Annotated in this window: 52 protein-coding genes (2 of these 52 only partly in view); 24 read left to right on the top strand and 28 right to left on the bottom strand. The window is 71.0% G+C overall.

The window, feature by feature from the left end; translation table 11 throughout:
* Positions 1 to 2276 carry the 5' portion of a sugar phosphate nucleotidyltransferase gene (locus ABN273_RS40360; RefSeq protein ID WP_349454600.1) on the bottom strand. The gene continues 229 nt to the left of window position 1, outside the view, so only the first 2276 of its 2505 coding nucleotides appear in the window; it begins with the start codon at positions 2274 to 2276; its stop codon lies beyond the left edge, outside the window.
* Positions 2277 to 2280: 4 nt separating this feature from the next.
* On the bottom strand, positions 2281 to 2862 hold the full coding sequence (clsA, locus tag ABN273_RS40365) for a cardiolipin synthase ClsA (RefSeq protein WP_349454601.1): 582 nt from the start codon (positions 2860 to 2862) through the stop codon (positions 2281 to 2283).
* 253 nt (positions 2863 to 3115) lie between these two features.
* Between clsA and ABN273_RS40370 the strand changes: the two genes are divergently transcribed.
* Entirely contained in the window at positions 3116 to 3313 is a 198-nt protein-coding gene (locus tag ABN273_RS40370; protein WP_349454602.1) for a hypothetical protein, read from the top strand.
* A 36-nt stretch (positions 3314 to 3349) separates the two neighbouring features.
* Here ABN273_RS40370 and ABN273_RS40375 read toward each other — a convergent pair whose 3' ends face one another.
* The 5 genes from ABN273_RS40375 to ABN273_RS40395 all read right to left on the bottom strand — a co-directional run bounded on the left by ABN273_RS40375 (position 3350) and on the right by ABN273_RS40395 (position 7564).
* On the bottom strand, positions 3350 to 4168 hold the full coding sequence (locus ABN273_RS40375; RefSeq protein WP_349454604.1) for a GNAT family N-acetyltransferase: 819 nt from the start codon (positions 4166 to 4168) through the stop codon (positions 3350 to 3352).
* Complete coding sequence (locus ABN273_RS40380) at positions 4158 to 4760, bottom strand: phosphoribosylanthranilate isomerase (RefSeq protein ID WP_349454606.1); 603 nt, start codon at positions 4758 to 4760, stop codon at positions 4158 to 4160. Before ABN273_RS40380 ends, ABN273_RS40375 begins: the two co-directional genes overlap by 11 nt.
* Before the next feature lie 4 nt (positions 4761 to 4764).
* The gene (locus tag ABN273_RS40385; protein ID WP_349454607.1) at positions 4765 to 5175 is read right to left on the bottom strand and encodes a hypothetical protein; all 411 of its coding nucleotides are present in this window, start codon (positions 5173 to 5175) and stop codon (positions 4765 to 4767) included.
* Between the two features lie 119 nt (positions 5176 to 5294).
* Positions 5295 to 5975 carry a response regulator gene (locus tag ABN273_RS40390; RefSeq protein WP_349454608.1) on the bottom strand — a complete coding sequence of 227 codons (681 nt, stop codon included), beginning with the start codon at positions 5973 to 5975 and terminating at the stop codon, positions 5295 to 5297.
* On the bottom strand, positions 5972 to 7564 hold the full coding sequence (locus ABN273_RS40395; RefSeq protein ID WP_349454609.1) for a sensor histidine kinase: 1593 nt from the start codon (positions 7562 to 7564) through the stop codon (positions 5972 to 5974). The genes ABN273_RS40390 and ABN273_RS40395 overlap by 4 nt, the downstream gene beginning before the upstream one ends.
* A gap of 130 nt (positions 7565 to 7694) precedes the next feature.
* Here ABN273_RS40395 and ABN273_RS40400 point away from each other — a divergent pair, with 130 nt between their 5' ends.
* Positions 7695 to 8285, top strand: coding sequence for a class I SAM-dependent methyltransferase (locus tag ABN273_RS40400; protein ID WP_349454610.1), 591 nt, complete (start codon positions 7695 to 7697; stop codon positions 8283 to 8285).
* Positions 8286 to 8447: 162 nt separating this feature from the next.
* On the opposite strand, the gene ABN273_RS40405 is transcribed toward ABN273_RS40400, so the two are convergent.
* From ABN273_RS40405 to ABN273_RS40425, 5 genes are all read right to left on the bottom strand, one after another.
* Complete coding sequence (locus ABN273_RS40405; protein ID WP_349454612.1) at positions 8448 to 9227, bottom strand: enoyl-CoA hydratase/isomerase family protein; 780 nt, start codon at positions 9225 to 9227, stop codon at positions 8448 to 8450.
* A 16-nt stretch (positions 9228 to 9243) separates the two neighbouring features.
* On the bottom strand, positions 9244 to 10158 hold the full coding sequence (locus tag ABN273_RS40410; protein WP_349454613.1) for an alpha/beta hydrolase: 915 nt from the start codon (positions 10156 to 10158) through the stop codon (positions 9244 to 9246).
* A 9-nt stretch (positions 10159 to 10167) separates the two neighbouring features.
* Positions 10168 to 10854, bottom strand: a complete 687-nt coding sequence (locus ABN273_RS40415) for a gamma-glutamyl-gamma-aminobutyrate hydrolase family protein (protein ID WP_349454615.1) — start codon at positions 10852 to 10854, stop codon at positions 10168 to 10170.
* 286 nt (positions 10855 to 11140) lie between these two features.
* Positions 11141 to 11431 (bottom strand): ubiquitin family protein, encoded by a 291-nt coding sequence (locus ABN273_RS40420; RefSeq protein WP_349454616.1) that lies wholly within the window; start codon positions 11429 to 11431, stop codon positions 11141 to 11143.
* Between the two features lie 12 nt (positions 11432 to 11443).
* Positions 11444 to 12523: a WD40/YVTN/BNR-like repeat-containing protein gene (locus tag ABN273_RS40425; protein ID WP_349454617.1), complete on the bottom strand. Its 1080-nt coding sequence runs from the start codon at positions 12521 to 12523 to the stop codon at positions 11444 to 11446.
* A 140-nt stretch (positions 12524 to 12663) separates the two neighbouring features.
* Here ABN273_RS40425 and ABN273_RS40430 point away from each other — a divergent pair, with 140 nt between their 5' ends.
* Complete coding sequence (locus ABN273_RS40430) at positions 12664 to 13473, top strand: helix-turn-helix domain-containing protein (RefSeq protein WP_349454619.1); 810 nt, start codon at positions 12664 to 12666, stop codon at positions 13471 to 13473.
* Here ABN273_RS40430 and ABN273_RS40435 read toward each other — a convergent pair.
* The 3 genes from ABN273_RS40435 to ABN273_RS40445 all read right to left on the bottom strand — a co-directional run bounded on the left by ABN273_RS40435 (position 13470) and on the right by ABN273_RS40445 (position 16859).
* The gene (locus ABN273_RS40435; protein WP_349454621.1) at positions 13470 to 14909 is read right to left on the bottom strand and encodes a sialidase family protein; all 1440 of its coding nucleotides are present in this window, start codon (positions 14907 to 14909) and stop codon (positions 13470 to 13472) included. The genes ABN273_RS40430 and ABN273_RS40435 overlap by 4 nt on opposite strands.
* Positions 14910 to 14975: 66 nt before the next feature.
* Positions 14976 to 16076, bottom strand: coding sequence for a globin domain-containing protein (locus tag ABN273_RS40440; protein WP_349454622.1), 1101 nt, complete (start codon positions 16074 to 16076; stop codon positions 14976 to 14978).
* A gap of 276 nt (positions 16077 to 16352) precedes the next feature.
* The gene (locus tag ABN273_RS40445) at positions 16353 to 16859 is read right to left on the bottom strand and encodes a hypothetical protein (RefSeq protein WP_349454623.1); all 507 of its coding nucleotides are present in this window, start codon (positions 16857 to 16859) and stop codon (positions 16353 to 16355) included.
* 205 nt (positions 16860 to 17064) lie between these two features.
* Here ABN273_RS40445 and ABN273_RS40450 point away from each other — a divergent pair, with 205 nt between their 5' ends.
* Positions 17065 to 17262: a hypothetical protein gene (locus ABN273_RS40450; protein ID WP_349454624.1), complete on the top strand. Its 198-nt coding sequence runs from the start codon at positions 17065 to 17067 to the stop codon at positions 17260 to 17262.
* A 170-nt stretch (positions 17263 to 17432) separates the two neighbouring features.
* Positions 17433 to 17729 (top strand): hypothetical protein, encoded by a 297-nt coding sequence (locus ABN273_RS40455; RefSeq protein WP_349454625.1) that lies wholly within the window; start codon positions 17433 to 17435, stop codon positions 17727 to 17729.
* A gap of 71 nt (positions 17730 to 17800) precedes the next feature.
* Here ABN273_RS40455 and ABN273_RS40460 read toward each other — a convergent pair whose 3' ends face one another.
* The 4 genes from ABN273_RS40460 to ABN273_RS40475 form a co-directional block, all read right to left on the bottom strand.
* Entirely contained in the window at positions 17801 to 18385 is a 585-nt protein-coding gene (locus tag ABN273_RS40460; protein ID WP_349454626.1) for an LAGLIDADG family homing endonuclease, read from the bottom strand.
* 616 nt (positions 18386 to 19001) lie between these two features.
* Positions 19002 to 19736: an FAD-dependent thymidylate synthase gene (gene thyX / locus ABN273_RS40465; RefSeq protein ID WP_349454627.1), complete on the bottom strand. Its 735-nt coding sequence runs from the start codon at positions 19734 to 19736 to the stop codon at positions 19002 to 19004.
* Positions 19737 to 19835: 99 nt separating this feature from the next.
* Positions 19836 to 20987: an amidohydrolase family protein gene (locus tag ABN273_RS40470; protein ID WP_349454628.1), complete on the bottom strand. Its 1152-nt coding sequence runs from the start codon at positions 20985 to 20987 to the stop codon at positions 19836 to 19838.
* A gap of 61 nt (positions 20988 to 21048) precedes the next feature.
* On the bottom strand, positions 21049 to 23178 hold the full coding sequence (locus tag ABN273_RS40475; RefSeq protein WP_349454629.1) for an anthranilate synthase component I: 2130 nt from the start codon (positions 23176 to 23178) through the stop codon (positions 21049 to 21051).
* A 540-nt stretch (positions 23179 to 23718) separates the two neighbouring features.
* Between ABN273_RS40475 and ABN273_RS40480 the strand changes: the two genes are divergently transcribed.
* The 3 genes from ABN273_RS40480 to ABN273_RS40490 all read left to right on the top strand — a co-directional run bounded on the left by ABN273_RS40480 (position 23719) and on the right by ABN273_RS40490 (position 29818).
* On the top strand, positions 23719 to 27213 hold the full coding sequence (locus ABN273_RS40480) for an NIDO-like domain-containing protein (RefSeq protein WP_349454630.1): 3495 nt from the start codon (positions 23719 to 23721) through the stop codon (positions 27211 to 27213).
* Between the two features lie 101 nt (positions 27214 to 27314).
* Complete coding sequence (locus tag ABN273_RS40485; protein ID WP_349454632.1) at positions 27315 to 28895, top strand: CocE/NonD family hydrolase; 1581 nt, start codon at positions 27315 to 27317, stop codon at positions 28893 to 28895.
* Positions 28877 to 29818, top strand: coding sequence for a helix-turn-helix transcriptional regulator (locus ABN273_RS40490; protein WP_349454633.1), 942 nt, complete (start codon positions 28877 to 28879; stop codon positions 29816 to 29818). Before ABN273_RS40485 ends, ABN273_RS40490 begins: the two co-directional genes overlap by 19 nt.
* On the opposite strand, the gene ABN273_RS40495 is transcribed toward ABN273_RS40490, so the two are convergent.
* Positions 29809 to 30699 carry an SDR family oxidoreductase gene (locus ABN273_RS40495; protein ID WP_349454634.1) on the bottom strand — a complete coding sequence of 297 codons (891 nt, stop codon included), beginning with the start codon at positions 30697 to 30699 and terminating at the stop codon, positions 29809 to 29811. The two genes, ABN273_RS40490 and ABN273_RS40495, sit on opposite strands and share 10 nt — an antisense overlap.
* A 304-nt stretch (positions 30700 to 31003) precedes the next feature.
* Between ABN273_RS40495 and ABN273_RS40500 the strand changes: the two genes are divergently transcribed.
* Positions 31004 to 31213 (top strand): DUF3311 domain-containing protein, encoded by a 210-nt coding sequence (locus ABN273_RS40500; RefSeq protein WP_349454636.1) that lies wholly within the window; start codon positions 31004 to 31006, stop codon positions 31211 to 31213.
* A complete protein-coding gene (gene mctP / locus ABN273_RS40505) occupies positions 31210 to 32823 on the top strand; it encodes a monocarboxylate uptake permease MctP (RefSeq protein ID WP_349454638.1) in 1614 nt (537 codons plus the stop codon). The genes ABN273_RS40500 and mctP overlap by 4 nt, the downstream gene beginning before the upstream one ends.
* Positions 32824 to 32877: 54 nt before the next feature.
* Here the strand turns inward: mctP and ABN273_RS40510 are convergent, their stop codons facing one another.
* Positions 32878 to 33225: a DUF6285 domain-containing protein gene (locus tag ABN273_RS40510; protein ID WP_349454639.1), complete on the bottom strand. Its 348-nt coding sequence runs from the start codon at positions 33223 to 33225 to the stop codon at positions 32878 to 32880.
* A gap of 92 nt (positions 33226 to 33317) precedes the next feature.
* Here ABN273_RS40510 and ABN273_RS40515 point away from each other — a divergent pair, with 92 nt between their 5' ends.
* The 5 genes from ABN273_RS40515 (at position 33318) to ABN273_RS40535 (ending at position 40184) form a co-directional block, all read left to right on the top strand.
* The gene (locus ABN273_RS40515) at positions 33318 to 35126 is read left to right on the top strand and encodes an alpha/beta fold hydrolase (RefSeq protein WP_349454641.1); all 1809 of its coding nucleotides are present in this window, start codon (positions 33318 to 33320) and stop codon (positions 35124 to 35126) included.
* Between the two features lie 43 nt (positions 35127 to 35169).
* Positions 35170 to 35952, top strand: coding sequence for a CPBP family intramembrane glutamic endopeptidase (locus tag ABN273_RS40520; protein WP_349454642.1), 783 nt, complete (start codon positions 35170 to 35172; stop codon positions 35950 to 35952).
* Positions 35953 to 35993: 41 nt separating this feature from the next.
* Complete coding sequence (locus ABN273_RS40525; RefSeq protein WP_349454643.1) at positions 35994 to 37184, top strand: acyl-CoA dehydrogenase family protein; 1191 nt, start codon at positions 35994 to 35996, stop codon at positions 37182 to 37184.
* Complete coding sequence (locus tag ABN273_RS40530) at positions 37181 to 38155, top strand: phosphotransferase family protein (protein ID WP_349454644.1); 975 nt, start codon at positions 37181 to 37183, stop codon at positions 38153 to 38155. Before ABN273_RS40525 ends, ABN273_RS40530 begins: the two co-directional genes overlap by 4 nt.
* Before the next feature lie 1597 nt (positions 38156 to 39752).
* Complete coding sequence (locus ABN273_RS40535) at positions 39753 to 40184, top strand: hypothetical protein (protein WP_349454646.1); 432 nt, start codon at positions 39753 to 39755, stop codon at positions 40182 to 40184.
* On the opposite strand, the gene ABN273_RS40540 is transcribed toward ABN273_RS40535, so the two are convergent.
* Together ABN273_RS40540 and ABN273_RS40545 are read right to left on the bottom strand one after the other, a co-directional pair.
* Positions 40138 to 40767 carry a TetR/AcrR family transcriptional regulator gene (locus ABN273_RS40540; protein ID WP_349454647.1) on the bottom strand — a complete coding sequence of 210 codons (630 nt, stop codon included), beginning with the start codon at positions 40765 to 40767 and terminating at the stop codon, positions 40138 to 40140. The two genes, ABN273_RS40535 and ABN273_RS40540, sit on opposite strands and share 47 nt — an antisense overlap.
* A gap of 51 nt (positions 40768 to 40818) precedes the next feature.
* Positions 40819 to 41256 (bottom strand): hypothetical protein, encoded by a 438-nt coding sequence (locus ABN273_RS40545; protein ID WP_349454648.1) that lies wholly within the window; start codon positions 41254 to 41256, stop codon positions 40819 to 40821.
* A gap of 625 nt (positions 41257 to 41881) precedes the next feature.
* Here ABN273_RS40545 and ABN273_RS40550 point away from each other — a divergent pair.
* From ABN273_RS40550 to ABN273_RS40570, 5 genes are all read left to right on the top strand, one after another.
* Positions 41882 to 46003: an nSTAND1 domain-containing NTPase gene (locus ABN273_RS40550; RefSeq protein WP_349454650.1), complete on the top strand. Its 4122-nt coding sequence runs from the start codon at positions 41882 to 41884 to the stop codon at positions 46001 to 46003.
* A gap of 143 nt (positions 46004 to 46146) precedes the next feature.
* Positions 46147 to 46917 carry a hypothetical protein gene (locus ABN273_RS40555; protein ID WP_349454652.1) on the top strand — a complete coding sequence of 257 codons (771 nt, stop codon included), beginning with the start codon at positions 46147 to 46149 and terminating at the stop codon, positions 46915 to 46917.
* Positions 46914 to 48044, top strand: a complete 1131-nt coding sequence (locus ABN273_RS40560; RefSeq protein ID WP_349454653.1) for a hypothetical protein — start codon at positions 46914 to 46916, stop codon at positions 48042 to 48044. The genes ABN273_RS40555 and ABN273_RS40560 overlap by 4 nt, the downstream gene beginning before the upstream one ends.
* Before the next feature lie 37 nt (positions 48045 to 48081).
* Positions 48082 to 49521 (top strand): hypothetical protein, encoded by a 1440-nt coding sequence (locus tag ABN273_RS40565; protein ID WP_349454655.1) that lies wholly within the window; start codon positions 48082 to 48084, stop codon positions 49519 to 49521.
* Positions 49518 to 50795 carry an AAA family ATPase gene (locus ABN273_RS40570; protein WP_349454656.1) on the top strand — a complete coding sequence of 426 codons (1278 nt, stop codon included), beginning with the start codon at positions 49518 to 49520 and terminating at the stop codon, positions 50793 to 50795. Before ABN273_RS40565 ends, ABN273_RS40570 begins: the two co-directional genes overlap by 4 nt.
* Positions 50796 to 50811: 16 nt before the next feature.
* Here ABN273_RS40570 and ABN273_RS40575 read toward each other — a convergent pair whose 3' ends face one another.
* Genes ABN273_RS40575 through ABN273_RS40585 form a run of 3 tightly spaced genes read right to left on the bottom strand, consistent with a single transcriptional unit; the run spans position 50812 to position 52983 of the window.
* Entirely contained in the window at positions 50812 to 51069 is a 258-nt protein-coding gene (locus tag ABN273_RS40575) for a GNAT family N-acetyltransferase (RefSeq protein ID WP_349454657.1), read from the bottom strand.
* Positions 51063 to 51356 carry a hypothetical protein gene (locus ABN273_RS40580; protein ID WP_349454659.1) on the bottom strand — a complete coding sequence of 98 codons (294 nt, stop codon included), beginning with the start codon at positions 51354 to 51356 and terminating at the stop codon, positions 51063 to 51065. The genes ABN273_RS40575 and ABN273_RS40580 overlap by 7 nt, the downstream gene beginning before the upstream one ends.
* A 43-nt stretch (positions 51357 to 51399) precedes the next feature.
* A complete protein-coding gene (locus ABN273_RS40585; RefSeq protein ID WP_349454660.1) occupies positions 51400 to 52983 on the bottom strand; it encodes an MDR family MFS transporter in 1584 nt (527 codons plus the stop codon).
* Positions 52984 to 53068: 85 nt separating this feature from the next.
* Here ABN273_RS40585 and ABN273_RS40590 point away from each other — a divergent pair, with 85 nt between their 5' ends.
* Positions 53069 to 53614, top strand: a complete 546-nt coding sequence (locus ABN273_RS40590; protein ID WP_349454661.1) for a TetR/AcrR family transcriptional regulator — start codon at positions 53069 to 53071, stop codon at positions 53612 to 53614.
* A 92-nt stretch (positions 53615 to 53706) separates the two neighbouring features.
* Complete coding sequence (locus tag ABN273_RS40595; protein WP_349454662.1) at positions 53707 to 54150, top strand: ATP-binding protein; 444 nt, start codon at positions 53707 to 53709, stop codon at positions 54148 to 54150.
* On the opposite strand, the gene ABN273_RS40600 is transcribed toward ABN273_RS40595, so the two are convergent.
* Together ABN273_RS40600 and ABN273_RS40605 are read right to left on the bottom strand one after the other, a co-directional pair.
* A complete protein-coding gene (locus tag ABN273_RS40600; protein ID WP_349454663.1) occupies positions 54137 to 54322 on the bottom strand; it encodes a hypothetical protein in 186 nt (61 codons plus the stop codon). The two genes, ABN273_RS40595 and ABN273_RS40600, sit on opposite strands and share 14 nt — an antisense overlap.
* Before the next feature lie 58 nt (positions 54323 to 54380).
* On the bottom strand, positions 54381 to 55343 hold the full coding sequence (locus tag ABN273_RS40605; RefSeq protein WP_349454664.1) for a Ppx/GppA family phosphatase: 963 nt from the start codon (positions 55341 to 55343) through the stop codon (positions 54381 to 54383).
* A gap of 243 nt (positions 55344 to 55586) precedes the next feature.
* Here ABN273_RS40605 and ABN273_RS40610 point away from each other — a divergent pair, with 243 nt between their 5' ends.
* Both ABN273_RS40610 and murG read left to right on the top strand, forming a co-directional pair.
* Positions 55587 to 56402 carry a formylglycine-generating enzyme family protein gene (locus tag ABN273_RS40610; protein WP_502911202.1) on the top strand — a complete coding sequence of 272 codons (816 nt, stop codon included), beginning with the start codon at positions 55587 to 55589 and terminating at the stop codon, positions 56400 to 56402.
* A 4-nt stretch (positions 56403 to 56406) separates the two neighbouring features.
* On the top strand, positions 56407 to 56944 hold the start of the coding sequence (murG, locus tag ABN273_RS40615; RefSeq protein ID WP_349454666.1) for an undecaprenyldiphospho-muramoylpentapeptide beta-N-acetylglucosaminyltransferase. Its footprint extends 593 nt past the window's final position; the window shows 538 of its 1131 coding nt (coding positions 1-538); its start codon is at positions 56407 to 56409; its stop codon lies beyond the right edge, outside the window.

Here is a 56944-nt window from a genome sequence, read left to right on the forward strand (position 1 = left end):
TTGGCCGCCCACGGCGTGGGCACGGTCCGCTTGAGCATCTTCACCTCGGGGATCCTGGCGTCGATCTGGCTGAGCGACAGGCGGGTGCGGGCCACCAGGCCGAGCATGCGCATGAACGCGGCCAGCCCGTCGATGGCCGGGCTGAACTCCGGCACGACGAAGCCGCCGCGCCCGTCCGCGGCGAAGATCATGTCGGCGTCGGCGGCGGCCGAGGTGAGGGCGTCGAGCGCGGTGGAGGTCCACTGCACCTGCACGCCGTGGAAGCGGCAGACCTGCTCGGCCACCCTGGTCGTGGTGACCGGCAGCGCCACCTGGCCGCCCCTGCGCTCGGCCGCGACGAGGTCGAGCACGACGAGCAGGGCGCGTTCCTCGTTGATGAGGTGGCCCATCTCGTCCACCAGGGCGATGCGCTCCCCCACCGGGTCGAACCGGACGCCGAACGCCGCCCGCGACGAGCTGACCAGCTCCGACAGGCGTTGCAGGTCGCGGCGGCGCTCGGCCAGCGTCTCGGTGGGCGAGACGTCGTCCAGGCGGGCGTTGACGGTGAGCACCTCGACGCCGACCCGGCCGAGCAGCGTGGGCAGCACCAGCGAGGACGTGCCGCCCGCGCAGTCCACGACGACCTTCATGTCCCTGACGTCGCCCACGTCGACGTGGCGCAGCAGCTCGTGGGTGTAGTCCTCGACGGCCCTGGCCGGGTAGGCGAGTGAGGCGATCTCGCCGGGGAAGGCGCGGCGGAACTCCTGGCGGGAGACGACCCGCTCCAGCTTGCGCTGCGCGGCCGGCGGCAGGTCGGCGCCGCGGCCATCCATGATCACGATGTCCACGCTCTGCGGGTCGCCCGGCGTGGTGCGCAGCGCGATGCCGCCCGCGACCGACTCGCGCGCCGTGTGGAAGCGGGCGACGGGCAGCGGGGCGGCCTCGAGGTCCAGGACGTTGATCGCGCCCGCGGTGAGCGCGCCGATGACGGCCCTCTTGAGCGCCCTGGCGGCCAGGGAGCAGTCGCGGGAGGTGACGACGTACTCGCCCTTCTTGAGGGTGGTGGCGTACGCGCTGGCCAGGCGGACGCAGAGCTCGGCGGTGATCTCGACGTTGACCAGGCCGCTGACCCCTCTGGGGCCGAACAGGTTGCGCTGGCCGCGCGACTCCCAGATGACGCTCGTGTTGACGACCGCGCCGGCCTCGATGGTCTTGAACGGGTAGACCCTGACGCCGCTGGAGACGTACGCCTCGGGCTCGATGACGCATTCGTCGCCGATGACGGCGTTCTCCTCGATGCGGGCGCCCGCCATGATGTCGGTGCTCTTGCCGATGACGCAGCCGCGCAGGTGGGCGGCGGGGCCGAGGTAGACGTTGTCGTGGACGACCGCGCGGTGCAGGAAGGCGCCCTCGCGGACCACGGCGTTGTTGCCGAGCACGGTGTACTCGCGCAACTCGGCGCCGGCCTCGACCTTGGCGTAGTCGCCGATGAGCAGCGGGCCCTTGAGCACGGCGTCGGGATCCACGGAGGCCGAGTCGGCGACCCAGACGCCCGGTGAGAGCTCGAAGCCGCCGATGTCCACGTTGACCTTGCCCGACAGGGCGTCGGCCTGGGCCTTGAGATAGCTGTCGTGGGTGCCTATGTCCTCCCAGTAGCCGTCGGCCACATAGCCGTAGATCGCGGCGCCGCGATCGAGGAGGGCGGGGAAGACGTCGGAGGACCAGTCGACGGGCTCGCCCGGGGCCACCGCGTCGAGGACTTCGGGCTCCATGACGTAGATGCCGGTGTTCACGGTGTCGGAGAAGACCTGGCCCCAGGTGGGCTTCTCGAGGAAGCGCTGAACGCGTCCCTCGTCGTCCACGATGATGATCCCGAACTCGAGGGGGTTCGGCACGCGCTTCAGGCCGATTGTCACAAGGGCCGAATTTTCACGGTGAAATCGGATCATGTCCGATAAATCGATATCTGTCAGGGCATCGCCGGAGATGACCAGGAATCGGGCGTCGCGGAGGCGGTCGGCGGCGTTCTTGACGCTGCCCGCGGTACCGAGGGGCACGTCCTCGGTGGCGTACTCGAGGCTCATGCCCAGCTCGTCGCCGTCGCCGAAGTAGTTGCGCACGAGGGCGGCCAGGAACTGGAGCGTGACCACCGTCTCGGTGACGCCGTGCCGCTTGAGCAGGCGCAGCACGTGCTCCATGATCGGGCGGTTGGCCACGGGCAGCAGCGGCTTGGGCTGGTTGGCGGTCATGGGACGCAGCCGCGTGCCCTCTCCCCCTGCCATGACGACCGCCTTCACCCGATCACTCCTTTTTGGCCGCGGTTACGAGTTGGAGCACCTGCACCACGTACAACACGCCTGCCCACCAGTACAGGCCCGTTCCCCATAGCGCGAACGCCCACCCGACAATTCGGGCTATATCGGCATACCACCCCGTATGGGAGGCAAGGAAGAGGAGAGGGAAAGCGTACATGAGGTTGAACATGGCGGCCTTGCCCAGGAAATGCACCTGAAGTGCCTTGTAGCCATGTTTGCGAAGTACTGGGATGAAACTTCCGACGAAGAGTTCACGGCCCACGATGACCGCGACCAGCCACCACGGGATGACGTCACGTAGCAGCAGGCCGACGATGGTGGCGAAGACGTAGAGCTTGTCGGCCGCCGGGTCGATGATCCGGCCCAGCCTGCTGGTCTGGTTGAACGCCCGTGCGATCTTCCCGTCGAGCCAGTCGGTGAACCCGGCCACCGCGAGGATCCCGATGGCCCACCCGTCCGCCTTGGGTCCGAGAACCAGCCAGAGGAACACGGGGACGCCCAGGAGTCGCAGGAAGCTCAGGAGGTTGGGAACCGTCCAGATTCGGTCCTCGGCGGAAGTTTCGCTCACGCAGCAGACCCTACTGCGTGGAACTCCAACACAGCGGCCCCACCTTGAGCGCTTACCACGCCACCGACCGACGCCGCCATCCAGCGCTTATGGGGCCGTAGCGGGACGCCACACCCTACAGCTCCGGGGCGAGGCCGCACACCCGCTGCTCAGCGCTCGACGCCCGGCTCACGGACGGCGCCTCCGCGGGGCCCGAGGCGTAGGCGCGGCGGCACCCCGGGAACTGTCGGTGCCGGGTGCTTGAGTGGGAGGCATGCGTTACGGCATCGACGTCGCGATCCTCGGCGACCTCGCGGACCCGGCACGCCTGGTCACCCTCGCCTGTGCGGCCGAGGCCGCCGGGTGGGACGCCGTGCTGGTGTGCGACCATTTGGCCTTCGCCTGGGGCATACCGTCGGCCGACCCGTGGGTGGCCTCAGCCGCCGAGCAGCTCAGCGACAGATCACGATAGCGGCTCGGATCGTCGCCGGGCCGAGGGGCGTCGTGGTCAGGCGCGGAGGAAGGCGTGGGTGCGGCCCAGCTCCACGAAGCCGAGCTTGGCGTAGAAGTCCTTGGGCCAGTCGGCCGCGTCTGCCACCAGGAAGACCAGCTCGGCCTCCGCCGCCTGCGCGAGCAGCGCCGACATCAGGGCACGCGCGTGCCCCTTGCCCCGGCGCCTCTCGCCGGTGAAGACACTCTCGATCTGGGCGACGCCTCCGTGCACGTACAGGTCGGCCCTGGCGGCGATCTCGCCGTCAGGAGCGCGCACCCCCCAGAAGCTCACCTCGTCGGCGCCGCGCAGCCGGACCTCCACCCGCCGGGTAAGCCGGTCGAGCACCTCCTCCGGCGCCTGGGGCAGCGTCGCGCGCCAGTCGCGCCGCACCACGGGCAGCAGCTCCGCCAGGGAGAGCCGCTCGGCCGCGGGCGGGCTGAGCGGTCCGGGCGGGAGCGAGCCGCGGAAGGCCATGATCAGGTTGTTCTCCTGCTCGTAGCCCGCGGCGGCGAACGCGGGCGCGAGCGCGGTCCCGAGCCGGTCGTCGTCCACGCACACCAGCCGGTGCTCCCGCTCGGCGAGCACCTCGTCCGCCGCCCGCAGCAGCCTGTCGGCCGCCTCCGGCGCACCATCGGACGGCTCGGGGCCGGGGCCGACGATCAGCTTGTTGTCGTCGTACGAGCCGGGAAAACGATCGTCCAGCACCGCGAACCCGCCGGGCACCGCCACGACCCGGGGCGCCTTGCGGCGGGCGAAGGCGTGCTGGAAGCCCACCGCGCGGGCCAGGTCACCTGCCGCCGAGGCCGCCCGGTCCAGCGTGAGGTCAGCCGACACCGCGGACCTCCCGCAGGAACTCCCGGATGAGGGCCGAGTCCTTCACCCCGGGCGAGATCTCGACACCGCTGGACACGTCGACCCCCCACGGGTCGGCGGCCGCGATCGCCTCCGTCACGTTCGCGGGCGTGAGGCCCCCCGCCAGCAGCCACTGGCCGGTGGGCCGGCCGCGGACCGCGGCCCAGTCCCACGGCTGCCCGGAGCCGGCGTGCGGCGCGTCCACGAGGAGCAGGTCCTCGTCGAAGGCCCCGCACCGCAGGTCGGCCTCCGCGTCGACGGCCCTGATCAGCCGGAGGCCGAGGTCCTTGAGCGCGGTGAAGTCGCCGTGCGGGTGCCTGCCGTGCAGCTGGATGGCCCGCACCCCGGACGCCAGCGCCGCCGCCCGCACCGTGTCCGGGTCCTCCCCGCGGAACACCCCGACGGTCAGGACGTGGCCGGGCACCGCCGCGGCCAGCTCCGCCGCCCGCTCGGGCGTGATCCTGCGGGGGCTCCGGGTCATGACGAACCCGATCGCGTCCGCGCCCGCCTCGACGGCGGTGGCCACGTGCTCGGGCTCGCTCAACCCGCAGATCTTCACATACACCACACCCATGACCTTAGCGGCGGCGGGCGGCCGCCGGTGACCATGCCCAGCTGAGCACGGCCACGATCAGCCCGAACAGGAGCACCCCGTTGGGCAGGTGCGCCCCCAGCCACAGCCAGGTGAAGTGCTGGGCGAGCCCCACGACGAACAGCGCGACGCTGGCCAGCGCGGGCCAGCCCGCCCCGCGCCCGGGACGCCAGACGAGCACGGCCAGGACGATCTGGACGAGGGCCACGAGGTGGACGACCATGCCCGCCATGACGTGCGTCTCGGCCATGGCGGCGGACTCCACGGCCTGGCCGGCGAACGAGGCGGCCACGAGCAGCGCGGCGGCCTGGGCGGTGACGACGATGCGCAGGCTGTGAAGCAGGCCCGGCGAGAGCCGGGCGGCCGTCCTGGGGTGCTGAAGCATGGTTTCCGGCATGGTGATCAGAGGTCCTTTCCTGAAAGGCAGGGAGTTGACGGACCAATGTTCGGGCCGCGGGCCGCCGACGGTCGTCAGCCTGCCGGGTGATCGCCCGTCCGCCACCCGGCGGACCCCGCTCAGGAGGGCGGGCGCGGCTGGCGTACCGGGCGGAAGGAGGCGTCGACCAGGCCCGTACGGTGGGCCACGACCGCGGCCTGGATGCGGTTGCGCAGCCCCAGCTTGTCCATGGCCGCCGCGACGTGGGTCTTGACCGTCGTCACCCCCACGTGCAGCTCCTCCGCGATCTCCGCGTTGGACAGCCCGGTGCCGACCAGGGCGAGCACCTCGAGCTCGCGCTCGGTCAGCCCGGCGGGCGGGGGCGCGGCGGCCTGCTCCTCGGCGGACAGGAAGCGCTCCACGACCCGCCGCAGCACCGACGGCGCCAGGAGCTGCTCGCCCGTGGCCGCCCGGCGCACGGCGTCCACCATACGTTCAGGTTCGTCGTCCTTGACCAGGAAACCGACCGCGCCGGCCCGCAGTGCGGCGTAGACGTCGGCGTCCTCGGCGAACGTCGTCAGCACGACGATCCGGGTGCCCGGCCGGGCGGCGAGCACCCGCTTGATCGCCTCCAGCCCGTCCACCCTGGGCATGCGCAGGTCCATGAGGATCACGTCGGGCAGGTGGCGCTCGGCCAGGCGCACCGCCTCGGCGCCGTCCTCGGCCTCGCCGACGACCTCCATGTCGCCCGCGGCCTGCAGCAACATCCGCACGCCCGCGCGTACGAGCGCCTGGTCGTCGGCCACCAGCACGCGGATCACGCGGCGCTCCTCGACGGGAGGTTCGCGGCCAGCAGCCAGCCGCCCTCGCCGTCCGGACCGGCGGTGAGGGTGCCGCCGAGGGCGCGGACGCGTTCGCGCATGCCGGCCAGGCCGCGCCCGGACGAGGGCAGGCGTTCGGCGGCGCTGGCCGGGCGGCCGTTGCGGATCTCCACCGACAGCCCCTCCTCCGAGGGGGTGACGGCGACGCGGACCCGGGTGCCGGGGCCGGCGTGTTTGAGCACGTTGGTGAGTCCTTCCTGGACGATGCGGGCGGCGGAGGCCCGGGCGATGAGCGGAGCCCGGTCGGTGGCGGGGTCGAGGTCGAGGTCCACGACGAGCCCGGCGGCGGCCATGCGCTCGGCGGACTCGCGGACCACGTCGGAGGGGTTGGCGAGCAGGTCGGGCTGGCGTTCGGGGTCGCGCAGCAGGTCGAGCAGGTCGCGCAGGTCCTGCAGCACCTGGTGGCCGGTCTCGCGAATGTCGGTGAGTGCTTCGGCGACGGGGCCTTCTGGGGCGGTGTAGCGGGCGGCGCCGGCCCGCAGCACCATCGCCCCCACGTGGTGGGCCACGATGTCGTGCACGTCGCGGGCGATGCGCTCGCGCTCGGCAAGCTGGTCGGCGCGCACCTGGGCGACGGCCGCCCGGGCGGACTCCTCGGCGCGCAGCCGCTCGGCGGCCGCCGCTGCCTGGCGCATGCCGAGGTAGCGGCCGATCGCGACGGGCGTGGCCACCAGCGTCATGAGAGTTCCGACGCGGAACCCGGTGATCTCGGTGACCGGGCCGACGACGGCGATCGCGGTCAGCATGCAGCCCGCGAAGTACGCGACCGCCGTCCACGCCCAGGAGCTCACCCGCATCGTGAACACGCCGAGCGCGATCAGCGTGAGAATCACGCAGGTGGTGACGGCGTCGTTCAGGTAGGTGTCGGTGGTGACGAGCAGGACGCCCTGCGCGAGGAACACCAGCCCGGGCAGCCGCCTGGCGATGCCCAGCGACAGGCCCCCGACCACGGCGAGCAGCCCGACCATCCAGACGGGCTGGGAGCCCGTGTGCCAGCTGGTCCAGGTGCTGAGCACGGTGATCGCCACCCCGCCGGCCGCCAGCAGCGCGTCGGGCGTGACGTCCCGCTCCTCCAGCCGCCCCGCGGAGCTGCGCAGGTACGCCCCGAGCAGGGCGGGGAAGACCGGCAGGAAGACCGAGTACACCCAGCTGTTCATCGTGAGCGCGATGCCGGGATCGGCCATGTTGGCCGCGGTCGCCGCGATCGTGGCGGCCACCGCGACCGTGACGGCCCGCCACTCGGAGCGGTATCCCGCCACCCCGAGCGCGACGCAGACGAGGATCTGCACCGTGTTGGAGGTGAACGACCCGAGCTGGTCGGTCACGACCAGGAACCCGGCCAGGTAGAGCACGACCGGCACCGGCCGGCGCCGGACGAACCCCATGGGCACGCCCGCCAGCAGCGCCATCGGGATGTTCATCTCGGCGGGCAGGAACTCGGTGTCGCCCGCGTGTGCCGTCGTCAACAGATCCAGGCCCACGCCCGAGGCCGCGAGCAGCACATCCAGCGGCCAACCACGCCAACGCATGCCCCACACGGTATCGGGCCAGCCTGACGGGCTGATCCTCCGCTCGGAGGACCCCGCCTCCTCCATCTGGCCGCAGGTCCGCCCCGACGAGGGAGCGCCCGGGAGAGATCGCACCCCTAGGTTTCCGGACATGCCTAACGACACCGCACTTTTTCTCGGCCAGTTCTTGCGTACCCCCGCCACGATCGGAGCCGTCGCGCCCAGCTCGCGGCGGCTCGCCGCGGCCGTCTGCGCGCCCATCCCCGAGCGCGGCGAGCCCACGGTGGTGGAGCTCGGCCCCGGCACCGGCCCGTTCACGGCGGAGATCCAGCAGCGGCTGGGCGGGCGCGGCCACCACCTGGCCGTGGAGGTCAACGAGCCGATGGCACGGCTGCTGGCGGCCCGCTTCCCGGCCGTGGACGTGGTGCACGCCGACGCGGCCCGGCTGGGCGAGCTGCTCGCCGAGCGCGGGCTGTGGCAGGCGGACGTGGTGGTGAGCGGGCTGCCGTGGGCGGCGTTCCCGCAGAGGTTGCAGCACTCCTTGCTGGACGCGGTGACGTCGGCGATGAGCCAGGGGGCGGCGTTCACGACGTTCTCCTACATGCACGCCATCCCGCTGAGCTCGGCCCGGCGTTTCCGCGCGCTGCTGGCCGAGCGGTTCGAGGAGGTCGTGCCGGGGCGTACGGTCTGGCGCAACACTCCTCCGGCCTTCGTCTTCCATGCGCGCAGGCCCCGGACTTAAGGTGAGGGGAGGCGGCCATGGTGCGCGCAGGCCGGGGTGAGCCTCTGCCTCGTCCCCGGAGCAACGTTCTCGGCCTCGGTGAACAGGCCCTCGACATCCGCGCGACCCAGGCCGCCCCGTCCTCCTCCCGCTACCCGAGGCCCGGGGAAGCACACCCGCCGCTCAGCCGAACGACGGGGGCCGCTTCTCCCGCACCGCGCGCACGCCTTCGGCCACGTCGGGGCCGGTGAAGCCGAGGAACTCCATGGCCAGGGAGGCGTCGAAGGCGGGACCGGCCAGGCGCAGCCAGTTGTTGAGCGAGTATTTGGTCAGCCTGATCGCCTCCTGGGCGCCGGAGGCGAGCCTGACCGCGATCTCCATGGCCTTGTCGTGCACCTGGTCGTCGTCCACGCAGAGGCTGACCAGGCCCATCCGCTCGGCCTGCGCGCCCGTGACGGGCTCGCACAGCAGCAGGTGGTACTTCGCCTTGGCCAGGCCGCACAGCAGCGGCCACACGATCGCCGCGTGGTCGCCCGCCGCGACGCCGAGCCTGGTGTGCCCGTCGATGATCCGCGCGGTGCGGCCCGCGACGGAGATGTCGGCCAGCAGCGCCACCGCCAGTCCGGCCCCGACCGCCGGGCCCTGGATGGCCGAGACGATCGGTTTGGAGCAGTTGAGCACGTTGTACACGATGTCACGGGCCTCGGCGAACACGCGCAGCCTGGTGGCGTGGTCGCGGGTCATCTCCTCGATCATCGACAGGTCGCCGCCCGCGGAGAACGCCTGGCCCTCTCCCCTGACGACCACAGCCCTGACGCCGTCGTCCCGGTCGGCGTCGCGCCAGATCTCGCCCAGCTCGCGGTGGGCGGTCGCGTCCACGGCGTTGAGCCTGGACGGCTCGCTGATCGTGACCCGGAGCACGCCGTCGGCCGGGGTGTCGATCTTGAGCTTGGTGTACGTCAAAAGGACTCCCCCAGCGTCAAAACGACTCCCGCAGCCGGTCGGCGACGTACTCGCGGGCCTCGATGGCCTGGTCGAACAGGCCCGGCAGGACGAAGAAGCCGTGCACCGCGCCGTCGAACCTGCGCAGCTCGGCCGGCACGCCCGCGTCCGCCAGGCGGCGGGCGTACCGCTCGCCCTCGTCCCTGAGCACGTCGCACTCGGCGGTCACGACCGTCGCGGGCGCGAGGCCGGCGACGTCGGGCAGGCGCAGCGGCGACAGCCGCGGGTCCGCCGGGTCGGCGCCGGGCGCGTACTGCCGGGCGAACCACGCCATCTCCTCGGCGTCCAGCCCGAACCCCTTGGCGAACTCGCGGTAGCTCGGCGTGTCCATGCCCACGTCGAGCGCGGGATAGACGAGCGCCTGGTGCGTGAGGGTCAGCCCGGCGTCGCGGGCCTGCCAGGCGGCGACGGCCGCGAGGTTGCCGCCCGCGCTGTCGCCGACGACGGCCACGCTGCCGTTGCTCTGGTAGAAGGCGGGGCGGGCGAAGATGTTGCGCACCACCGTCCAGGCGTCCTCGGCGGCGGCCGGGAACGGGTGCTCCGGAGCCAGCCGGTAGTCGACGGACACCACCACGGCGCCGGTGCGGATGGCCAGGTCGCGCCCGGCCGCGTCGTTGCGTTTGACGCTGCCGAAGACCCAGCCGCCGCCATGGAAGTAGACCACTACCGGCAGCGGGCCGTCGCCCGGGTCGGCACGGTAGATCCGGATGGGCACGCCCTCCGCCAGCTCGTCCCGGACGAACGGCAGTTTCGTCGACGCCCCCCGGTGGGCGGCCAGGCCGTCCTGCGCGCGCAGCTCCTGGATCCCGGCCAGGTCGAGCGTGGCCGGATCGGTGTTCAGATCCGACGGGTAGAGGGCGACGTACTCCCGCGCCTGGGGGTGCAGCGGCATGATCGCAGCCTAGCGGGCCGCCTCGATGAACGCATCGAAGAGCCGGGCGTCGCCGTCACGCTCCGGGTGCCACTGGACACCCACGCCGAACCTGTGGCCCTGCAGCTCGATCCCCTCGACGATCTGGTCCTCCGCCCAGGCCACGGCCAGCAGGCCGCTGCCGAGGCGGCGTACGGACTGGTGGTGGGGCGCGGTGACCTCGACCCGCTCGCCCACGGCCTTGCCGAGCTTGCTGGAGACGCTGACCTGGATCGTGTGGCCGGCGTCCGGCTCGCCGTGGCGGTCGTTGTCGAGCACCTGGGGCAGCCAGGGGATCAGCGTGCCGCCCTGGGCGACGTTGAGCACGTGCATGCCCCTGGCGATGGCCAGGATGGGCACGTCGGCCCGGACGGCGGCCCTGGCCAGGGCCAGCTCGAACCGGTCGCGGTGCCGTTGCGGCTCGGGCACGCGCTCGTCGCGCTCGCCGCCGTAGGCGTCCGCGCCGACCTCCGTGCCTCCGGCCAGCACGATGCCTTGGAGGCCGCGTACGTAGTCCTCGATTGCGGGCGTGCCGATCGGCGGCAGCATCACGGGCGCGCCCCCCGCTCGCCCGACCGCCTTGGCGTAGGAGGGAGGTGACAGCACGGCCTCGCGTACGTAGTCACTCCAGCGGGCGGCCTCGAGGTAGGCGGTGATACCGATCAACGGTCGGGACATGCGATCTCCAGGGGGCATAGGAGCCGCCATCAGCCTGTCGAGGTGACGGCCACATGCCCATCATGGCGCAGACTCTTTCCGTTATGTCACCTCTCCCAAAGATCTACCACTTCTGTCCCCGTGGAGTGATGCGCCGCCCTCCCGCCGATGGCCTCAGACGGCACAGCCCCGGGGAGCATCGTGCCCGTGACCTGGTCATGCGCGCCGTGAGGCGGACACCGTTCCCCACGGCACCCGGCCCACGCGCGTCCAGCCCCGCGCACCCGCGCCGCGCGTCCGGCCGGGCTCAGGCGAGCGCGGGCGTGACGTAGACCTCGGCGCCCGGGGGCAGGGCGCAGTCGAGACCGCCGAGCCCCCGGGCGTTCTCGCCGCACACGATCATGCTGATGTGCCTGCGGATGCGCCCGTACTCGTCGCGCAGCCGCGCCTCCAGCAGCGGATGCGTACGTCGGAGCATGTCGAGCGCCGACCCCAGGGTGGGCGGCGAGTCGCGGTCGGCGGCGACGGCGAAGACCTTGACCTCCGTGCTCCCGCTCACCCACCGGCGCAGCATGCCCGGGAGCACGAAAACCACCATGGTCACCATCGTCTAGAGCACCGCCGCGCGCACCGTGAGCACGTCGGGCAGGTGGCGGCCGACCAGCGACCAGGTCTCGCCGTCGTCGCGCGAGCAGTAGACCTCGCCGTCGCGCGTGCCGAAGAACACCCCCGCCTCCGACGCGGTCATCGCGTCACGCAGCACGCTCCCGTGCACTGGCCCCTCGGGCAGCCCCGTGCCGAACGGCCGCCACGACTGGCCCGCGTCGTCGCTGCGGTAGACGCGGTAGCGGTGATCGACCGGCGTGCGGTCCATGTCGGCGTTCAGGGGCAGCACGAAGACGGTGCCGGGCCGCGACGGGTGCGCCACGATCGGGAAGCCGAAGTCCGACGGCAGCCCCGCGCCGATGTCGTGCCAGCTCCCGCCGAAGTCGTCGCTGCGGTAGACGCCGAAGTGGTGCTGCAGGTAGAGCCGCTCGGGACGGGAAGGGTCCATGGCGACCTTGTGCACACACTGCCCGAACTCCGGGTATTGCTGCCCCTCGGGCAGGAAGGGGGCCCGGATGTTCTGGTTGGCGGCCTCCCACGACAGCCCGCCGTCGGTGGAGCGGTAGAAGCCGCCGGTGGAGATCGCGACGCCCAGGGTCTGGGGGTCGCTCGGGTGCACGATGATCGTGTGCAGGCACAGGCCGCCGCCGCCCGGCTGCCACTGCGGCCGGTGCGGGTGCTCCCACAGCCCCTCGACCAGCCGGTAGGTGACGCCGCGGTCCTCGGAGCGGAACAGCGCGCCCGGCTCGACGCCCGCCCACACCACGCCGGGCTCGGACGGCGAGGGTGCGAGCTGCCACACCTTCGTCAGGGTCGTCTCCGTCTTCTCCGGGAAGGCGATGGGCGGCTGCTCCGCCTCGCCCCAGGTCTTCCCGAGGTCGTCCGAGTAGACGACGGACGGGCCGAAATGACCGTATTCGATGCCGGCCAGGAGCCGGGGTGTGGTGCCGCGGGTGTCGATCGCCACCGAGGGCACCGCGACCGTGGAGAACTGGATCGGCTCGATCTCGAACGGGCCGCCGCCGGTCGAGCGGGCGAGGAACAGGCCCTTACGGGTGCCGATCGCGAGGATTGCGTCACTCATGGCATCGCTCCTTCTCGTCGTGCCGCCATCGTGCCACGTAGCACCGACAGGTTCTGAGGACTGGGAGTTTTCCTCCCGCAGGAGCCGCATTACCTGGCGGGTAATCGAGACGCTTCCCTCCAGGCGATAACGTGCCGGACATGGGAGCTGTAGCCATTAATGAGACGTCTTTTGGTGAACTGTTGCGTTCGTGGCGGCAGCAGCGGCGGGTGAGCCAGCTGGACCTGTCCATAGAGGCCGACGTTTCGGCCCGCCACATCAGTTTCCTGGAGACCGGGCGCGCCCGGCCGAGCCGCGAGATGGTGATGAAGCTGGCCGAGGAGCTGGAGGTGCCGCTGCGGCACCGCAACAGGCTGCTGGTGGCCGCCGGGTTCGCTCCGGTCTATCCCGAACGCGAGATACGCGGCCCTGAGTTCGAGATCGTACGCCGGGCGCTGGACAAGATCCTGGCCGGGCACGAGCCGTACCCGGCAGTCGTGGTGGACGCGATGTGGAACCTGGTGGCGGCCAACTCGGCGGCCGCGATGTTCATGGAGGGGGTGCCGGACGAGCTGCTGAAGGAGCCGATCAACGTGATGCGGTTGTCGCTGCACCCGCAGGCGATGGGCGGCCGGCTGCTGAACCTGGCCGAGGTCCGCGCCCATCTGCTGCACCAGCTGCGCAGGCAGTCCGAGATGTCCGGCGACGGGCGGCTGGCCGAGCTGCACGACGAGCTGGCCTCGTACACCTATCCGGGGGTGGACCTGAACGTGGCCCACGTGCCCGGTCCCGCGGACATCCTGGTCCCGCTGCGGATCGCGGCCGGAGACCGGGTGTTGTCGATGTTCACCACGATCGCGACGTTCGGGACGCCGGTGGACGTGACCGTCTCCGAGCTGGCCATCGAGACGTTCTGGCCGAACGACGAGGAGACCGCCGCCGCCTTCCAGGAGGGGTTCAAGCCGGGTTAGCGGGCTGTCGCGGGCAGCTCCGGCGACTGCTCGCCGGCCGCGACGGGCGCGTCGACCGCGAGCGGGGCGCGGCCACCGCCGGTGATCGGCAGCCCGCCTGTGACGGTGTAGGTACGCACGTCGTGCGCGCCGCCCGCGGGGGCGGCCGCGGCCGTGAAGGCCACGTAAGCCTTGCCGCCGGGGATGATCGAGGTGGAGATGTAGTCGCCGGCCATGCGGCCGTCCGCGGTGTTGGCGAACCAGCCGGGCTCCATCGGCCCGTACAGCTCGGCGGGCGGCGACCAGCTCGCGCCGCCGTTGCCGGAGGAGGTGTAGCCGACCGTGAGGCGGCAGGTGGCGGCCGTGCAGTCGGCGGCCGGGTAGCGGTAGTACGCGAGCGCCAGCCTGGCGGTGCTGCCGGAGCTGTCGCGATCGACGCCGAGGCCGGGGATGAAGTGGTCTCCGCCGTCGTTCGTTATCCGCGTGACGTCGCCCCACTCCTCGCCGGTGGCCGAGGTGCTCATGACGATGTCGTTGCCGCCGCAGCTGAGCTGGAAGCGGCAGTCGTGCCAGGCGACGTACACGGTGCCTTGCGCGTCGGCCTCCGCCGACGGCAGCGGCGCGGCCCGCAGCCCGCCGGCGACCGTGTGCCGCCGCACGGTCGCGACGAGCACGCTGTCGCCCCAGCTCGCGCCGCCGTCGCCGGAGCGTATGGAGCGGATCTGCTGCTCCGTGCTCAGGTACGGCACCACGACGGCGCCGTTGGGCCGCACGACCGGCTGCCCGCCGAGACCGGTCGCGGACGTGGGGGTCTCCTGCCAGGTGAGGCCGCCGTCGGAGGAGCGGGACACCTTGATCGCGTTGCCCGCGGCGGCGTCGTCGAACACCGTGTAGCAGCGGCCGTGGAACGGGCTGCGCGGGGCGTTGTCGCAGACGATCCAGCTCTTGTCCAGGTCGCCCCCGTTCGCGACGGCGGTCGTGACCGGGTTCTCCCACGTCCGGCCGCCGTCGGTGGAGCGGCTGGTGAGCACGGCCGCCCCGGTGATCCCGCCCGTGTCGGTGAGCGCCAGCGAGGCGACCAGCCAGACGCCGTGCCTGGCGTCGAACGCCACCGACGGGTCGCTGACCCGGTTGTAGGTCCCGCCGCCGAACGTGGTGATCCCGGGCAGGACGCCCTTGGTCCACGTGGCGCCGTTGTCGGTGGAGGTCGCGAACGCGATGCCGGACGCCCCTCCGTCGAAGAACCGGCCCGCCTGCTGCGCGGCCACGATGGTCGTGCCCGACTGGAAGGTGTCGGGGCCGGCCTGGGTGCCGTGCTGGCTGGTGGCGTTCGCGTACGAGTCGGCCCCGAGCTCCGTCAGGGGGACGGCCTCGGACGCCAGGGCAGGAACGGGGGTGAGGAGGAGCGTCATGGTCAGCAGCCCGCCGATTCCTCGGCGCCTGGCGGGGGATGGCACAGTCCACCTCCACGTTGGCGTGTCATCCTCCACCTCTCACCTTTCGACCCGAACTGTCAAGATCTGTCAGCGTTCGGCCTGGATGATGTCCCGGTGGATGCGTGACAGGGGCACGCCGTCGATCTGGAGGCGGCGAACCGTCTCGTTGACCATGGCGGTCGGGCCGCACACGTACACGTCGTGCTCGGCCCAGGAGTGGAAGCGCTGCGTGACCTCGGGCAGGTGGCCCCGCATCCCGTCGTACGAGGGCTGGTCAGACACCACGGGCAGCACCCGCAGCCAGGGGAATGACGACTCCATTCTGATCAGGTCGGGCAGGTCGTACAGCTCGTCGGCCGTGCGCGCGCCGTACAGCAGGTGGATGTTGGGCCGGCGGCCCGAGGCGATGATGTGCTCGATGATCGCCTTCAGCGGCGCCAGGCCGGTGCCGCCCGCCACGCACAGCACGTCGCGTGTGCTGCGGTCGCAGGGCGTCATCGTGCCCATCGGCGGGCCCAGCATGAGCGTGTCGCCGATGCGGGTGTGCCTGATGAGCGTGGTGGACACCCAGCCGCCGGGGACCGAGCGGACGTGCAGCCTGATCGTGTTGTCGGGGCGCGGCGCGTTCGCGATGGAGAAGGTCCGCCAGACGCGCGGCCAGCGCGCGGTCTGCACGTTGACGTACTGTCCCGGCGTGTACGGCAGCTGCTGCGTGGGCCGCAGCGTGAGGACCGCGATGTCACGATGGCGCTGCTCGTGGTCGATCACGTCGGCCAGCCACCAGGCGGGCGTGTCCCCCGAGTCGGAGTCGGCCGCCTCCATCATGAGATCCGCGGCCGCCGTGTACGCCGCGACCCAGGCCGCCTCGATCTCGTGGTTCCAGACGTCGGCCGCGAAGCGGCGGATGGTGGCGAGCAGCGCGTTGCCGACCGCGGTGTAGTGCTCGGCGAGCACGCCGTACTTGCGATGGTCCCTGCCCAGCTGGCCCAGGAAGGCCGCGAGGCTGTCCGGGCTGTCCAGGCTCCACACGATCCGGGTCAACGCGCTGAACAGGCGATCGCGCTGAACGTCCATGGCGGGCGGGAACATGCCGCGCAAGTGCGGGCTTTCGGCGAACAGCCGGCCGTAGAAGTAGGCCGTGGCCTTGTCGGCCTGCGGTTCGATGACGGAGAAACTCTCTTTTACCAAGCGCGGATTCAACGACATTTACCAACCCCACCTAGGGACCGGAAAGGTATTCCGGTCGTGTCGTTCACCTCCTTGACGGCTCCGGGTCTTGAGCGCCCGGTCCCTCCCCGGCACTCCGATGCGCTCGAAATTGAGTCTTACACCACCGATGACCCGCCACAACCGTTTCCCCCCAATACGGTGGGAAGCGAGCTATCCGTAGTCGTCTGGTGATTTTCTGTGCCTGATTTTCGGACGATTAATGCGAATAAAAATCGCGTTTAATGGCGAGCTCGGCTACCAGCCCCCCGAAGCCGCCGGTGCCCGCCGTGCCGGTGCCGCCCGGTCGGTACGACTCCCCACGTGCCGTACCGACAGGACGCGCCGCCGGCGGGCGTCGTAGCGCGCCCACCACCCTTCGGGCAGTGTCCCCGCCGGGTTGGTAGCGCCCATGCTGTGGTGCCCCACCGCTTGAACGTCCAGGCCGGCATGGGCGTCGGCCGCGTCCATCTTGCGGCCCCATGCCGCGTGCGGGGCGTACGCATCGTCCAGGAAGCGCGAGGCGGCCGCCCGCGCTCGGCGCGGGGACAGCGGTGGCCGGCGGAAGAGCAAGGCCGCCCGGGCCCGCAGCGGCAGTCGGCGAAAGGGGGCGTCCTGCCAGCCCTGTTCGGCCACCCGCAACGCGGTCAGGTAGGCGTCGGCCGCGGCCCGCCACTCCACGACCCGGTCCCGGTCCAGGTCGACCTCCGTCACCAGCCGGTCGGAGTGCCGCTCGGGGATGCCGCAGCGCCGGGCCGGCAGCATGGCCAACCCTTGGGAACGAGGTGAAGACCGTACTCGTCGTCCTCGGAGTCCTCCTTCACCCACACAGCCGTCCGGGTGATCCAGTCGCCAGAGGCCGGCGGCGCACTCAGCCGCTGACGGCGTCACGGTCCTGTGGTTATGACGCCGTTATGACGGCGCTCGACGATCCTGGGTGGGACGGATCCATCAGAAACAGGGGGAGAACATGCGGATTGTCACTGGAATCGTCGTCGCCGCCATGGGGGCCGCTCTGCTGACCGGCTCGATGGCTCATTCCGCGTCCGCGGCCTCGGACAGGGGCGGGCTGGGCAGCGGCAGCGGGCTCGGGCCGAGCAGCGAGATCGGCATGGGAAAGGGGATCAGCTCGGCCCCTCGGGGCAACGCAAGCCGGTTCGGCAGTTAGCACGGCCGCAAGGGGCGCCGGGGAGCTGCACCTCGCCAGGAGCGCGGGCGGCTCCTCGGTGCCGCCCCACCGGGGGTCGCGCGTGGGAGCTGATGGAAACGGAGCGGGCCGTCCTTGAGCCGGCCACTGACTCCGTTCCCGTCCCGTCGCGGCAGGCGTACCATCCGGCCATGGCAGTCCTCCATCCCCGGCGGGTGGCCTGGGAAGGCGCTCGGATCTTCGTCTCTGCCGCGAACACGGACGCCTACTGGTGGCTTAGCGACGCGGTCGGCCACTATCTGGGGATCATGTACCAGCTGCAGCTGTGCGAGACGCGGTTGCGGTTACAGGCGGAGGCGGAGGCGGAGGCGGTCTACGCGGAGGCGGGCGCGTGGCGCGCCCGATTGGACGAGCTCCTGGACACCCACCCCGCCGCGGCCGCGATCCTCACCCAGATGATCTCCGAGACGACCTCCCGCCTTCCCTGACGCAAGCGGCATGGCTCCCACGCGCAGCGCCGCGGCTGAGCGGCCGCTCACTCCAGTCTTTGCTGCATTGATCAATTGTCGATGCCTCCGGAGACGACCGGCTTCCCGCCGCGCCGGACGAGCAGCAGCCCATTTGGCACCTCCGCGCAATGGAACGAACCCCCATACGGCTCGAAGCCATCGTGACAGCCTTCTGCGTTCCAGTACACGCTTGGAGCCTTCCGATTGTGATTGACCAGCGGCTTGTTACGCCTGGACACCAGCGACACGACATAACAGGGTCGCGGGTTGCGGAAACGCTGCCCACTTGGCATGACCCGCTCGAGTCCGGTACGGTCATCGACACGCAGATTCGCACTTATGCCTGACTTTATGGCAAGGATCTGAAGCTCGTCGGCCATATGCCGTGAGACGGTATAAATCACACGGTGACCAGATTGCTTGTGCCGGCTTCCATCACCCTCGACCATCGCATCAAGAAAAGAGCTTATGGTCTGCGGTGGCCACTCACCGACCAAAGAGGGAATTCGCTTGTCCACGGCATGACCGAGCCGGGCCAGCATGTCTCTGAGGGCAATGCGTTGTGTACGCACACAGCCGTTTCCGGAGACCGGCACGTAGGCGGGAAGTCCCATCGCCTGAATCGTCTCCACCATACGATCGAGAACCGGCCCTCGGTTCTAGGTGAGAACGATCTGATGCCCGTTGACTGATCCCTCGGCAAGGTAGTAGCCAAGGAAACGCGCGAAAGGCTCTATCGGAAATGACACCCCCGGATAGCTTCGCACGCAAAGGACGCCGGAGTCACGACGCACCCAGGATCTCTCGGTGGCGGCGATCCGCACCGGCTCGGGCGCTCCCGGCCCCCAGCCTGCCCCCTTCTGGTATCGGACCCTACGGTGCAGCAGATCCAGCGGTGATTCCACGCCGAATTCCTGCTCGCCACGCCTGGCGGCTCTGGTGTCCACCCGTTGGACCCAGAGCCTATGACCTGGACCGACGAGCAGGTTTATCTGCTCCGATCGGACACGATAAGCCTGACCCGAGGAACCAATGTGCACTGTCCTCGTCGCCCGCTGATACTCCAATTGCCCCGTTCGGGGATTGATTGTCCCGAAGTCCTCACTGCCGTCCACGGCCGGCCAGCGCTTCCAACCGTGACGCGTGAGAACTTCGGAAGCGTCGTCGTAGCCGATTTCCCGCCCTGCGCGTTCTGACCTGGTCACCTCACCAGGAAACCAAAGGCCACCGACAATTCAGGGGAAGGTCAATTCAAGGGCAAACTCGCCCATTGGCCTCGAATGCCTCATGAGTCAAGGGCATGAGCTCCGCCCACAAGGCCTCCATCTTCTCGGCGACCATCTCGATCTCGCGCTGCGGGAACGACGGGAAGGCGGAATCCTCGCGCTTCACACGAAGAGACAGGAAGTTCATCAAGGCACGGGCGTTGCAGGTGGCGTACATCGAGGAATAGAGGCCCACGGGCAGCACCGTGCGGGCCACCTCGCGCGCCACCCCGGCCTCGAGCATTTCCAGATAAGCCCGATAGGACTGCCGGTAGCTTTCCTGGGTCGCCTCCGTCACCACCTTTTGCTGCTCGGCGGTGCCGTCCTTGAACACGTATTTGCCGGGCTTTCCTTCCTGCACCAGCTTCCGGTCGGGCCCCGGCACATAGAAAACCGGCGTCAACTTCCGATATCTGCCGGACTCCTCGTTATAGGAAAAGGTGCGGTGCCGCATGAACTCCCGGAATACGAAGATCGGCGCGCTGACGTAGAAGGTCATGGAAGAGTGCTCGAACGGCGTGCCGTGCCTGTCGCGCATCAGGAAGTTGATGAGGCCCTTGGAACGCTGGGGATCGGCTTCGATCTCCGCCAGAGAGCTCTCACCCTTGGTGGAGACGCGTGCGGCCCACAGCACGTCGGCGTCCGACGCGGCGGCCTTGACCAGCTCCACGTCCACGTCGCTGCGGAACTTGATCTCGGTCTCGGGTTCGGCATTGCCCATGGAGAGCCCCCGCTCAGGTTGGGTGTTGTGACGGCATCAAGCAAACCAGGTCGGGCCACTCGGCGCGAGTCAGGGGTGAGGCAGGCCGGCAAGGAGGAGTCACAGGCGGTAGACGCGGCGGGCGTTGCCTGAGCCGATCATGTGGGCGACGCGGGCGGCGTCGTCGGGGCTCCACTCCCCCGACGCCAGCCGCGACGCGAGCGCCGCGCCGAGCGCCTGCCGGTAGTGGAGCGCGCCCAGGTAGCCCGTCTCGGCCACGCCGTGGCAGCCGGTGCTGAACAGCTGCTTGTGGAACGGCGCCAGCTCGAGCAGCTCGTCCACGACCCTGGCCGAGGCGGCGGCGGTGTGCGGGAGGGCGAGGCCGACGTCCACGTACACGTGCGGGTAGAGGGCGGCGAGGTAGGCGGCCTGGCGGTGGTACGGGTAGCAGTGCAGCAGGATGATCGGCACGCCGAGCGGCTGCAGCATCGTGGCGAACTCGCTCAGCCGGCCCGGGTCGGTGCGGTGCAGGTCGAGGCCCGAGCCGCCGAAGCCCGTGTGGAACTGGACGGGCAGTCCCCGCTCCCTGGCCACGTCGACCGCGCACCAGAGCAGGTGGCGCAGCATGATCTCGTCGGTCAGCGGCTGCTTCGGGTCCGACAGCCGCCGGTTGGCCGCCGCGATCACCGATCCCCTGCTGGGCCTGGACGGATCGAAGTCGAGGCCGCACAGCGCGCCGATGACGGTCTTGAGCCCGACCGCCCTGGCGGCCCTGGCGGCCAGCTCCTCGCCGAGGCCGTCCAGGTAGTCCACGGCCAGCTGGGCCGTCTCGGCCACGTGCCGTTCGATCTGCTCGATCCGTACGAGCTCGTCCGCGGCGGCCCCGCCGTGGCGGCCCATCTCGGTGGCCGTCAGCACCTCGGCGTCCTCCGCGCCCGGGGCGGTGTCCACCAGGAACGCCACCACGCCGGCCCCCGCCAGCAGGCGCCGGTTGACCTCGGCCGCGCCCAGCTCCGCACGGCGGGAGAGGTAGACGGCGGGCGGCGCGTGCGGCTCCAGGTCGAGCACCGGCGCGCACCACCGGCGCACGGCCGCGCCGAACGGCGTGTCGAAATGGGTGGTGCCGGGCGGCGCCGGGCTGCCGCCCTCGTTGATGAGCAGCTCGAACTGGGCTCTGCTCAGGTCGTCTCGCCGTACCCCGTGACAGTGGTGGTCGACGAGCGGGGCGAGCAGCGCGTCACGCACCGTGGAGGGTAGATCTACGGGGAGCATGCGGAGACTCTAGGGGAGCCCCGCATGCCCCCGCGGCGGTTTTACCTACGACGGGGACCGCTCACCTGCGGCACAGGCGCAGCACGTTCGCGATGATCTTCGCGCCCGCGCCGCCCTCCTGCGTGAGGATCGACTCGGGGTGGAACTGCACCCCGAAGCGCCGCCGCTCGACGTCCTCGATGGCCATGACGTTGTCGTCGGGCGTGAAGGCGGTCGCGGTGAAGCCGACGACGCCGGGCCGCTTGGCGTGCAGCGAGTGGTAGCGGGCCGCGGTGAACTCCTCGGGCAGCCCCTCCAGCAGCGCGCTGCCGGCCTCCACCCGGGCGACCTGGCCGCGCTTGCCGTGCTCGGGGTAGTCCAGCAGCTCCAGCGTGCCGCCTTCGTGCTCCACCATGGCCTGTAGCCCCAGGCAGACGCCGAACACCGGCAGGTCGCGGGCGTAGACCTGGTCGAGCAGCGCCGCCATGCCGAAGTCGGACGGCCAGCCCGGCCCGGGCGAGAGCACCACCAGGTCGGGCGCGATGTCGTCGATCATGTGGGCCGGGAAGCCGTGGCGCAGCGTCACCACGTCGGCGCCTTCCTGACGGAAGTAGTCGGCCAGCGTGTTGACGAAGGAGTCCTCGTGGTCGACGAGCAGCACCTTCATGCCCTGGCCCGGCTGCGGCCTGGGCTCGGGGACCGGGACGGCGTCCGGCCGGTTGACCGCGGCCAGTGCGCCGAGCAGGGCGCTGGCCTTGAGCTCGGTCTCGCGCTCCTCCGACTCAGGGTCGGAGTCGAACAGCAGCGTGGCCCCGGCCCGCACGCTCGCCACGCCGTGCTTGATCTGCGCGGTGCGCAGGGTCAGGCCGGTGTTCATGGAGCCGTCGAAGCCGATGAAGCCGATGGCGCCGCCGTACCACTTGCGGGTGGTGGCCTCGTGGTCCTCGATGAACTGCATCGCCCACGTCTTGGGCGCGCCGGTGACCGTGACGGCCCACATGTGGGTGAGGAACGCGTCGAGCGCGTCGAACTCGGGGCGCAGCCGCCCCTCGATGTGGTCGACCGTGTGGATCAGGCGGGAGTAGAGCTCGATCTGGCGGCGGCCGATGACCTTGACGGTGCCCGGGACGCAGATGCGCGACTTGTCGTTGCGGTCGACGTCGGTGCACATGGTCAGCTCCGACTCCTCCTTGACGCTGGACAGGAGGGTGCGGATGGCCTCGGCGTCCTCGACCGGGTTGCTGCCGCGGGCGATGGTGCCGGAGATGGGGCAGGTCTCGACGCGGTCGCCGGTGACCCTGACGTACATCTCGGGCGAGGCGCCGACCAGGTGCTCGCCCTCGCCGAGGCTGATGATGAACTCGTACGGCGCGGGGTTGCTGTGCCGCAGGCCGCGGTAGAAGGCGGCCGGATCGGTGCAGACGGCGTGGAAGACCTGTCCGGGCACGACCTCGAACAGATCGCCGCGCTTGAACTTCTCCTTCGCGGCGGCCACGACCTTGGCGTACTCGCCCTTCTCCGGGTCCTCGGGCAGCCGGCCGGGGGGCACGGGCTCGGCGCTGGCGCCGGTGCGCTCCAGGCCGCGGGTGGTGGCGCCGTCGACGGTGAACTCGTAGCGGTATTCGACGCTGGTCTCGCGCTGCCTGTCGATCACGACGAGCCGGTCGGGCAGGTGGAGGACGAGGTCGCGCTGGTCGTCGGGGCGGACGAGCTCCTGCCTGATGGGCTCGAACTGGAAGGCCAGGTCGTAGCCGAACGCGCCGTACAGGCCCAGGTGCGGGTCGTCGCCCTTGAAGGCGGCGATGACCTCGCGGATCGCGGTGAACACGGTGGGCCTTCTGCTGCGCATCTCCTCCGGCAGCAGGTCTTCCGACTCCGGTATGTGCACCGCGACGTGGTCCGGGGTGGGCTCGGCGACCGGCTTGCCCGCGGCCAGCAGGCAGGAGGCGACGGCGGGCAGCACGACCCGGCCGCGGGCGTTGAGCGCGGTGGCCGAGATGGTGCGGCCCTTGGCGACCAGCTCGAGGCATGGATCGACGTAGCCGAAGGCCCAGCGGCTGTAGCGGCCCGGGTAGTCCATGCCCGAGGAGAACGCGCCGCCGCGCCTGGTCCCGAGCGCGGTCACGATCTCTTCCAGCGCCGCCTCGTCCACCTCGCGCGCCTCGCGCTCGACTCCGATGCCCCCGGCGGTGGTATATCCGCTCGTCTCCACGTCCTGCCCCTTTACCACGTCAAATGATCGAGCCCCGGGGGCGGACACGCGAAAGGCCGCCATCCGGGGCGGCCGTCCGTTCAGGAATGCGAAACACACGCCGCCTAGGAGCGGCGCCACCACTGAAGCTGGTCGTGATTTCGCATGCACACAGGTTAACCGCCGGACCATGATCGCGCAACGCGGTGGCGGGAGAGCCGGCCCGGCCCTCGCCTCCCGGGATGTTCAGAGGAGATCACCAAGGAGCAGGGTGTGCCCGAGGAGGAGCGGGCTGCCTTCATCGCCGAGGGCGCCGCGCTCACGCGGCCGGACCTCCCGCAGGAGGAGAAGATCGGCGGGTGGAGAAGATGGACGTCATCCGGTCCGCCGGCGGCCACGCGAGCCGACAAGACGGCGCTGCTCGTGCGGGCCCTGCAGCTGACCAGATTACATTTCGCGCCGTCTCTTGCTTTCCCGACAAGACCTCTTCACGCTTCTCGACAGAGGCGTGAAGATCACCTCTTGTCGCTAAGTCTCGTAAGTCTCGAAGGAGAGGCGCGCGTGCCCGAAACCCCCCGCTGGCGGGCGATCCTGACCGGGATCGTCGTCGTCGCAGGCTTATCCGTCCCGCAGGCCGCAGCTTACGCGGCGCCGAACCCCGCCAAGATAGACGCGACCGTCCAGGCGCAGCTGGCGCAGGACGACAAGGCCACTTTCTGGGTCCGGATGAAGGGGGCTGCCGACCTCAGCGGCGCCCGCCGGGCCGTCACCAAGGACGCAAAGGCCGAGCTGGTCTTCGAGTCGAAGACCGAGCGGGCCAGGACCGCGCAGGAGGGCCTGCGCAAGCTGCTCGACTCCCGCCACGCGGACTACACCTCGTACTGGATCGTCAACGCGGTGCGGGTGACCGCGGACGAGAAGCTGGCAGGCGAGATCGCCAAGCTGCCCGAGGTCGAGAGCCTCGAGCCGGTCCGCACCTACTCCCTGCCCAAGCCTGTTACGGGCAGCGCGGAGAACAAGGTCAACGCGGTCGAGTGGAACATCGACCGGGTCAACGCCCCGCGCGTCTGGAGCGAGCTGGGCAACCGCGGCGAGGGCATCGTCGTCGCCCACATCGACTCCGGCGCCCAGTTCGACCACTCCGAGCTGGTCCAGGGCTACCGGGGCAGAAACCAGGACGGCACGTTCAGCCACGACTACAACTGGTTCGACCCGGCGCGCATCTGCCCGGCGGCCGCGCCGTGCGACAACAACGGCCACGGCACCCACACCATGGGCACGATGGTCGGCGCGAACGGCATCGGCGTCGCGCCCGGCGCCAAGTGGATCGCCGCCAAGGGCTGCGAGGTCAACACCTGCACCGACGCCTCCCTGCTGGCGGCCGGCCAGTGGATCCTGGCGCCCACGGACCTCAGCGGCCGTAACCCGCGCCCCGACCTGGCGCCCGACATCGTCAACAACTCCTGGGGCGGCCCCGGGAACGATTTCTGGTACAAGGAGACGGTCGAGGCGTGGATCGCGGCCGGCATCTTCCCGGCGTTCGCCAACGGCAACGAGGGCCCGGCCTGCCGCACCAGCGGCTCGCCCGGCGACTACGTGAGCAGCTACAGCGCGGGCGGCTTCGACGTCAACAACGCGCTGTACAACCGGTCGAGCAAGGGCGAGGGCGAGGGCGGCGAGATCAAGCCGAACATCGCCGCCCCGGCCGTCAACGTGCGCTCCTCGACCCCCGGCAACTCTTACGACAGCTACACCGGCACGTCGATGGCCTCGCCGCACGTGGCGGCCACGGTCGCGCTGATCTGGTCGGGCTCGCCGGGGCTGCAGGGCAACGTGGCGGCCACCCGGCCGCTGCTCGACAGCACCGCGACCGACGTCAACGACACCAGCTGCGGCGGCACCGCGACCGACAACAACATCTGGGGTGAGGGCAGGCTCGACACGTACGCCGCCGTGCAGGCCGCGCCCCACGAGGGCCTCGGCGACCTGCGCGGCACGGTCACCGCGGGCGGCGCGCCCGTGGCCGGGGCGGCGGTCACGGTCTCCGGGCCGCTGAGCCGCGCCGTGACGACCGGCGAGGACGGCACGTACGCCATCCCGCGCCTGCTGCCCGGCGACTACCAGGTCAGCGTGGAGAAGTTCGGCCACGACAAGGCCACCGCTCCGGCCACGATCACGGCCGGTCAGTCCACGACCGCCGACGTGACCATGGTCAGACAGGCCGCGGGCGTGGTGTCCGGCACGGTCAGCACGGCGGGCACGCCGGAGCCGGGCGCGACGGTGGCGGCCACCGGCACTCCGGTCAGCGCGGTGACCGACGCGGCGGGCCGCTACCGGCTGACGCTGCCGCACGGCGACTACGAGCTGGCGGTCACGCCGTCCTCCCGCTGCTCCAGCGGCGCGACGGCGTCCGTCTCGGTGGCCGGCGACGTGGTCAAGCACATCGAACTGCCGCTGCGCGGCGACAACTTCGGCTACACCTGCAAGAGCGGCACGCAGGCGTACGTGGCGGGCACCGAGAAGCTGGCGCTGACCGGTGACGACGAGGCCCAGCAGGTGACGCTGCCGTTCCCGATCCCGTTCTACGGCACGGGTTACGGCAAGGCGTGGATCGGCACGAACGGGTACCTCACGTTCGCCACCGACCGGGTCACCACCGGCAGCAACGGCCGGCTGCCGACCACGAGCACGCCGAACAACGCGGTCTACCCGTACTGGGACGACCTGACGGTGGACGCCCAGGCCGGGGTCTACACCGCGGTGACGGGCACGGCGCCGCACCGGACATTCGTCGTGGAGTGGCGCAACGCCGGCTTCTACAACACCGACGACCAGCGGGTGTCGTTCTCGGCGCTGCTGGGCGAGGACGGCTCGATCGGCTTCCGGTACAAGGACATCGAGAGCGAGCGCGAGCAGGGCTCCAGCGCCACCGTCGGCGTCGAGAACGCGGGCGGCACCGACGCCATGCTGTACTCCTACGAGGAGCCGGTGCTGTCCACCGGGCAGGGCCTGACGTTCACGGCCAGCCGGCACGGCCTGGTCACCGGCGCGGTCACCGACGCCAACGACGGGCAGCCGCTGGCCGGGGCGACGGTGAAAGTGGGCGACGTGGCCACGTTCACGACCGGCGAGGACGGCTCGTTCTACGGGCAGGTGCCGGCCGGCGACTACGACGTCGTGGTCGCCAAGGAGCACTACGGCACCTTCACCAAGCCGGTCACGGTCGCGCCCACCACGGTGACGCGGATCGACACGGCGCTGGTCACCGGCCGGGTGAGCGCGTCGGCCGCCGAGCTGACCGTGGTGATGCCGGCCGAGTCCACCCGCACGCGGACCCTGGAGCTGACGAACCTGGGCTCGCCCACGCCGTACACGGTGGCCTCGGAGCCCTGGTTCGCCGCGACCCCGGCCTCGGGCGAGCTGGCCAAGGGGCAGAAGGTGACGCTGGAGGCGACGCTCTCCAGCGCCGGCGTCGCGCCGGGCACGGTGAAGACCGGCAAGCTGCTCGTCCGGTCGGCCAGCGGCCGGCAGCCGACCATCGAGGTCAAGGTGACGGTCGTGGTGCCCAAGCTCCAGGTGGCCATCGACGCGGGCGCCGGCAAGAGCCTGGTCGACGGCGCCGGTGACACCTGGACGCCCGACAAGAAGTACGCCGCCGGCGGCTACGGCTACGTGGCCACCTCGACCAGCACGTCGAGCACGTCCAGGACCATCGCGGGCACCGGCGACCAGGCGCTGTTCAGGACGGCCAGGGAGAAGATGCTGGAGTACCGGTTCGACAACGTGCCCGCCGGCACGTACACCGTCGAGCTGGACTTCGCCGACCTCAAGAGCACGCAGCCGGGCAGGCGCGTCTTCGACGTGCTGGTCGAGGGGCAGCTGGCGATCCCGGCGCTCGACCTGGCCCTGGAGGCGGGCACGTACACGGCGGTGAGCAGGCAGTACACGGTGAAGGTCACCGACGGCCAGCTCAACGTGCGCTTCGCCACCCGGCAGGGCGCGACGATCGTGAACGCCATCCGCATCTCGGAGCGCCCGGACAAGGCGACTCCGTAGCGGCTTCCGGGTAAGGGCACCCGGGTCCATGGGGTGCCCTTACCCGGAACGAACGCCCCCGGGATACCGCACACCGGGCGACATATGTTACTGGTAAGTACATGAGACGCGTGCGGCTCCAGCGGGATCTTCCCGTGCCGATGCCCGACGGCGTGACGCTGCTGGCCGACCACTACGCTCCGGCCGCGGCCGAGCGGGCACCCGTCATCCTGATGCGCTCCCCGTACGGCCGGCGCGGCCTGTTCGGCTGGTACTACGGCCGCGGCTTCGCCCGGCAGGGCTTCCACGTCGTCATCCAGAGCTGCCGCGGCGGCTTCGGCTCCGGCGGCCTGCTCGACCCGCTCGGCGACGAGCACGACGACGGCCTGGCCACCGTGGCCTGGCTGCGCAAGCAGCCGTGGTACGGCGGCTCGTTCGCGATGTTCGGCCCCTCCTACCTCGGCTACACGCAGTGGGCCGTCGCGCCCTACGCCGGGCCGGACCTGAAGGCCATGGCCACGCAGATCACCGCCTCTCAGTTCAGGGACGCCGCCTACGTGGGCGGCGCGTTCGCGCTGGAGTCGGCGCTGAGCTGGACCACGCTCACCGACACCATGTCGCGCCGCTTCGGCGGCGCCGCGGTGCTGACCGCGCCCAGGCTCGCCCGCAGAGCGGTCCTGTCGGGCCGCCCCGTGGCCGAGCTGGACCTGGCCTCGGCCGGGCGGCCGCTCCCGTTCTATCAGGACCTGCTCACCCACCACGCCGACCCGGCCGTCCCCTACTGGGACAGGCGCGACTTCTCCCCGAAGGTGGGCGAGGTGGAGGCGGCGGTCACCATGCTGGGCGGCTGGTACGACGTGTTCCTGCCGTGGCAGCTCAAGGACTACGCGGCGATGCGGGCCGCGGGGCGGCGGCCGTACCTGACGATCGGGCCCTGGTACCACGTCGACACCCGGCACGGGCGGCCCGCCATGGCCGAGGCGTCGGCCTGGTTCCGCGCGCACCTGATGGGCGACCACTCCGGGCTGCGGGCCGAGCCCGTGCGGCTCTACGTGACGGGGGCCGAGGAGTGGCGTGACTACCCCGACTGGCCGGTGCCCGGGATGCGGGAGCAGCGCTGGCATCTGCAGCACGGGTTCGGCCTGGGGACGGACGGGCCGCTGGACTCCCCGCCCGACCGGTTCCGGTACCACCCCGCCCATCCGACGCCCGTGATCGGCGGGCCCGTGCTGCTCGGCGACTCCAGGCCGCGCGACCAGCGGCGGCTGGAGCAGCGGCGCGACGTGCTGGTGTACAGTTCAGCGGCGCTGGAGTCGGACGTGGAGATGATCGGGCCGGTGCGGGCTGAGCTGTTCGTGCGGTCGAGCACGCCGTACGTGGACGTGGTGGTGCGGGTGTGCGACGTGCATCCTGACGGGCGCTCGTTCAACGTGTGCGAGGGCGTGCGCCGGTTGGCGGACGCCGGTCTCGAAGCGCGGCGGGTCTGCGTGGATCTCTGGCCGATCGCGCACCGCTTCGGGCGCGACCATCGGGTCAGGGTGCACGTGGCGGCGGGGGCGTACCCGACGATCGCCCGCAACCACGGCACCGGCGGCCCGCTGGGCGGCGGCGACGGGGCGATGGTGCCCGCCGACGTCGAGGTGTTCCACTCCCCCGGCCATCCCTCCGCTGTGGTGCTGCCGCTGTGCGTGCCTCGCGGTTGATGTCGCTGGTCCTGCTGTTGCAGGGCCGGGGCGGGATGACGGCGGCCGAGCTGGCCAAGGAGCTGGAGATCTCCGAGCGGACGGTGCACCGGGACGTGCTGGCGCTGTCGGAGGCGGGCGTGCCCGTGTACGCCGACCGGGGGCGGGGCGGCGGTTACCGGCTGCTGGACGGGTACCGGACGCGGCTGACCGGGCTGGACCGGGCCGAGGCGGAGGCGCTGTTCCTGTCGGGGGTGCCGGCGGCGCTGCGGGAGATGGGGCTGGAGGGGGTGGCGGCCACGGCCCGGCTGAAGGCCGCCGCCGCGCTCTCCCCCGCGCTGCGGGACGCGCCCGCCGTCGCGGCGCAGCGCTTCCACCTGGACGCGCCCGGCTGGTTCGTCGGCGACGACCCGCCGCCGGCGGCCCTGGCCCCGCTGGCCAGGGCCGTGTGGAACGACCGCCGCGTCTCGGCGGTCTACAAGGAGCGGGAACGGACGCTGGAGCCGTACGGGCTGGTGCTCAAGGCGGGCACCTGGTACCTGGCCGCGCGGCTCGGGACCCGGTTCCTGATCTTCCGGGTGCCCCGGTTCGGCGCGGTGTCCGTGCTCCCGGAGTCCTTCGACCGGGATGCCTCGTTCGACCTGGCGGCCTTCTGGGCGGGGCAGTCGGCGGAGTTCAGCCGGTCGCTGCTGCGGGACGTGGTCACGTTGCGGCTCAGCGAGCGGGGGGTGCGGATGCTGCGGCACATCGCCGACCCGGCCGCGGTCGACGACGCCCTCGCCTCGCTCCAGCCGGACGGGACGGTGCGGCTGGGGGTGGAGTCGGTGCAGGTGGCGTACTCGCAGGTGCTCCGGTTCGGGCCGGAGGCGGAGGTGCTCGATCCGCCGGAGCTGCGGGCGATGGTCGCCGACGCCGCCGCCCGCATGTCCGCCCTCTACCGGTAATCAGCCGGATCGAGCTCCTTGCCCGGCTCGCGTACCTCCGTGATGAAGCTCCACACCCGTGGCCGGCTGCCGTCAACGTCCGTGAGGCCGTACGCCTCGGCCAGTTCCTCGCTCGACACCGACTTGCCCGACCAGCGCTGACGGTCCGGGTCTGCGGCGAGGGCCGCCACGCCCTTGCCGACGTACGCGGGTGTTTCCGAGACCTGCCAGGCGATGTCCACCTTCGCCTCCCGCCAGTTGTCCTCGGTGACGCCGAAGTTGTCGAGCATGGCCTCCGAGCGCAGGAAGCCCGGCGTGACCGCCACCCCGGTGCCGCCGTACGGGCGCAGCTCGTTCGCCCAGGCGAACCCGAGCCGGTTCACCGACATCTTGGCCAGGTCGTAGTAGACGTTCTCCCGGTAACGGGTCTCGTTGAAGGCCCAGGTGCCGTCGGTGACCTCCACGACCAGCCCGCCCTCGTTCCTGATCAGCAGCGGGAGGAGGTGGTGGCTGGTGATGATGTGGGTGTCGACCGCCAGCCTGAGCAGCCGGAGCCCCTTGTCCATGTCGTGTTTCCAGACCGGGGTGTCCCACTCCCACAGGTGGTCGCCGCCCCACACGTCGTTGACCAGCACGTCGAGCCTGCCCTGCTCGCGGTCCACCCGCTCGGCCAGCGCCCCGACCTGGGCGGGGTCCAGGTGGTCGACCTGCACCGGGATGCCGGTCCCGCCGGCGGCGGTCACCAGCTGCGCCGTCTCCTCGATGGTCTCCGGCCGGTTCATCTCGGAGCGCTGCTCTCTCGTGCTCCTGCCGGTGCAGTAGACCGTCGCGCCGGCCGCGCCCAGCGCGACCGCGATGCCTCGTCCCGTTCCGCGGGTCGCCCCCGCTACCAAAGCAATCATGATGCCGAGCGTCTCCCGGAAACCCGACACCTCATGTCATCTTTTCCGCCGGCCTCTGGGGCGGGCGGACCGTTCGGCGCGGGGAAACGACCATTCAGCGCGTGGAGCCGGGATCGCGACATCGGGCGTGTATAGGGTTTGCCCAGGTGAGGCATGGTGCTCACCGGGCAGGTGTGACATTTTAGGCCAAACCGTAATATTAACGACATTGGGTTTAATACCCCCGAAAAGCTAATCTCCCTCCAATGACTATTCGTCAGGAACCGGTCACAACACGGCTCCTGATCCACTCATCGGAGGGTTGATGACTACCGGGGAACCCGGGCAGCCGCGCACCGACCGCAGCCCATGGAACTGGCTGCTGGTCCTGCCCATCGTGCTGCCGCTCCTGACGTTCCTGTTCAACGCCGACGAGCCCCGCGTGCTGGGCTTCCCGCTCTTCTACTGGCTGCAGCTCGCCTTCATCGTGGTGGGCGTCGTGTCCACGACCATCGTCTACAGGATGACCAAATGAGCAGCCACACGACCGAGCTGGTCGTCTTCGTGCTGCTGTTTCTGGTCGTCAGCGGCATGGGGTTCGTAGCGTCCCGCTGGCGGCGGCCCGACAACATCGAGAGCCTCAATGAGTGGGGCCTGGGCGGCCGTAACTTCGGCTCCTGGATCACCTGGTTCCTCGTGGGCGGCGACCTGTACACCGCGTACACGTTCGTCGCGGTGCCCGCGCTGGTGTTCGGCGCAGGGGCCATGGGCTTCTTCGCCGTGCCGTACACCGTGATCATCTATCCGATGGTGTTCCTGGTCCTGGCTCGCATGTGGTCGGTGTCGCACGTGCACGGGTTCGTCACGCCGGCCGACTTCGTCCGGGCCCGGTTCGGGTCGCCGACGCTGGCGCTACTGGTGGCGATCACCGGCCTGGTGGCGACCATGCCGTACATCGCGCTGCAGCTGGTCGGCATCGAGGCCGTGCTGAAGGCGATGGGTATCACCGGGCACCTGCCGATCATCATCGCGTTCGCGATCCTGGCGGCCTACACCTATCAGTCGGGCCTGCGCGCCCCCGCGCTGATCGCCTTCGTCAAGGACGCGCTGATCTACATCGTGATCCTGGCGGCGGTCTTCTACATTCCGGCCAAGCTGGGTGGCTTGGGATCGGTGTTCGACGCGGCGAAGGCCAAGTTCGACGCGTCTCCCGCGCCGGGCGATGGGCTCCTCCTCAATGCCGGCAACCAGTTGCAGTACATCACCCTGGCCTTCGGCTCGGCGCTTGCGCTGTTCCTCTATCCGCACAGCCTCACCGGCGTGCTGGCCTCCAAGAACCGCAGCGTCATCAAGCGGAACATGTCGGCGTTGCCCGCCTACAGCCTCCTGCTCGGCCTGATCGCGCTGCTCGGCTACATGGCCATCGCGGCGGGCACCAAGCCGGTGGTGAACCCGGCCACCGGCAAGGGCGACAACAACACGATCGTGCCCATGCTGTTCGACCAGATGTTCCCTGACTGGTTCACGGGCGTCGCGTACGCGGCCGTCGGCATCGGCGCGCTGGTCCCCGCGGCGATCATGTCGATCGCGGCCGCCAACCTGTTCACCCGCAACATCTACCGCGAATACATCAACAAGCAGGCCACCGACGCCCAGGAAGCCAAGGTGTCCAAGCTGGTCTCACTCGTGGTCAAGGTGGGCGCGGTGCTGTGCATCCTGGTGCTGGATCCGCAGTTCTCGATCGACCTGCAGCTCATCGGCGGCGTGATCATCCTGCAGACGCTGCCGTCGGTGGCCCTCGGCCTCTACACGCGCTGGTTCCACAAGGGCGGCCTGATCGCGGGCTGGGCGGGCGGTCTGGTGGCGGGCATGTGGATGCTGTACCTGATCCCGAACCCCGCCACCGGCAAGCAGCACTTCGGCGGCTCGGCGTTCGCGCTGTCGAACCTGGGCTTCGACACCAAGATGACGATCTACGCCGGGTTCCTGGCGGTGATCGTGAACCTGGTGGTCGCGGCGCTGGGCACGCTGCTGTTCCGGGCGATCAAGCTGGCGGACGGCGAGGACGCGACGGCCCGCGACGACTACTTCGTGGACGAAGGCGATCCGAAGGTGAAGGACCTGGATCTGACCGGCTCCCACTGATCCACCCGTCCCTGATCCGGCCGACGGCCCGCCCCACCGCGAGGGGGCGGGCCGTCAGTCTTCCGGGTAGGCCGGGTTGGCGACCTCCAGCTTCGCCCGTACGGCCTGCTCCAGGGCCGTGACGAGCACGTCGTCGTCCGCCAGGCGGCCCTCGCGGATGGCGGCGGCCAGCTCGGCGTCGTCCGCCACGCCCAGGCCGGCCAGGCGCGCCGCGTGCTCCCGCGCGTGATCCGGGCCGAGCTGGATCTCCCGCTCCACCATGCCGAGCATGTTGATCGCCACCCGCGTGTGGAAGCGCACCCGCCCTTCCACGGCCGGCAGCACGTCGGTCTCGAGGAAGCCGCGGACGGCGGCCACGAGCTCGGCCGCCGTGGGCACGTCATGCGGTTGGGTTCGCCTCACGCCATCTCCTTGGCAGAGTAGGAGCCTGCTCCCAAGACAATCTCCTCCCTCGGGCTGAAGAACCATGAGATTTCACGAACAAGAGTGAAACCATGATCTTGAGAGCCCTCGCGGCGGCGATGGGCCTATTCACGGCGTTCCTGCCCGCCGTACCCGCCGCCGCCTCCCCGCCCGAACCCTCGCACGAGTGCGCCCGCGCGCTCAGCCGCTGTGACGGCACGCTGTCCGTGCCGCTGGACTGGAACGACCCGTCGTCCGAGCGCATCACGGTCGCGTTCGCCTGGCTTCCGGCGAAGAAGGACGCGACCGGCACGATCCTCGCCAACCCGGGCGGCCCGCTTCCCGCCCTGCCCGACCTCCCGCGTGTCCAGCAGACGCTCGGCCCCGTGCTCGACCACCAGAACCTGCTCGTCGTCGACCCGCGCGGCCTGGGCGAGTCCTCCCCGCTGCTCTGCCCCGGCCTGGTCCTCACCGAGCCCGCCACCATCGCCGGCTGCGCGGCCCGGCTCGGCCCGCGTGCCCGGTTCTTCACGGCCGACCAGGCGGTGCACGACATGGACGCGGTACGGCGGGCGCTCGGCGTCGGCAAGGTCGCCTTCTACGGCAACTCCTACGGCACCGTGTTCGCCCAGGCGTACGCCGCCCGCCACCCCGGCAGCCTGGCGGCCGCGTTCCTCGACAGCACCGTGATCACGTCGCAGGACGGCTACGCGCTCTGGCCGATGCGCTTCCGCCCGGACGATCTCGACCTCGTGTGCGAGCGGTCGCAGGCCTGCCGCGCGCTGCCCGGCCGCGCCAGTGGTGTCTGGTCACGCCTGGTGGCGTACCTGCGCGCGCATCCCGATCCCGAGGTCTCCCTGCCCGCGCTCCGTGGCGTGGCGCAGATGCTCGAGCCGGTGTTCGGCAGGGAGGCGAACGCGGCCGCCGCCGCGTACCTGAGCGGAGACCGCGAGCCGCTACGCCGGCTGGCCCGCGCGCTGCCCCGCGATCCCGGGCAGCCGGTCGAGGGCGCGCAGTGGGCCGGCTACCTGGCCTACCGGTGCGGCGACGGGGCCTTCCCCTTCGGCAGGGACGCGGCCCCGGCGGAGCGGCTGGCCCAGCTCGAGCGCCACTACGCCGAGGAGCGGCCGCTGGCGCCGTTCCTGCCTGCCGACCTCGGCCTGGACGTGCGGAAAGGGCTGGAGTTCTGCGTGAACTGGCCCACGCCGCGCCACAGCCCGGTGCTGCCGCCGGGCGCCGCGCTCCCCGACGTTCCGATCATGGTGATGGGCGGCGACTTCGACACGCAGAGCCCGCGGGAGGTGGCCGGCGCCATGCGGGCCTTCCCCGGCGCCGTGTTCGTCCGGGTTCCCTACGGCGGGCACAGCCTGGCCTGGCGCACGGGCGAGGCCGGCGAGTGCGTGCGCGCGGCGCTGCGGTCCTTCCTGACCGATCACCGGGTGCCCGAGCCCCGGTGCGGGCAGGAGAACTACCGCGCGGCCGGCGCGTTCCCCCGGTCGCTGGGCGAGCTCGCGCCGGTGCCCGCGGCGGGGCTGTCCGGGGACGGGCGGCGGCTGGTCGCGGCCGCCTTCGCCACCGCCGCGGACGCGGTCGCCCGCCGCAATCCCTACACCTACGTGCACGCCAGGCTGACGACCCAGCCGGGGCTGCGCGGCGGGCGCGTCGACTTCCACGACAGGTCCGTCGTGCTGGACCGGGCCAGCTTCGTGGCCGGGGTGGAGGTGAGCGGGGAGATCGCGCTCGCGCCGGACGGGCGGGCCACCGCCGCACTCGAGGTCTCGCCGGGCGGCGGGCGCGCGTACCGGGTGGGGCTGGCGTGGGCGGCGTTCACCGCGCGGGAACGCCCGGCTCTGTCCGGCACGTTCGACGGCACCCCGTTCGAGGTCCACGGCCGGACGTGACCTCTTTATCCTGGTCCGATCATGTAGGGGCTAGTCTGCGGCCATGCGCACAGAGTCCCCCACCGCGCCGCCCCCAATGCTCGCGCCCAAGCTCGTCCGGGCCGAGTTGCTCGTCGTGTTCTCGGTCTCGCTCGGCGCCAGCGGCCTCGTGGCCCTCGTCCGGCTGATCGGCGCGCTGACGGCACCCAAGGAGCTGAAGGGCCAGCAGGCGGTGCTCGTCGGGTCGATGGCACCCGGGCGGCCGTGGCTGGACCTGACGCTGCAGCTCGTCGACATCGCGATCTCGGTGGCGCCGGTCGGGCTGGTGGCGTACCTGATGGTGCGCTCCGGGGAGTCGCTGCGCACGATCGGGGTGGACTTCCGGGACAAGACGCGTGACGTGGTGCGCGGGACGCTGCTGGCGGCGGCGATCGGCGGCACCGGGCTGGCGTTCTACCTCGCCGTGTGGGCGGCGGGCGTCAACCTGACCGTGGTCGCCGGGCAGCTGCCGCAGGTGTGGTGGCAGGTGCCCGTACTGCTGCTCGCGGCCGCGCAGAACGGGGTGCTGGAAGAGGTGCTCGTCGCCGGATACCTGCTGCACCGCCTGGGGCAGGCCGGATGGAGTCCGTGGAAGGCCGTCGTGGTGTCGTCGGTGCTGCGGGGGTCGTACCACCTCTATCAGGGGTTCGGGGGATTCATCGGAAATGTCGTGATGGGGCTGGTGTTCGGGCGGCTGTACCAGCGGTGGGGCCGGGCCATGCCGCTGGTCGTGGCGCACACGCTGATCGACGCCGTCGCCTTCGTCGGGTACGCCTTCCTGCACGGCCGCGTGAGCTGGCTGCCCTAAAACCGTTGACCTGACAACTGGTTTCGGGTGAGATCCGGAGCATGAGCTTCGCCGTACCCGACAGCGTCCGGCCGATCCGCGACGCCGTCCACGCGTTCATGACCGAGCGGGTGGAGCCCGCCGAGCCGGTGCTGCACGCGGGCGGGGCCGGCGCGGCGGCGGCGCTCGACGAGCTGCGGGCCGAGGCCAAGAAGGAGGGTCTGTGGGCGCTCGGCCACCCGCGCGAGCTGGGCGGCGGCGGGCTGCCGTTCCTCGACTACGTCTACGTCAACGAGGTGCAGGGGCGCAGCGAGTTCGGGCAGCTCGCGCTGGGCACGTTCACGCTGCAGGACTCGCTGATGCTGCACGAGCACGCCTCGCCCGAGCAGCGCGAGCGCTACCTCGAGCCGCTGGTACGGGGTGACATCTGGCCCAGCTTCGCCATGACCGAGCCGGCGATCTCCAGCAGCGACCCCACCCAGATCAGGACGTCCGCGGTGCTCGACGGTGACGAATGGGTGATCAACGGGCACAAGTGGTTCACGACCGGGGCCTCGCGGGCGGCGTACACGACCGTGATGTGCAGGACCGAGCAGGACGCGCCGTCCCACCTGGCGTTCTCCATGATCCTCGTGCCGACCGATACACCCGGCTACCGCATCGTCCGCGAGACCCCCGTGCTGGGGCTCGACGGGGCGCACTGCGAGGTCAGGTACGAGGACGTCCGCGTGCCCGCCGCCAACCTGCTCGGCCCGCGCGGGCACGGGTTCGTCATCGCGCAGCAGCGGCTCGGGCCCGGCCGGATCTTCCACTGCATGCGCTGGCTGGGGCAGGCGCAGCGGGCGTTCGACCTGATGTGCCGCAGGCTGCAGGAGCGGACCGCGTTCGGCGAGCCGCTGGCGAACAAGCAGCTCATGCGTCAGCACGTGTTCGACTCCTACGCCGAGATCCAGGCCGCCAGGTTGCTCACCCTCAACGCCGCCGAGGCGGTGGACGCGGGCTCGCAGGCCCGGGTCGAGATCGGCGCGATCAAGGTGGTGGGGGCGCGCATGCTGCACAACGTGATCGACCGCGCCATCCAGGTGTACGGCGCCGCCGGGCTCACCCCCGACACGCCGCTGGATCGTATGTACCGGCACGCGCGGGCCGGGCGGATCTACGACGGGCCCGACGAGGTGCACGTCGACTCGGTGGGCCGGCGCATCCTGGGCGAGTACGCGGCGGGCGGCAACTGGGAGTTCGGCCTGCGATGAGCCGCCTCCAGCCCATCGTCGAGGAGGTCTTCGGGGCCGGCGCGTCGATCCCCTTCAGCGCCCGGCTGCCCGGCGGGGCGTCGCGCGAGACGTGGGCGCTCGACGTCGTCACCGGCTCCGAGCGGCACAAGCTGATCCTGCGGCTCGACTCCCCCGGCGCCGCCCTCGAAACCGGGGCCGGCCTGGCCGCGGAGGCCGCGCTGATGCGGGCCGCGGCCGACGCCGGCGTGCCGGTGCCCAAGGTGGTCGCCGCCGACGGTTCGTACATCCTCATGAGCCGCGTGCCCGGCGAGAGCATCCCGCGCAAGATCCTGCGCGACGACGCCTACGCCGCCGCCAGGGCCCGGCTGGCCGCACAGTGCGGGCAGGCGCTCGCCGCGATCCACCGGATGCCGCCGTCCTGCCTGCCGCAGGAGGCGGTGGCGGAGGACCCGCTGCGGCGCTGGCGGGACGTGCTGGACCTGCTCGGCGAGCCGCACCCGGTGTTCGAGCTGGCGCTGCGCCGGCTGGCCGCCGACCGGCCGGCCGGCACGCGGCGTACGGTCGTGCACGGCGACTTCCGCAACGGCAACCTCATCGTCGGGCCGGAGGGGATCGGGGCGGTGCTCGACTGGGAGCTCGCCCACCTCGGCGACCCCCTCGAGGACCTCGGGTGGCTGTGCGTGAAGGCGTGGCGGTTCGGCTCGCCGCTGCCGGTGGGCGGCTTCGGCGGCTACGACGAGCTGATCTCCTCCTACGAGCGGGCCGGCGGCCACCCCGTCGACCGGGACGCGCTGCGCTGGTGGGAGACGTTCGGGGTACTCAAGTGGGGCGTCATCTGCGTCATGCAGACCATGCGGCACCTGCGCGGCGGCGCGCGGTCGGTGGAGCTGGCCGCGATCGGGCGGCGCGTGTGCGAGAACGAGTGGGACCTGCTGCGCATGCTCGGAGAAAACCCCTTGCCCCGGGAGCCTCGGAAATCGCACGCTTGACCGGTGGCCATCCTGGATGCGTCCCGTCTGGTCACGCGGTTCGGAGGGGTTACGGCCGTGCGCGACCTGAGCCTGTCCGTCGGAGAGGGCGAGGTCGTCGCCCTGCTCGGCCCCAACGCCGCAGGCAAGCCCATTGTCAAAGATGGGTACATGGATTCAGCACACGCGCCCGGCCCGCGCGCTGCCCGCTCTTAGGCACACCGTCCCGTTGGACGGGTGGCGGCTCCGGGTGCGGGCCGGATCCGGGGAAGTTGGCGCGGGAGTGGGTCGAGTGCGGGCCACGTATCGATAAAGATCCCGCATATTCAGGCAACAACTCACCGTAGTTGAACGCCTTCCACCCTTTCCTGAAAGGGGTCCCGAGGCAATCTCTGGCTGCCGAAACTTTTACATCTTCTGAATGTTTCCCCCCACTCACGCAAGTAGATTAAAAGTTGGCGACAGGCTATATCGATGTCTTCCTACGACCGATACGGCCTCCCGGGTCCGGGCGTCACCCGGAGTTCAAACGAGCAATAGGTGATCTTTCATGAGCAAGATCCGCAACGCTCTGGCGGCAGGTGTGATGACAGCCTCGGCCTTTGCCGTCCCAATGGCGGCATCGGCTGCGCCCGCAAACGCCGAGCCCGTGGCGCAGCAGGCCACGGAGACGACCTCGTACACGTTTCCGTGCAAATTCGCCAAGCATCCCGCTAAGTGCCGCGCCCACCGACGCGCACGCGTAGGCGGCCCCGGTCCCAGTATCACCGGCGGCAAGCCCGATTCCAGTATCACCGGCGGCGGAGGCGGCCGCCACGAGAAGGACGAGGTCCGCCGAGGCGGCCGCCACGAGAGGGGCAGGGTCGGCGGAGACGCCCCCAGCCACAGAAGAATCAATCCCCGCGACCCCTACGGCACCGGATTGGGTGGAGGCGCTCTCCCGCACCCGCACTACGGCAACCCCTACGAGCCGAGGCCCGGTGGAGGCGGTCACCCCGATCCCGGCGGTGGGCTCGAGCCTGGCGGAGGCGGACATGGCGGTGGCGGGGGCGTTGGTTTCTGATCCATCATCCGCAACGGTTCCCACCAATCCGCCCGGGCGGCGCCTGAGCCGCTGAGCACTGTTCTGAGCGTCAGCGAGCACCGGAGTAACAGAAGGGGGCCGCACCGAACACATGTGCGGCCCACTCGACGTGCGCCAGGCGAAACGTATGGCCCGGAACACAGCACGGGGTGCGGGCCGGATCCGGGGAGGTTGGCGCGGCGGTCAGTCAGGTGGCACGGGGTGGGCCGGCGAGTGCGGGCGGGCGTGAGCCAGGGCGTCACGGTGGAGCGCCCAACTGGACGAACGACCGTTAAAGCCTGACTCATGTCTGCTCCGCTTGGCCTGGCGATAGGGACGGGAGATCAGGCTTTTCCAGCTCAGCCACGTACGAACGAACGCCAATCGCGCCTCGCGCGCTTCAGTCGGCTCGGGTCGCACCTCGCCGCCGATGACCTGGGCCCGCAGGCACACATTGATAGGTTGCCGTACCTCGTCCACCTTTTCGCCATGCATGTACACAATGACGTGGAAACCCCAGGTCAGACAGGCCAAGAGGTAGGTGCCTGAGAAGACGTGTTGTCGATCGCGTTCCTCGAGGACATCTGGTCGAGCAACCTGCTCAGCGTGCCGGTCAGCCCGCTGTCCGGCGCTGAATACCTGATCGGGCTCGTGCTGTTCTCACTGGGCAAGGTGGTCTTCGCGGTCGCGGTGATGGTCGGGCTCGCCTTCGTGCTGTACGGGTTCGGAGTGACAAGCCTGGGCGTGGGGCTGGTGCCGTTCATGGGGGTGCCGCCCGCGCCGCTGCAGGCGGCGGCCTGGCTGCTGCCGGCCTCGCACGTGTTCGAGGGCATGCGTACGGTCATGGCGGGCGGCGCGGTGCCCTGGGACCGGCTGGCCTGGGCGGGCGGGCTCAATGTGGTCTACCTGGCCGGCACGCTCGGGCTGTTCGCGTGGGCGCTCAGGTACACCCGGCGGCGTGGGAAGCTCTCCCGTTTCGGGGACTGACGGCGGCGCTCCCGGCGCCGAGGGCGGCGGCGACGACGTCCACCAGGCCCTCCACCACCTCCGCGCGGTCCACCTCGGGGTGCTCGAGCCACCAGTCGCAGGTCGTCTGCACCATGCCGACGAACGCGTGCCCGAGCACCTGCGCCTTCGTCGGCTCGGGCACCACGCGCTCGGCGACGAGCAGGCCGCCGAGCTCCTCCCCCAGGCCCCTGACGAGGGCCGTCATGTGCGAGCGGATCCTGGAGTCCTCGGCGCTGGCCCGGTGGAACAGGAACCGGTAGAGGTCGTGGTTGGCCGAGATCAGGTCGAGGTAAACGCCGATGGTGCTCCGCGCCCTGCTCCGCAGGTCGGCCCCGGGGGCGGCGAGCTCGGGGCGGAGCTGGGCGATCACGGTGCGGACGTGGCGGTCGGCCAGGGCCTGGAAGAGGCCGCTCTTGTCGCCGAAGTGGCGGTAGAGGATGGGCTTGGTGATGCCGGCCTCCGCGGCGATGGCCGCCATCGAGACCTCGGGGCCCTGGGCCAGGATGGCCCGGTCGGCGGCGTCGAGCAGCGCTTTGCGCCGGTCCGGGTCCCGTCTGCTCACCCGCCCAGGATAGGACGCCGCCGATCGCGCGCCCTCACCGGATCACGCTCCTCACTCGCTCAAGAGGGAGCGCAACCGGCCGGGCAGCAGCGCCGAGAGCACCAGCAGCGCGCCGATGATCGTGTAGAGGCCGGTCATGCCCGCCATGGTGCCGGGCGGCTCGGCGATCTCCGCCCAGGGCGCGCCGTCCGGTTGCGACCACGGCAGCCCGCCCGCCCGCGCCCATGGCAGGTTTCCCGCCACGCCCAGCGCGGCGTTCAGGTCGAGCGCGAACACGGCGCCCGCGGCGACCAGCGGGATGCCGCAGCCGAGTGCGGCCGCGGGCCAGGCGGTCAGCACGGTGACGATGACGGCCACCGCCGCCAGGTAGCCGAGCGCCGCGGGAGCGGGACCGAACGTGGCGCTGCCTGTCCGCAGCGCCCTGGCGGCCGCCTCGGTCAGGTAGTAGACGGGCACGAGGGCGACCACGCCTGCGGCGGCTCCCACCATATGACGAGTCTCACGAGTCACACCGCGATCGTCCCCGCCCGACGCTCTGGTTACGCACGCGTTTGCGCACGTCGTTGACGTGCGCCCGTGGTCGCCGCCGGGCGGTCGCGGCGTTCACGGTCTGCGGCCGCCGCGGCCGACGCCTTTACATTGTAGATCACAGGTCTGCCTCCAAATCAACGCCGTTGCGTTTGGCGCCGAGGATGGCTCGGCCGATGGTGCCGAGGAGCGCACCAGGAACTGCGCCCCGGTAGCGGCCAGGTCGGGCAGAAAGCCGGCGGCGTCGAAGCCGGCGGCGGCGCGCGGGTGCCCCACTCGACCACCGCCAGCAGGCGCAGCAGCGGATAGCCGAACTCCAGCTTCTCACCCGAGGTCCCGTTGTTTCGTCACAGAAGCTTTGACAAGTAGCCGCTGAGCCAGACTCGGGTTGGAAGCCCGGCCGGCGCAGCGGAAACCTTTCCCACTGGACCGGTGGACGCGCTGGCGACCTTCGGTTGCCGAGGCGTCACGGATGAGGTAAACCGATCGTGAATCCGGTCGCCGACCCGAATGCGGGTGAGTCTCGCCAGTGAGCCATCTCCCGGATGACCCGATCGAAAGATCCAAAGGCGGCATCGCGCGGACGGTGGCCCGGCAGGTCGCATCCGGTGCGCTCAAGCTCACCCCGGCCGGTCTCCTGGCGACCCTGTCGTCCGCCGCGCTCATCCCGCTGGCCCTGACCGGTCCCGCAGGCGTCGCCCTGGCCGGGCTCGGTGTCCTGGGCGGGGTGGGCGCCAACATCCTCAGTGACGTCGTCTACGACTCGATCCAGCGGCTGCGGCAGCGCACCGCGGGCGAGCCGTCCCCGGACGAAGTCGAGAGCGAACTGGCCGAACATCTGGAGCGCCTCCTCACTTCCGGTACCCGGGAAGCGGGTGAACTGCGCGAGATCCTCGCCGACCTGCTCGGAAGGGTCGACGCGGTGGCGGTCGCCGTCGACGTCGCCGGAGACCGCGACCTCAAGACCCGGCTGACCGAGGCGTTCAGCGACCTCGGTTCCGAGTTCACCGAGTTCCACTTCGTGCTCGCAGGCGTGGCGACCAAGGTGGACGAACTGATGGAGAGCGTCAACAGGCAGCAGTCCGAGCAGCGTGGAGACCGCGATCGCCTGCGCGAGCAGTCTCTCCTGCTGCGGCAGATCCAGGGGCGGCTCTTGCGCCTCGCACCGGACCCAGCCGTTCCCGCCCGCTGGCTACGCGGTAGCCCTTACCGCGGGCTTCTGCCCTTCGAAGACGGTGACCAGGAGATCTTCTACGGTCGCGAGGAGGACACCTTCCGCGTGGCGCAGACGATCGCCGAACGTCTGCACGGTCCATCGCTCGTCCTGGTGACCGGCGCGTCGGGGGCGGGAAAATCCTCCCTATTACGCGCCGGACTGCTTCCCGGGGTGCGCCGGGGCCTGCTCGGCGGACATGGATCCGTACGATGGCCGGCCCGGCTGATCACGCCGACCGCCGACCCGGTCGGCGAACTCGCCCGGCTGCTGGCCGCCTTCGACGCGTCCAGCGACACCGCCCTGAGCGCGGCGTTGCGGGCGGATCCGGAGCAAGCGGCGCAGGCGGCGGTACGACATGTCGTACGCGCGTCCGGCGCGCCTCCCGGGGCGCGACTGGTGCTCGTCGTCGACCAGTTCGAGGAGGTCTTCACGCTGGCCGGCGCCGACCGGCGTGAGACATTCGTCGCGGCGCTCGCTGCCATGGCCCACAGCGGCGCGGCGGCGGTGGTCCTCGGGTTACGCGCTGACTTCCTCACCCGATGCGCCGAGCACGACCCGCTCGCCGAGGCGATGGAGAACGGACAGTTCGTGCTGCGTCCGATGACCCGCGAGCGGCTGGGGGCCGCGATCACCGGTCCTGCGGCGGCCGCGGGCCTGGAACTCGAACCCCAGCTCACCGAGTACGTTCTGGACGAGATCGGCGCTCGCTCGGAAGCGGGTGCCGGGGCACTGCCGCTGCTGTCGCAGGCCATGCTGGCCGCGTATGAAAACCGCGAGGGCAACCACGTCACGGTGCGCGGCTATGAGCAGGGCGGCGGCATCGAGGGCGCGGTGCGCAAGAGCGCCGACGACGTCTACGCCGGGCTCACAGAGGCGGGACAGGCGACGACCCGGAGATTGTTCCGCCGCCTGACCATGATCACTGCTGACGGCCTGCTCGCGCGGCGGCCGATCGCCAGGGCGGAACTGGTCGGCGACGCCGGTATCGACGACATCCTTGAGCGCTTCGGTGACAGGCGGTTGCTGGTCCTCACCGAAGACCACGTCGAGATCGCCCACGACTGCCTGTTCGACGCGTGGCCGCTGCTCCGGAGCTGGCTCGAGGACGACCGGGTGGACCTGCGGCTGCTGGACCGGCTCCAGCGGGAAGCCGAGGAGTGGAAGGCGAAGGCGAAGGACCCGGGGCTGCTCTACCGCGGTCTGCGCCTGGAGGAGATTCGCCGGGCGCGGCCCTCCTGGGTCGATTCGATCAGCGATACCGCGGCCGAGTTCCTCCGGGCCAGCGAACGGGCCCAGTCGCGTCGCCGCCGTCTGGTGGTCGGCGCGGTGGCGACCGTCTCGCTGCTGGCGTTCATCGCCTCCATCGCGGCAGTCATTGCCGTTCGTACCGCGGAGCAGAACGACACCGCGCGGCTGGAGGCACTCTCCCGGCAGTTGTCGGCGCAGAGCGTGGCGGCGGCCGAGAACGACATCTCACTCGCCGGACGGCTCGCCACCGCCGCCGTACGTGTGGCCGACACCGCAGAGGCCCGGCATGCCCTGGTCAACGTCCTGGCCTACCCCACCCGATCGGTCATCGAGAACCTCCCCCGTCCCGTCACCACCGTCGTCTCCTCCGGTGACGGTGCGTTGCTGGCAATCCTCGACGAGGACGCGATCCGGGTGCTGGACGCCCGCACACACGCCGTCCTCGCCACGATTCCCGCCACGCGGCAGGCCGGGGTGGGTGCCGTGGCGTTCCAGCCGGGCCGGCACGCGCTGGCGGTCCTGGATGGCCAGGGTGAGGTCCGGCTCTGCCAGGTGCCGGCGGTGACCTGTCGCAAGATCATGAAGGTCAGGGCCGAGGTCGGGCATGAGATGGTGTTCAGCCGGGACGGTGGCACGCTCGCGGTCGGCGGTGACGGTAAGGACGGGAAGACGGTCAGGCTCTGGCATGCCGCTAATGACAAGACCTCCACCATCGAAACCACCGAGACCTACAACGTGGAGCATCTCGCCTTCCACCCGGACGGCCAGATCCTGGCGACCAGCAGCTACGAGGGCTGGGACATCTCCTTCTGGAACGTGCAGACCGGCAAGCGAGCGCGCGACCCCATCGCTCACGGGGCGTATGTCACCGCGATGGCCTACAGTCCGGACGGCAAGACGCTGGCGACCACCGCGACCCAGGCCGACACCTACGTCCGCCTGTGGGATCCAGAGACCGGCAAGCTGCGAGCCCCACCCCTCGCCGGGCACACCGGCGTACCCCACACCCTGGCCTTCAGCCCCGACGGACGGCTGCTGGCCACCGGCGCCGCGGAGGTCCTCGTCTGGGACGTCGCCGGGCGCCGGGCGATCGGCGGTCCGCTGCCGGCCGCGGAGGGTGCCACATCGATGGCCTTCGGGCTCGACGGCCGGACCCTCGCGGTCACCGACGGCGGTCGTCGCATCTCCCTGTGGGGGCTGTCATCCGCCAGGCTGACCGGAGATCCCACCGTGCGGGAGGACGGCTACCTCGACGGGGTCCAGTTCAGCCCGGACGGCCAGACCATCGCCACGTGGGGGGACGACGGATCCGCCTATCTCCGGTTCCGCCGTACGGCGACCTTCCAGCTCACCGGACCCGCCTCCGCCACCACTGGGGTCGAGAGTTTCCGGTTCACCCCCGAGGGCCCGATCACCCTCAGCGGTGGGACACTCCGCATCCCCGGTCGGAGCGGCACCGTAGAACACCAGCTGGACACCGCACATGGCTCGGACCGGCGGGCCGCGCTGAGCGAGGACGGACGCACTCTGGTGACGGTGACATCCTCAGGCCCGTCCGACCCCGGCCCGTCCGCCGTGGAACTGTGGCGGCTCGACCGAGGGGTGCGACGACTCTGGCGCGCGGACCTCCCGCTGTACGTCCAGGCGGTCGCCCTCAGTTCGGACGGGAGGCGCATCGCCGCGAGCGGCGAGAACGGCGAGATCTGGCTCTGGAACACCGCATCGGGCACGCCGGGAAAGCCGCTCAGCGATCGCGTTCTCGCCCCGGCCCTCGCCTTCAGCCATGACGGCACCAAGCTGGCCGCAGCGGGGCAGGACAAAGCGCTCTGGTTGTGGGACGTCGTCGGCCGCACCGTGCTCAAGGGGCCGCTCACCAGCCAGGCGAACGGGTTGACCGCGGTGGCGTTCAGCCCCGACGGGACGATGCTGGCGACCGGCAGCAGAGACCGCACTGTCCGCCTCTGGGACGTCGCCACCGGCAGGACCGTCGGCCCGCCGCTCACCGGCCACGACAGCGAGATCACCGCACTGGCCTTCGCACCCGACGGCGCGGAACTGGTGTCGGTCGGCAACACCGCCGGCGATCAGGCGGCCAAGATACGCGGGTCCGAGGTGCGCCGCTGGGACGTCCCGGTCGCCGACGATCCCCGAGCCACGGTCTGCTCGATCATCGGGGAGTCGCTGCCTCCGGCCGAGTGGGCCAGGTACGTGATCGGAGTTCGCTACGCACGGGCGTGCCCGTGACGACCTGGAGAAGGAGGTTCAGAAGGCGTGCTCCCAGCCCGCTCGGCCCCGTCCGTGGCGCCCTCGGCGCCAAACGCAACGGCGTTGGCCGCTAAATCGCGAAATTACTGGAAAATACTGGGACTGTTGGTACGCTCGCCCCCATGAGTGACCGGCTGGACGATCTCGAGCGGCGGATCGACGAGCTACGGGCGGGAGTGCGCAAGGCGATGCGGGTCCGAGACGGCGCCACCGCGCGCGCCCTGCGTGCCGAGCTCCGTACCGCCGAGCGGGAGTGGGACGCCCTCGTGAGCGGCGAGCAGCCCGCGGCCAAGCCGGAGCCGCCACGCCTGGTGACCGTGCGCGAGCAGGTCCACCAGGGGCTGCGGCTGCTGGGGGCGGCCGCCCAGCCGCGGCTCGTCGTGGCCGTCAGCGACGCGTTCTTCGGCGGCACGATCCGCAGCGCCCAGCTCACCAGCCTGCGCAGGGACGAGGAGCGCTCGTTCAGGTCCGCGCCGCACGGGCGGCCGTACTATCTGTGCGCCGCGCTGACCGACCGCCTCTCCCCCGCCCGCGGGCTGCTCACGCTCAGCACCTGGCCGCTGGAGCGACGCGTGGTCGGCCCGCTCAGCCCGCGCGTCGACTTCCTCACCTGCGCCATCGCGGTGGCCTCGCACGAGTCGATCGACGAGCGCGCGGACCGGTTACTCGTCCGGATGGCCAGGAACATCCCCGGCGCCACCGACGGCACGCTCGGCCCGCCCGACCCGGAGCGGGTCATCGAGGCGGCCCGCGCCGAGCTGCGCGTGCACGGCGAACGCGACACGCGGGATCGCGCCGAGCTGGCCAAACGCGCCGCGGCGCAGCTCGGTGACACGGCTCGCCTGTTCGGCGCCGCTACGCTGAGCACGATCAAGAAGGAGAAGGCGGAGTGAGCGGCTTGAAGCGCGAAGGCGACCACATACAGCGGCTCGACGCGTTGCGGGGCACGACGCCGCCGCGGCCGCACGACGCCCGCGCCATCGCGGCCCTGGCCGCCAACCCCGGCTGCACCCGCCGGGCCCTCCTCGACGGCGCCGGCATCGACAAGGACGCCGCGGCCCGGCATCTGGGCTTTCCCGCGCCGTTCGGGCAGTCGCCGTTCGCGATCACGCGCGGCAACGTGTTCGAGGCGCTGGTCAAGGCCGACGGGTGCGCGGAGCTGCTGCGCATGCTGCGCGAGCTGCTGAACCTGCCGGTCGCCGAGGTCGCCTACCACGACGTCGAGAACGTCGGCGCCCACCTGCGCCACGCCCACACCCGCGCGCTGATCGACCGCGCGGCGCGCGAGGGCCGGGACGCGGGCACGCTGTACGACCACCCGCTGCTCAGCCTGGAGATCTCCGGTCACACCGCCTACCTGGAGCCCGATGTGGTGGCCTTCCAGCTCGGCGGCCGGTTCCACATCGTGGAGATCAAGTCGTTCGCCGTGATCGACGGGCAGGCCGACCCGTCGGCGGTGGCGGCGGCCGCGCGGCAGGCGGCGGTGTACGTGCTCGCGCTGCGCACGCTGCTGGAGGAGCTCGGCCACGACCCGCTGAACGTCTCGCACGACGTGGTGCTGGTCTGCCCGGAGAACTTCGCCAACCGGCCCGTCGCGACCCTGGTCGACGTGCGCAAGCAGCTGGCGGTGCTGCGCCGCCAGCTCACCCGGATGACCACGCTGGACCGGCTGCTCGAAGGGCTGCCCGACGACCTCACGTTCGACCTGCGGCCCGGCGAGGACGGCCGGCCCACCCGGCCCGTGGCCGAGCTGGCCGACGCGCTGCGCAGGACCACCGCCCGGTACGCGCCCGACTGCCTGTCCACGTGCGACATGTGCTTCTTCTGCCGGGACGAGGCCCGGCAGGAGGGGGCGTCCGACCTGCTCGGCCGGCAGGTGCGCGACGAACTGGGCGGGGTGGCCTCGGTGGCGGAGGCGCTCGGGCTGGCCGACGGCGCCCGCGACCCCGCCGAGGGGCAGGAGGAGATCGCCCGGCTGCTCCGCAACGCCGAACGCCTGCGCAGGGAGTGCCTCACGTGAGTTCGCCGACCTCGCTCGCCCGCTGGAGGTTCGTGACGTGAGCCTGCTGACCTCGCTCGCGCGGCTGCGGGCCCTGGACGAGGGCATCGCGCAGCCGGTCGCGACCGTCAGGCACTGCCATCTGTCGGACCGGCCGATGGTGTTCATCCCGCTCAGGCTGTCCGGCGAGGCCGCCGCTCCCCTGGCCGCCATGCTCGGCACCGACAGGGAACGGCCGCACCTGCTCGTGGTGCCCCAGCCGCGCAACCGCGACCTGCGCTTCGCCTGGGCCGCCGAGCTGGCCGGGGTGCTGCTGCCGTACATCGAGAGCTTCCTGGCCGACACCGAGACGGTGGAGCGCAAGAACGCCGACCCCTACGAGCGGGCGCTGGACGCGCCGCAGCTCGTCGTCCCGAACCCGGGCGGTGTCGCCTTCACCAGGCTGCTCGGCCGCTCGACCCGCTTTCGCCGCGCCGACGGCCCGTATCCGGTGCCGGAGGGGGTGCCGCTGCTGGGGCGGTGGCTGACCTACTTCGGGGAGCGGGCGGCGTACCCGGGCTCGTCACTGATGACGGCGGCGACCGAGGAGCTGGCGCGGCATTGGGCGAGCGGGCAGAGCTCCCTGGAGGACGCCAACCTGGCCGCGCTGCTCGCCTGGATCACCACAGGGCCGAGCGACGAGGCGGAGGACCCGCTGATCTGGCCGCCCGCCGGGCCCGCGACCGATCCGGGGTTCGACGCGGAGGTGCTGGCGCCGGCGATCGAGAACGGGTCGCCCGAGCGGATCATCGAGGCGCTGCGAACCCAGCTGGAGCCCACGTGGCGGCTCATGTGGCAGGCGATCGACCTGCTCTCCGGGCTGCCCGAGGGGGCCGGCGTGGCGCAGCGGTGGGAGCAGGACCGCGGCTCGTTCAGCGGCATGGCGGCGCACATCGCCGAGGGGTCGGCGCCGCAGGCCCGGCGCGACGGGGCGGTCGCCGCCGCGGCCAAGCTGGCCCGCATGGAACGCGCCCAGGCCGCCTACGACGTGCAGCGCGCGTACGACGATCCCCTGGTCATGGCCGAGTACCGGCTCACCGGAGAGGCGTTCGCGGGCGAGGTCGTCGAGACCGTCCCCGACAACACCGAGGGCGAGGGCCGCTCGCGCAAGCTCCGCCCGCTGGTGGTGATCAAAACCGACGATCCGGTACGCCTCGCGCCCGGCACCTCCCTGGGCACCCCGCAACGCCGCAACCAGGGCGCCGAGCTGGTGGAGGCCGGCGATGGCCTGGTCACCCTGAAGATCACCAAAGGCATGGGCAGGGGCAAGACGGCGGCGCCGGGAGCCGTGCCCGAGGTCGGGGAGCACGTCTGCTACACCTCGCTGACGGACGACTTCCAGGGCTCCCCGAACCTCCCCGACGCCGAGGCCACGCCGTGGACGCACGGCGGGCCCCCCCAAGACAACGCTGTGGAGTACGTGCCCGACGACGAGGACGCGCAGGAGGACTGGTCGTGACCGACAGCCCGGAGCAGGTCATCAGGAACGTCCTCGCCGACCTGCCCCGGCACCGCGGCGTGGTGGTCGACTCGCCGCCGGGGGCGGGCAAGTCCACGCTGGTGGTACGGGCGGCGGCGCACATCGCGGCGACCGGCGAGCCCCTGATGATCGTCGCGCAGACGAACGAGCAGGTCGACGACCTCGTGACCCGCATCTCCGACAAGCACCCCCACCTGACCGTGGGACGGCTGTCGGCCGGCGGCTATGTTCCGCCACTGCGGCTGCTGGAGCTGCCCGGCGTCCGGGTCGGCACCCGGATCCAGGATCTGGGCGATCCGGACATCGTCATCGCCACCGCGGACAAGTGGGCCTGGATCGGCGACCGGGTGTGGCCGTGGGCGATCGTGGACGAGGCGTACCAGATGCGCTCGGACAAGCTGTTGCGGATCGCGGGGCTGTTCGAGCGGGCGCTGTTCGTGGGCGATCCCGGGCAGCTCGACCCGTTCTCGATCGTGGACGGTGACCGGTGGTCGGGGCTGTCGTGGGATCCGCTGCAGAGCGCGGTGTCGGTCCTCCTGCGGCACAACCCGGACCTGCCGGTGCACCGGCTGCCGGTCTCGTGGCGGCTGCCCGCGTCGGCGGCGCCGGTGGTGTCGCAGGCGTTCTACCCGTTCACCGGGTTCCGGTCCGGGACCGGTTTCGAGGATCGGCGGCTGGAGCTGATGACCGGCGGCATGGGGACCGTGCACGACCGGGCCCTGGAGGAGGCGGCGCGGTCGGGCTGGGCGCTGCTGGAGCTGCCCAACCGGCACACGGTCCGTACGGACGGGGAGGCGGTGCAGGCGGTGGCCCTGCTGGCGTCCCGGCTGCTGCAGCGGGGCGCCGTGGCCTCCTCCGAGCAGGGCGAGCGCCCGGTGACGCCGGACCGCATCGCCGTCGGCGCCGCCCACCGCGACCAGGTCGCCGCGATCCGGGCCGCCGGGGTGCCCGCGGAGATCACCGTGGACACGGCCAACCGGCTGCAGGGACGCGAGTACGACGTGACCATCGTCCTCCACCCGCTGTCGGGGCGGCGCGACGCCACGGCCTTCCACCTGGAGTCGGGGCGGCTGTGCGTGCTGGCGTCCCGGCACCGGCACGCCTGCGTGGTGGTGGCCCGGGCGGGGATCGCGGAGCTCCTGGACGCCCATCCGTCGGCGGAGCCGGTGCAGCTGGGCGTGCCGGTCAAATTCCCGGACGGCTGGGAGGCCAACCAGTCGGTCCTGGACCACCTGTCGCGCCACCGCGTCTGACGCCGCGCGGGGCGGGTCAGAGGCGGCGGCGCCAGACGTCGATGACGAGGACCGGGCGCATGCCCGCCGACTCGTACAACCCCAGTGCGGGGGTCGTGTTGTTGGAGTCGACGTGCAGGATCGTGCCCTTCCGGCCCCGCGCGGCGTCGGCGGCGAAGGCGTGGCGCAGGAGGAAGCGGCCGAGGCCCCTCCCCCGGAACTCCGGCAGGACCGCCAGGGTGGCCACGTAGCCGCAGTCCTCGTCGGGGACGAACTGGTTGTTGCCGATCAGCACCCCGGCGGGGCGGCCGCACCCTCCGCCCCAGGGCGGACGATCACCTGGACGTTCACGAGGTCGCCGTCGCCGATGCGGTGCGCCCAGGCCCAGCCCGTGAGGCGGCCGTCGGCGTCGCGGGCCAGCCAGCCGTCCTTGTCGCGGTCGAAGCCGGGCTCGACCAGCTCGTCGGCGACGTCGTCGAGCGTCATGTCGGGGGCGCCGATCACCGCGGTGTCGCAGGCGGCGACGAGCTCGTGGATGGCCGGGGCGTCTTCCACGCGCGGGCGGCTGAGGGCGTGCTGCATAGCGGACATTGTTCAAAAAACATCCGCCGCATGCCTCCGGTTTTCAGCCTGCCGCCGGGGTGACGGCCTTCTCATCCGCGGCGGCCACGGGCTCGCCCCCGCGCAGCGGGATCTCCTTGACGAACGCCGCCACCACCGGCACGACGACCGCGAAGGCGATGGCCCACCAGAAGACGCCGGAGATCGAGGTCGCCAGCGACTCCAGCAGCCCGGTGCGCATCTGCGCGGGCATGTGCGCGACCGCCCCGGGGTCCATCCGGCCGCCGCTCTTGGCCATGCGCTCGGCCGCCTGCTCGCCGAACCTGCCGGTCAGCTCCGACAGGAAGTGGTTGTTGAAGATCGCCCCGAACAGCGAGACGCCGAACGAGCCGCCGATCGACCGGAAGAACGTGGTCGCACTGCTGGAGACGCCCAGGTCCTTCTGCTCGACGCTGTTCTGCGCGATGAGCATCGTGGTCTGCATCAGGAAGCCCATGCCGAGGCCGAGCACGGCGATGTAGACGCCGGTCTCCCAGACGGACGTGGTGACGTCCATCGTGGACAGCAGCCACATGCCCACGGTCATGCCGATGCCGCCGAGCACCGGGTAGATCTTGTACTTGCCGGTCGCGGTGATGGCCTTGCCCACGTACAGCGACACGACCATCGCGGCGGCCATCATCGGCAGCATCAGCAGGCCGGAGTTGGTGGCCGTGGCGCCCTGCACCATCTGCTGGAACAGCGGCAGGAAGTTGATCGCGCCGAACATCGCGAAGCCCAGCAGGAAGCCGATGATCGAGATGAGCGTGAAGTTGCGGTTGCCGAAGAGCTGCAGCGGCATGATCGGCTCGACGGACTTGCGCTCGACCGCCACGAAGGCGACCAGGGTGACCACGGCGAGCGCGGCCAGGCCGAGGATCTGCCAGGAGCCCCACGTGTACTCGTTGCCGCCCCAGGTCGTGATGAGCACCATCGCGGTGATGCTGACCGAAAGCAGGATGGCGCCCGCCCAGTCGATGCGTACCTTGTTGTGCAGTTTGGGCAGGTGCAGCCGGAGCATGATGACGCCCAGCGCGAGCGCGCCGATCGGCAGGTTCACGTAGAAGGCCCAGCGCCAGTCGAGGTGGTCGGTGATGAAGCCGCCGACCAGCGGGCCCGCGATCATCGCCAGCGACATGACGCCGGCCATGATGCCCTGGTACTGGCCGCGCTCGCGGGGCGGCACCAGGTCGCCGATGATGGCCATGACGTTCACCATCAGGCCGCCCGCGCCGAGCCCCTGGATCGCGCGGAACGCGATCAGCTCACCCATGCCGCCGTCCGGCCCGCCGAGCAGCGACGAGCCCGCCATGCCGCACAGCGCCGAGCCGATGAGGAAGATGACGATCGAGATGATGAAGATATTCTTGCGCCCGTACAGGTCGCCGATCTTGCCCCAGATCGGCGTCGAGACGGTCGTGCCCAGCACGTAGGCGGTGACGACCCAGGACAGATGGGTCAGACCGCCGAGCTCGCCGACGATGCGCGGCATGGCCGTGCCCACGATCATGTTGTCCAGCATCGCCAGGACCATCGCTAACATGAGCCCCGGCAGGACGACCATCACCTCGCGGCGCCGTCCGGCTGCCTCCGCCACCACAACCCCCATGTTCCAGCCTTGCTTACTTGCCGCCCGGCAAGCATAAGATAAGCTAGTAACTTACTTGCCGGCCGTCAAGTCGAAAAGGTGTGAAGTGCGGGAAGACACGCGAAGCCGGATCCAGGAGATCGCGCTCAGGCTGTTCACCGAGCAGGGCTACGAGGCGACCTCGCTGCGGGAGATCGCCGAGGAGCTCGGGGTGACCAAGGCCGCCCTGTACTACCACTTCAAGACGAAGGACGACATCGTGGCGAGCCTCGTCGACGCCCGGCTGGCCGAGCTCGATGAGCTGCTCGCGTGGTTCAAGGGCCGGCCGAAGACCCCGCAGACGCGGCGCGAGCTGGTCGAGCGCTACGCCGAGCTACTCAGGGGCACCCGGCACATCGGGGTGGCCAGGTTCCTGGAGCGCAACCAGACCGCGATGCGCGACCATCCGACACTCATCAAGATCCGCGAGCGGATGATGGATCTCTCCGCCGAGATGAGCGAGCCCGGCGCCACGCCCGTCGAGCGCATCAGCCACTCGATGGCGCTGTTCGCCCTGCACGCGGGCAAGTGGCTGCTGAAGGAGGGCGAGCTCTCCGACGACGAGGTCCACAAGGCGGCGCTGGAGGTGGCCAGGCGCCTGCTGGAGCCATAACCTTTGGGGCTTCGAACGCCTAGAGGGACGATTGACTCATTCGATCGAGGGCAGGAGGCTCGCACGCATCCAATCGGGAGGAGGAGTCGGCGGTGGAGGCCACGATAGCGCTCCGGCTGCCCAGGGATGCGGCGAGCGTCCCGCTTACCAGGCAGATGCTGGACGGCACGCTGCGATCGCTCGGCGTCGACCCACAAGTGCGCGATGACATCGAGCTCATGCTCACCGAGGCGTGCTCCAACGTGATCAGGCACGCGGCGCCGAGCGACGACTACACGGTCAGCGCGACCGTCCGCGATCATCTGTGCATCATCAAGGTCATCGACACCGGCAACGGGTTCGCCCCCGGGAAGGACCCGAACAAGATCGTCACCCCTGAGCCCGGCGCCGAGCACGGACGCGGGCTGCAGATCATGCGCGCGCTCGCCGATGACATCCGCTTCGCCAACAGGCACGAGCACGGGGCGGTGGTCTGCCTGGAGAAGCGGCTGCGGTACGCCCCTGGGGCGGCTGCACAGCACCTCATGGCCACGTGAAACGGCCCATGTCCCGGCGGGTCAGCCGCCGCCGCAGTGCGCGCCAGTCGGCCATCGAGCCGGCCAGCACGCCGAAGCTGACGAGGGCAAGCACCGAGATGGCCAGCACGGCCAGGACGATGAGCAGGAGCGCGGTCATCAGGGAGCCGATCGTGCCGATCACTTCCAACATTTGGCGGAAAGTGCCCGCCGACCAGCCCTTTATGCCACTTCTTTGAGATATATCGGCCTTACTCTGGCGTACCCCCGTTGAGCTGGTCGAGCCGCCCGGGCAGGAGGTCGAGCCTGCGCAGTATCACTCCCTCGCGCAGCGCCCACGGGCACACCTCGAGCCGGTCCACCTCGAACAGGTCCATGGCCGCGTGGGCGACCAGCGCCCCGGCTGCCAGCTGGGCCGCCCGCCCCTCGGACACGCCGGACAGCTGGGCCCGCTCGGCGGAGCCCATGGTGGTCAGCTTGACCGCCCAGTCGGCCATGTCCTCCCGGGACAACGAGCGCGAGACGTACGGGCCGTCGCTCGAGGGCGCCGCGCCGGCGATCCTGGCGAGCTGCTTGAACGTCTTGGACGTCGCCACCGCGCGGTCGGGCTCGCCATACCTGGCGACGTCGCCGACCGTGCGGGCGATCTCGGTGCGTACGTGCCTGCGCAGCGCGCGCACCTCCTCGGGAGAGGGCGGGTCGGCGGTGAACCAGTCGCGTGTCAGCCGCCCGGCGCCCAGCGGCAGCGAGACGGCCACGTCGGGCTCCTCGTTCACCCCCGCGGCGATCTCCAGCGAGCCACCACCGATGTCGAAGGCCAGCAGCCGCCCCGACGACCACCCGAACCACCGCCGCACGGCCAGGAACGTCAGCCTGGCCTCGTCGCGCCCGGACAGCACCTCGATGTGCACGCCGCTGCGCTCCTCGACCTGCGCGAGCACCTCCTCGCCGTTGGCCGCCTCGCGCACGGCGGAGGTGGCGAAGGCCAGCAGGTCCTCCACCCCCTTGTCCTCCGCCATGTGCACGGCCTCCTCGACGAAGTCGGCGAGCCGCTCGATGCCCTCGTCGGCCAGCCGGTTGTCCTCGTCCAGGTATTCCGTGAGCCGCAGCCCCTCCTTGTGGGAGTAGGCCGGCATGGGCCGGGCGCCCCTGTGGGCGTCGACGACCAGTAAATGGACGGTGTTCGAGCCGATGTCCAGCACGCCGAGTCGCATGGGAAAACGCTACCGGTCTGCGGCTTTGACAGCGAAGCCGAGTCCATGATGTCCGGGCGTGGCGGCCAAGGGCGAGGGCGGCCGGGTGATCGTGGACAGGGCTCAGGGACTACCCTTCCTTGGTGTTGTGACATGTTTGGGGGATCCTTGAGCGCTTGCTGTGGCCCGAGCAGGGACGGTGCCGCCGCGGAGCCGTACCGGCAGCCTGCCGGGATCGACGTGCGGCGGGCGGCGCCGCGCGGGATGGTGCGCATACCGGGCGGGACGTTCCTCATGGGCGGCGACGACCCGGACGGGCGGCCCGAGGACGGCGAGGGGCCGGTGCGGGAGGTGCGGCTGGAGCCGTTCATGATCGATCCGGCGTGCGTGACGAATGCCCAGTTCGCCACCTTCGTCAAGGAGACCGGATATGTCACGGAGGCGGAGCGGATCGGCTGGTCGTTCGTGTTCCGCCAGTTCGCCACGCGCGGGGTGATGGACGCCGCCGTGGCGGGCGCGCCCTGGTGGGTGGGGGTCGAGGGCGCCACGTGGCGCTCGCCGGAGGGTCCGGGGTCGTCGGTGGGCGACCGGCAGAACCATCCCGTCGTGCACGTGTCCTGGAACGACGCCACCGCGTACGCCACCTGGGCGGGCAAGCGGCTGCCCACGGAGGCGGAGTGGGAGATGGCGGCCCGCGGCGGCCTGGAGCGCAAGCGCTACCCGTGGGGCGACGAGCTGGCACCCAAGGGGCGGCAGCGGTGCAACATCTGGCAGGGCGCCTTCCCGGCCGCGCAGAGCAAGGGGACGGTGCCGGTGAAGTCGTTCCAGCCCAACGGGTACGGCCTCTACAACGTCTCCGGCAACGTGTGGGAGTGGACGGCCGACTGGTGGGGCACGGAGTGGGAGCCGTTCGCGGACAACCCGGCCGGTCCCGCCGAGGGCACGGCGAAGGTGATCCGCGGCGGCTCGTACCTGTGCCACGACTCCTACTGCAACCGCTACCGCGTGGCCGCGCGCACCTCCAACACGCCTGACTCCGCTACCGGGCACACGGGTTTCCGCTGTGCGGCCCTAATCTGATCGCATGTCACGAACCCTGCGACTGTTGATCACTGGCGGCGGCACCGGTGGTCACACCTATCCGGCTCTGACCACTCTGGCGGCCGTTCAGCGACGTCAGGTGCCGCACGACGTGCTCTGGGTGGGCACGGCCAACGGCCTGGAGGCGCGGATCACGGCCGAGCACGGCATCCCGTTCAAGGCGATCACGACGGGAAAGCTGCGGCGCCGCCCGAATCTCAAGGAGCTGGGCACCAACATCGCCGACGTGTTCCGCATCCCGATCGGGGTGCTGCAGGCGGTGGGGCACGCGGCCCGCTACCTGCCCGATGTGGTGCTGTCGACCGGGGGGTACGTGGCAGTGCCCATCGGGGTGGCGGCCAAGCTGATCCGCCGGCCTCTGGTGATGCACGAGCAGACCACCGTGGTCGGCCTGGCCAACCGGATCCTGGCCAGGCTGGCGACCAGGATCGCGCTGTCGCACGAGTCGTCGCTGGAATACTTGCCGGCCTCCGCGCGGTCGAAGGCCGTGGTGACGGGCAACCCGATCAGGCCGGAGCTGC

The sequence above is a fragment of the Nonomuraea sp. B19D2 genome, from assembly GCF_040137845.1.
GTDB lineage: Bacteria > Actinomycetota > Actinomycetes > Streptosporangiales > Streptosporangiaceae > Nonomuraea.

Bases quoted from the DNA above. Each gene is read 5' to 3' on its own strand.
- ABN273_RS40370 (WP_349454602.1), top strand. From the start codon at position 3,116: ATGCGTTACGGCATCGACGTCGCGATCCTCGGCGACCTCGCGGACCCG.
- ABN273_RS40380 (WP_349454606.1), bottom strand. From the start codon at position 4,760: ATGGGTGTGGTGTATGTGAAGATCTGCGGGTTGAGCGAGCCCGAGCAC.
- ABN273_RS40385 (WP_349454607.1), bottom strand. From the start codon at position 5,175: ATGCCGGAAACCATGCTTCAGCACCCCAGGACGGCCGCCCGGCTCTCG.
- ABN273_RS40395 (WP_349454609.1), bottom strand. From the start codon at position 7,564: ATGCGTTGGCGTGGTTGGCCGCTGGATGTGCTGCTCGCGGCCTCGGGC.
- ABN273_RS40400 (WP_349454610.1), top strand. From the start codon at position 7,695: ATGCCTAACGACACCGCACTTTTTCTCGGCCAGTTCTTGCGTACCCCC.
- ABN273_RS40410 (WP_349454613.1), bottom strand. From the start codon at position 10,158: ATGCCGCTGCACCCCCAGGCGCGGGAGTACGTCGCCCTCTACCCGTCG.
- ABN273_RS40415 (WP_349454615.1), bottom strand. From the start codon at position 10,854: ATGTCCCGACCGTTGATCGGTATCACCGCCTACCTCGAGGCCGCCCGC.
- ABN273_RS40420 (WP_349454616.1), bottom strand. From the start codon at position 11,431: ATGGTGGTTTTCGTGCTCCCGGGCATGCTGCGCCGGTGGGTGAGCGGG.
- ABN273_RS40425 (WP_349454617.1), bottom strand. From the start codon at position 12,523: ATGAGTGACGCAATCCTCGCGATCGGCACCCGTAAGGGCCTGTTCCTC.
- ABN273_RS40430 (WP_349454619.1), top strand. From the start codon at position 12,664: ATGGGAGCTGTAGCCATTAATGAGACGTCTTTTGGTGAACTGTTGCGT.
- ABN273_RS40445 (WP_349454623.1), bottom strand. From the start codon at position 16,859: ATGCTGCCGGCCCGGCGCTGCGGCATCCCCGAGCGGCACTCCGACCGG.
- ABN273_RS40450 (WP_349454624.1), top strand. From the start codon at position 17,065: ATGCGGATTGTCACTGGAATCGTCGTCGCCGCCATGGGGGCCGCTCTG.
- ABN273_RS40455 (WP_349454625.1), top strand. From the start codon at position 17,433: ATGGCAGTCCTCCATCCCCGGCGGGTGGCCTGGGAAGGCGCTCGGATC.
- ABN273_RS40460 (WP_349454626.1), bottom strand. From the start codon at position 18,385: ATGGTGGAGACGATTCAGGCGATGGGACTTCCCGCCTACGTGCCGGTC.
- thyX (WP_349454627.1), bottom strand. From the start codon at position 19,736: ATGGGCAATGCCGAACCCGAGACCGAGATCAAGTTCCGCAGCGACGTG.
- ABN273_RS40470 (WP_349454628.1), bottom strand. From the start codon at position 20,987: ATGCTCCCCGTAGATCTACCCTCCACGGTGCGTGACGCGCTGCTCGCC.
- ABN273_RS40485 (WP_349454632.1), top strand. From the start codon at position 27,315: ATGAGACGCGTGCGGCTCCAGCGGGATCTTCCCGTGCCGATGCCCGAC.
- ABN273_RS40495 (WP_349454634.1), bottom strand. From the start codon at position 30,699: ATGATTGCTTTGGTAGCGGGGGCGACCCGCGGAACGGGACGAGGCATC.
- ABN273_RS40500 (WP_349454636.1), top strand. From the start codon at position 31,004: ATGACTACCGGGGAACCCGGGCAGCCGCGCACCGACCGCAGCCCATGG.
- mctP (WP_349454638.1), top strand. From the start codon at position 31,210: ATGAGCAGCCACACGACCGAGCTGGTCGTCTTCGTGCTGCTGTTTCTG.
- ABN273_RS40515 (WP_349454641.1), top strand. From the start codon at position 33,318: ATGATCTTGAGAGCCCTCGCGGCGGCGATGGGCCTATTCACGGCGTTC.
- ABN273_RS40520 (WP_349454642.1), top strand. From the start codon at position 35,170: ATGCGCACAGAGTCCCCCACCGCGCCGCCCCCAATGCTCGCGCCCAAG.
- ABN273_RS40525 (WP_349454643.1), top strand. From the start codon at position 35,994: ATGAGCTTCGCCGTACCCGACAGCGTCCGGCCGATCCGCGACGCCGTC.
- ABN273_RS40530 (WP_349454644.1), top strand. From the start codon at position 37,181: ATGAGCCGCCTCCAGCCCATCGTCGAGGAGGTCTTCGGGGCCGGCGCG.
- ABN273_RS40545 (WP_349454648.1), bottom strand. From the start codon at position 41,256: ATGGTGGGAGCCGCCGCAGGCGTGGTCGCCCTCGTGCCCGTCTACTAC.
- ABN273_RS40555 (WP_349454652.1), top strand. From the start codon at position 46,147: ATGAGTGACCGGCTGGACGATCTCGAGCGGCGGATCGACGAGCTACGG.
- ABN273_RS40580 (WP_349454659.1), bottom strand. From the start codon at position 51,356: ATGCAGCACGCCCTCAGCCGCCCGCGCGTGGAAGACGCCCCGGCCATC.
- ABN273_RS40585 (WP_349454660.1), bottom strand. From the start codon at position 52,983: ATGGGGGTTGTGGTGGCGGAGGCAGCCGGACGGCGCCGCGAGGTGATG.
- ABN273_RS40600 (WP_349454663.1), bottom strand. From the start codon at position 54,322: ATGTTGGAAGTGATCGGCACGATCGGCTCCCTGATGACCGCGCTCCTG.
- ABN273_RS40605 (WP_349454664.1), bottom strand. From the start codon at position 55,343: ATGCGACTCGGCGTGCTGGACATCGGCTCGAACACCGTCCATTTACTG.
- ABN273_RS40610 (WP_502911202.1), top strand. From the start codon at position 55,587: ATGGTGCGCATACCGGGCGGGACGTTCCTCATGGGCGGCGACGACCCG.